This is a genomic window from Patulibacter minatonensis DSM 18081 (assembly GCF_000519325.1).
Lineage (GTDB): Bacteria > Actinomycetota > Thermoleophilia > Solirubrobacterales > Solirubrobacteraceae > Patulibacter > Patulibacter minatonensis.
Map to the genome: position 1 here is coordinate 2,091,755 of NZ_KI912613.1, position 51,550 is coordinate 2,143,304.

The 51,550-nt window shown below is 74.5% G+C and carries 47 protein-coding genes; 26 read left to right on the forward strand and 21 right to left on the reverse strand.

Annotated elements, in window-relative coordinates; all coding sequences use genetic code 11:
* Positions 1-243 precede the first annotated feature (243 nt).
* Complete coding sequence (locus tag PATMI_RS28845) at positions 244-2,190, forward strand: alpha/beta fold hydrolase (RefSeq protein WP_051471279.1); 1,947 nt, start codon at positions 244-246, stop codon at positions 2,188-2,190.
* An 89-nt stretch (positions 2,191-2,279) separates the two neighbouring features.
* Here the strand turns inward: PATMI_RS28845 and PATMI_RS0109600 are convergent, their stop codons facing one another.
* From PATMI_RS0109600 to PATMI_RS0109610, 3 genes are all read right to left on the reverse strand, one after another.
* Positions 2,280-3,266, reverse strand: a complete 987-nt coding sequence (locus PATMI_RS0109600) for a hypothetical protein (protein WP_157260695.1) — start codon at positions 3,264-3,266, stop codon at positions 2,280-2,282.
* A gap of 137 nt (positions 3,267-3,403) precedes the next feature.
* Complete coding sequence (locus tag PATMI_RS0109605; protein WP_026910732.1) at positions 3,404-4,618, reverse strand: hypothetical protein; 1,215 nt, start codon at positions 4,616-4,618, stop codon at positions 3,404-3,406.
* A 39-nt stretch (positions 4,619-4,657) separates the two neighbouring features.
* Positions 4,658-5,659, reverse strand: coding sequence for a hypothetical protein (locus PATMI_RS0109610; RefSeq protein ID WP_026910733.1), 1,002 nt, complete (start codon positions 5,657-5,659; stop codon positions 4,658-4,660).
* Here PATMI_RS0109610 and PATMI_RS34275 point away from each other — a divergent pair.
* Complete coding sequence (locus tag PATMI_RS34275) at positions 5,658-6,965, forward strand: antibiotic biosynthesis monooxygenase (RefSeq protein WP_051471280.1); 1,308 nt, start codon at positions 5,658-5,660, stop codon at positions 6,963-6,965. The genes PATMI_RS0109610 and PATMI_RS34275 overlap by 2 nt on opposite strands.
* A 626-nt stretch (positions 6,966-7,591) precedes the next feature.
* Here PATMI_RS34275 and PATMI_RS0109620 read toward each other — a convergent pair.
* The 3 genes from PATMI_RS0109620 to PATMI_RS0109630 form a co-directional block, all read right to left on the reverse strand.
* Complete coding sequence (locus PATMI_RS0109620) at positions 7,592-8,137, reverse strand: hypothetical protein (protein ID WP_157260696.1); 546 nt, start codon at positions 8,135-8,137, stop codon at positions 7,592-7,594.
* A gap of 364 nt (positions 8,138-8,501) precedes the next feature.
* Positions 8,502-9,581, reverse strand: a complete 1,080-nt coding sequence (locus tag PATMI_RS0109625) for a TIGR03857 family LLM class F420-dependent oxidoreductase (RefSeq protein WP_051471281.1) — start codon at positions 9,579-9,581, stop codon at positions 8,502-8,504.
* The gene (locus PATMI_RS0109630) at positions 9,578-10,702 is read right to left on the reverse strand and encodes a phosphotransferase (RefSeq protein WP_026910737.1); all 1,125 of its coding nucleotides are present in this window, start codon (positions 10,700-10,702) and stop codon (positions 9,578-9,580) included. The genes PATMI_RS0109625 and PATMI_RS0109630 overlap by 4 nt, the downstream gene beginning before the upstream one ends.
* A 166-nt stretch (positions 10,703-10,868) precedes the next feature.
* Here PATMI_RS0109630 and PATMI_RS0109635 point away from each other — a divergent pair, with 166 nt between their 5' ends.
* Positions 10,869-12,362, forward strand: coding sequence for a PucR family transcriptional regulator (locus PATMI_RS0109635; protein ID WP_026910738.1), 1,494 nt, complete (start codon positions 10,869-10,871; stop codon positions 12,360-12,362).
* Between the two features lie 152 nt (positions 12,363-12,514).
* Here PATMI_RS0109635 and PATMI_RS34280 read toward each other — a convergent pair whose 3' ends face one another.
* Genes PATMI_RS34280 through PATMI_RS28865 form a run of 4 tightly spaced genes read right to left on the reverse strand, consistent with a single transcriptional unit; the run spans position 12,515 to position 21,224 of the window.
* Positions 12,515-16,333, reverse strand: a complete 3,819-nt coding sequence (locus PATMI_RS34280) for a nitrate reductase (protein WP_051471282.1) — start codon at positions 16,331-16,333, stop codon at positions 12,515-12,517.
* A complete protein-coding gene (locus PATMI_RS34285) occupies positions 16,330-16,995 on the reverse strand; it encodes a Rieske 2Fe-2S domain-containing protein (protein ID WP_051471283.1) in 666 nt (221 codons plus the stop codon). Before PATMI_RS34285 ends, PATMI_RS34280 begins: the two co-directional genes overlap by 4 nt.
* Positions 16,988-19,639 (reverse strand): nitrite reductase large subunit NirB, encoded by a 2,652-nt coding sequence (gene nirB, locus PATMI_RS28860; RefSeq protein WP_084269826.1) that lies wholly within the window; start codon positions 19,637-19,639, stop codon positions 16,988-16,990. Before nirB ends, PATMI_RS34285 begins: the two co-directional genes overlap by 8 nt.
* Before the next feature lie 40 nt (positions 19,640-19,679).
* Positions 19,680-21,224 (reverse strand): MFS transporter, encoded by a 1,545-nt coding sequence (locus tag PATMI_RS28865; protein WP_169738344.1) that lies wholly within the window; start codon positions 21,222-21,224, stop codon positions 19,680-19,682.
* Positions 21,225-21,435: 211 nt separating this feature from the next.
* Here PATMI_RS28865 and PATMI_RS0109660 point away from each other — a divergent pair, with 211 nt between their 5' ends.
* Positions 21,436-23,094 (forward strand): peptide chain release factor 3, encoded by a 1,659-nt coding sequence (locus PATMI_RS0109660; protein WP_026910739.1) that lies wholly within the window; start codon positions 21,436-21,438, stop codon positions 23,092-23,094.
* A gap of 12 nt (positions 23,095-23,106) precedes the next feature.
* On the opposite strand, the gene PATMI_RS0109665 is transcribed toward PATMI_RS0109660, so the two are convergent.
* Positions 23,107-23,529, reverse strand: coding sequence for a VOC family protein (locus tag PATMI_RS0109665; RefSeq protein ID WP_026910740.1), 423 nt, complete (start codon positions 23,527-23,529; stop codon positions 23,107-23,109).
* Positions 23,530-23,591: 62 nt separating this feature from the next.
* Between PATMI_RS0109665 and PATMI_RS28870 the strand changes: the two genes are divergently transcribed.
* Both PATMI_RS28870 and PATMI_RS28875 read left to right on the forward strand, forming a co-directional pair.
* Positions 23,592-24,725 carry a helix-turn-helix transcriptional regulator gene (locus tag PATMI_RS28870; protein ID WP_084269827.1) on the forward strand — a complete coding sequence of 378 codons (1,134 nt, stop codon included), beginning with the start codon at positions 23,592-23,594 and terminating at the stop codon, positions 24,723-24,725.
* A 15-nt stretch (positions 24,726-24,740) separates the two neighbouring features.
* Positions 24,741-24,944, forward strand: a complete 204-nt coding sequence (locus tag PATMI_RS28875) for a PIN domain-containing protein (protein ID WP_036725602.1) — start codon at positions 24,741-24,743, stop codon at positions 24,942-24,944.
* 280 nt (positions 24,945-25,224) lie between these two features.
* On the opposite strand, the gene PATMI_RS0109680 is transcribed toward PATMI_RS28875, so the two are convergent.
* From PATMI_RS0109680 to PATMI_RS28880, 3 genes are all read right to left on the reverse strand, one after another.
* Positions 25,225-25,626: a GlcG/HbpS family heme-binding protein gene (locus tag PATMI_RS0109680; protein ID WP_026910741.1), complete on the reverse strand. Its 402-nt coding sequence runs from the start codon at positions 25,624-25,626 to the stop codon at positions 25,225-25,227.
* 70 nt (positions 25,627-25,696) lie between these two features.
* The gene (locus tag PATMI_RS0109685; RefSeq protein ID WP_051471285.1) at positions 25,697-26,566 is read right to left on the reverse strand and encodes a sigma-70 family RNA polymerase sigma factor; all 870 of its coding nucleotides are present in this window, start codon (positions 26,564-26,566) and stop codon (positions 25,697-25,699) included.
* Entirely contained in the window at positions 26,563-26,868 is a 306-nt protein-coding gene (locus PATMI_RS28880; protein WP_036725606.1) for a putative quinol monooxygenase, read from the reverse strand. Before PATMI_RS28880 ends, PATMI_RS0109685 begins: the two co-directional genes overlap by 4 nt.
* A gap of 80 nt (positions 26,869-26,948) precedes the next feature.
* Here PATMI_RS28880 and PATMI_RS0109695 point away from each other — a divergent pair, with 80 nt between their 5' ends.
* From PATMI_RS0109695 to PATMI_RS34290, 5 genes are all read left to right on the forward strand, one after another.
* Positions 26,949-27,887: a GlxA family transcriptional regulator gene (locus PATMI_RS0109695; RefSeq protein ID WP_026910743.1), complete on the forward strand. Its 939-nt coding sequence runs from the start codon at positions 26,949-26,951 to the stop codon at positions 27,885-27,887.
* A gap of 126 nt (positions 27,888-28,013) precedes the next feature.
* Positions 28,014-29,153: a glutathione-independent formaldehyde dehydrogenase gene (locus PATMI_RS0109700; protein ID WP_026910744.1), complete on the forward strand. Its 1,140-nt coding sequence runs from the start codon at positions 28,014-28,016 to the stop codon at positions 29,151-29,153.
* A gap of 31 nt (positions 29,154-29,184) precedes the next feature.
* Entirely contained in the window at positions 29,185-29,763 is a 579-nt protein-coding gene (locus tag PATMI_RS0109705; RefSeq protein WP_026910745.1) for a type 1 glutamine amidotransferase domain-containing protein, read from the forward strand.
* A 4-nt stretch (positions 29,764-29,767) separates the two neighbouring features.
* Positions 29,768-30,889, forward strand: coding sequence for an NAD(P)/FAD-dependent oxidoreductase (locus tag PATMI_RS0109710; RefSeq protein ID WP_026910746.1), 1,122 nt, complete (start codon positions 29,768-29,770; stop codon positions 30,887-30,889).
* Between the two features lie 193 nt (positions 30,890-31,082).
* Positions 31,083-32,237: an SMP-30/gluconolactonase/LRE family protein gene (locus PATMI_RS34290; protein ID WP_157260699.1), complete on the forward strand. Its 1,155-nt coding sequence runs from the start codon at positions 31,083-31,085 to the stop codon at positions 32,235-32,237.
* 303 nt (positions 32,238-32,540) lie between these two features.
* On the opposite strand, the gene PATMI_RS0109720 is transcribed toward PATMI_RS34290, so the two are convergent.
* The 3 genes from PATMI_RS0109720 to PATMI_RS0109730 are packed head-to-tail and all read right to left on the reverse strand — an operon-like array spanning position 32,541 to position 35,540.
* Positions 32,541-33,563, reverse strand: coding sequence for an anthranilate phosphoribosyltransferase (locus tag PATMI_RS0109720; RefSeq protein WP_026910748.1), 1,023 nt, complete (start codon positions 33,561-33,563; stop codon positions 32,541-32,543).
* A 10-nt stretch (positions 33,564-33,573) separates the two neighbouring features.
* Positions 33,574-34,245, reverse strand: coding sequence for a winged helix-turn-helix transcriptional regulator (locus tag PATMI_RS34295; RefSeq protein WP_051471286.1), 672 nt, complete (start codon positions 34,243-34,245; stop codon positions 33,574-33,576).
* Positions 34,242-35,540, reverse strand: a complete 1,299-nt coding sequence (locus tag PATMI_RS0109730) for a glutamine synthetase family protein (RefSeq protein WP_026910749.1) — start codon at positions 35,538-35,540, stop codon at positions 34,242-34,244. The genes PATMI_RS34295 and PATMI_RS0109730 overlap by 4 nt, the downstream gene beginning before the upstream one ends.
* Positions 35,541-35,784: 244 nt before the next feature.
* On the opposite strand from PATMI_RS0109730, the gene PATMI_RS0109735 reads away from it, so the two are divergent.
* The 8 genes from PATMI_RS0109735 to PATMI_RS28900 all read left to right on the forward strand — a co-directional run bounded on the left by PATMI_RS0109735 (position 35,785) and on the right by PATMI_RS28900 (position 41,085).
* Positions 35,785-36,339, forward strand: a complete 555-nt coding sequence (locus PATMI_RS0109735; protein WP_026910750.1) for a hypothetical protein — start codon at positions 35,785-35,787, stop codon at positions 36,337-36,339.
* Between the two features lie 100 nt (positions 36,340-36,439).
* Positions 36,440-36,991 (forward strand): hypothetical protein, encoded by a 552-nt coding sequence (locus PATMI_RS0109740; RefSeq protein ID WP_026910751.1) that lies wholly within the window; start codon positions 36,440-36,442, stop codon positions 36,989-36,991.
* A gap of 8 nt (positions 36,992-36,999) precedes the next feature.
* Positions 37,000-37,542 carry a hypothetical protein gene (locus PATMI_RS0109745; protein ID WP_157260700.1) on the forward strand — a complete coding sequence of 181 codons (543 nt, stop codon included), beginning with the start codon at positions 37,000-37,002 and terminating at the stop codon, positions 37,540-37,542.
* A 24-nt stretch (positions 37,543-37,566) separates the two neighbouring features.
* A complete protein-coding gene (locus PATMI_RS0109750; RefSeq protein ID WP_169738346.1) occupies positions 37,567-38,088 on the forward strand; it encodes a hypothetical protein in 522 nt (173 codons plus the stop codon).
* Between the two features lie 34 nt (positions 38,089-38,122).
* Complete coding sequence (locus PATMI_RS0109755; protein ID WP_026910754.1) at positions 38,123-38,659, forward strand: hypothetical protein; 537 nt, start codon at positions 38,123-38,125, stop codon at positions 38,657-38,659.
* Positions 38,660-38,789: 130 nt separating this feature from the next.
* Positions 38,790-39,614, forward strand: coding sequence for a molybdate ABC transporter substrate-binding protein (modA, locus tag PATMI_RS0109760; RefSeq protein ID WP_051471287.1), 825 nt, complete (start codon positions 38,790-38,792; stop codon positions 39,612-39,614).
* A 3-nt stretch (positions 39,615-39,617) separates the two neighbouring features.
* The gene (locus PATMI_RS28895) at positions 39,618-40,421 is read left to right on the forward strand and encodes an ABC transporter permease (RefSeq protein ID WP_036725614.1); all 804 of its coding nucleotides are present in this window, start codon (positions 39,618-39,620) and stop codon (positions 40,419-40,421) included.
* Entirely contained in the window at positions 40,414-41,085 is a 672-nt protein-coding gene (locus PATMI_RS28900) for an ATP-binding cassette domain-containing protein (protein ID WP_051471288.1), read from the forward strand. The genes PATMI_RS28895 and PATMI_RS28900 overlap by 8 nt, the downstream gene beginning before the upstream one ends.
* A 61-nt stretch (positions 41,086-41,146) precedes the next feature.
* Here PATMI_RS28900 and PATMI_RS0109775 read toward each other — a convergent pair whose 3' ends face one another.
* The 3 genes from PATMI_RS0109775 to PATMI_RS28905 form a co-directional block, all read right to left on the reverse strand.
* Complete coding sequence (locus PATMI_RS0109775; RefSeq protein WP_026910756.1) at positions 41,147-41,578, reverse strand: hypothetical protein; 432 nt, start codon at positions 41,576-41,578, stop codon at positions 41,147-41,149.
* A gap of 95 nt (positions 41,579-41,673) precedes the next feature.
* On the reverse strand, positions 41,674-42,705 hold the full coding sequence (locus PATMI_RS0109780; RefSeq protein ID WP_026910757.1) for a YncE family protein: 1,032 nt from the start codon (positions 42,703-42,705) through the stop codon (positions 41,674-41,676).
* A gap of 335 nt (positions 42,706-43,040) precedes the next feature.
* Positions 43,041-43,562: a cupin domain-containing protein gene (locus PATMI_RS28905; RefSeq protein WP_051472347.1), complete on the reverse strand. Its 522-nt coding sequence runs from the start codon at positions 43,560-43,562 to the stop codon at positions 43,041-43,043.
* Positions 43,563-43,855: 293 nt separating this feature from the next.
* On the opposite strand from PATMI_RS28905, the gene PATMI_RS28910 reads away from it, so the two are divergent.
* From PATMI_RS28910 to PATMI_RS0109800, 3 genes are all read left to right on the forward strand, one after another.
* Positions 43,856-44,803 (forward strand): NAD(P)/FAD-dependent oxidoreductase, encoded by a 948-nt coding sequence (locus PATMI_RS28910; RefSeq protein ID WP_036725616.1) that lies wholly within the window; start codon positions 43,856-43,858, stop codon positions 44,801-44,803.
* 66 nt (positions 44,804-44,869) lie between these two features.
* The gene (locus tag PATMI_RS0109795; RefSeq protein ID WP_026910758.1) at positions 44,870-45,265 is read left to right on the forward strand and encodes a TOBE domain-containing protein; all 396 of its coding nucleotides are present in this window, start codon (positions 44,870-44,872) and stop codon (positions 45,263-45,265) included.
* Positions 45,262-46,047, forward strand: coding sequence for a substrate-binding domain-containing protein (locus PATMI_RS0109800; protein ID WP_026910759.1), 786 nt, complete (start codon positions 45,262-45,264; stop codon positions 46,045-46,047). Before PATMI_RS0109795 ends, PATMI_RS0109800 begins: the two co-directional genes overlap by 4 nt.
* Before the next feature lie 15 nt (positions 46,048-46,062).
* Here the strand turns inward: PATMI_RS0109800 and PATMI_RS0109805 are convergent, their stop codons facing one another.
* Positions 46,063-46,875 carry a BatD family protein gene (locus PATMI_RS0109805; RefSeq protein ID WP_026910760.1) on the reverse strand — a complete coding sequence of 271 codons (813 nt, stop codon included), beginning with the start codon at positions 46,873-46,875 and terminating at the stop codon, positions 46,063-46,065.
* Between the two features lie 132 nt (positions 46,876-47,007).
* Between PATMI_RS0109805 and PATMI_RS34300 the strand changes: the two genes are divergently transcribed.
* From PATMI_RS34300 to moaC, 4 genes are all read left to right on the forward strand, one after another.
* Positions 47,008-47,562: a GyrI-like domain-containing protein gene (locus PATMI_RS34300; protein WP_051471289.1), complete on the forward strand. Its 555-nt coding sequence runs from the start codon at positions 47,008-47,010 to the stop codon at positions 47,560-47,562.
* A 137-nt stretch (positions 47,563-47,699) separates the two neighbouring features.
* Entirely contained in the window at positions 47,700-48,737 is a 1,038-nt protein-coding gene (gene moaA / locus PATMI_RS0109815; protein WP_036725619.1) for a GTP 3',8-cyclase MoaA, read from the forward strand.
* Between the two features lie 68 nt (positions 48,738-48,805).
* The gene (locus PATMI_RS28920) at positions 48,806-50,107 is read left to right on the forward strand and encodes a molybdopterin molybdotransferase MoeA (RefSeq protein WP_051471290.1); all 1,302 of its coding nucleotides are present in this window, start codon (positions 48,806-48,808) and stop codon (positions 50,105-50,107) included.
* A partial coding sequence (moaC, locus tag PATMI_RS35850; protein WP_084269832.1) for a cyclic pyranopterin monophosphate synthase MoaC occupies positions 50,104-51,550 on the forward strand: 1,447 nt, incomplete at its 3' end. The genes PATMI_RS28920 and moaC, both read left to right, overlap by 4 nt.

Here is a 51,550-nt window from a genome sequence, read left to right on the forward strand (position 1 = left end):
GATGGTCCTGGGTCTCGCGTGGCGCGACCGATCGACATCGCCTCGCCGGCGGCCGGGCGCCGATGGTCCTGGGTCTCGCGTGGCGCGACGAATCGACATCGGCGCGGCGCGCGTCTCCTCGCCGCCCCGCCGGGAGCGGCGCACGTCGTCGCCCGCCCGGCCCGGGACCGCTTACGCAGGGAGATCCGTCCGTTCTCCTCGCGCCCCTTCCGTCCGTTTGCTACCGCCGGTAGTCTGTGTGGCATGTCACGATCCCGTCCCGGTGTCGCTCCCCTCGCGGGGCTCCCCCGCCGCGCCTCGCTGATCGGCCTCGCCGCCGTCGCCGCGCTCGCCGCCGCCCCCGCGGTCGCGTCGGCGGAGCAGGTCACGATCACCTCGTTCGACGGGATGAAGATCAACGCGGACTTCCAGCCCGCCGAGGGACTGAAGGCGGGGCAGAGGGCGCCGACGATCGTCCTCACGCACGGGTTCGCGCTGACGCGGGAGAGCACCGAGGTCGGCATCCCCGGCGCGCTCGGGCAGGTCGGCGCGCCCGCGTTCCGCAAGGACGGCTTCAACACGATCACGTACGACTCGCGGGGCTTCGGGCGCTCGGGCGGGGAGATCCAGCTCGACTCGCCGGACTACGAGGGGCGGGACGCGTCGGCGGTCGTCGACTACGTCGCTACGCGGCCGGAAGCGCAGCTCGACAAGGCCGGCGACCCGCGCGTCGGCATGCACGGCGCGTCGTACGGCGGCGGCGTGCAGTGGGCCGCCGCGTCGCGCGATCCGCGGATCGACGCGCTGACGCCGGCGATCTCGTGGACGTCGCTCGTCCAGGCGCTCGGCCGCGACGGGCGGCTGAAGCTCGGCTGGGGCCTCCCGCTCGTCGGCGGCGGCGAGCTCAGCGGCCTGGCGCTCGGGGCGCTCGCGCCGCAGGGCCTCGAGACCGGCGCGTTCCCGCCGGAGCTCGTCGCGCTGGCGCTCCAGGGTGCGGTGTCCGGCAAGGCCGGCCCGGAGCTCACCGAGTACCTGCGCTCGCGCTCCACGGGCGACGGGATCGCGAAGGTCAAGGCCCCGGCGCTGATCCTGCAGGGCACGGCCGACACGCTCTTCGGGCTCGACCAGTCGATCGAGATGCGACGGCTCCTGCGCCAGGCCGGCACGCCGACGAAGGTCCTCTGGTTCTGCGGCGGCCACGGCGTCTGCCTCACCGGCAACGGCGCCGAGGACGTCCTCCAGCAGCGCGTGCTCGCGTGGATGGACCGCTGGCTGAAGGGCGACACGAAGGCCGACGTCGGTCCGGCGTTCGAGTGGGTCGCCGACGACGGGAAGCTCCGCAGTGCCGCCGACCTGCCCCTGAAGCCCGCCGGTGAGATCACCGCCCAGGGCTCGGGGACGCTGACGATCACGCCGCTCGGCACCGCCTCGGGCCTGCTCGTCGCCGCGACGCGGGCGCTGAACGCCGTCGAGGTCCCCATCCCGGCGCAGACCGCGACGAAGGACGTCGTCGGCGTCCCGCAGCTCCACCTGACGTACTCCGGCACGTCGACCGACGCGAACTCGCACCTGTTCGCGCAGATCGTGGACGAGACCCGCGGCGTCGTCGTCGGCAACCAGGTCACCCCGATCCCCGTCGTCCTGGACGGCAAGGAGCACATGGTCGACCGGCCGCTCGAGGGCGTCGCGATGCGCGTGACCCCGGGCAGCCGCTACCGCCTGCAGGTCAGCGACGGCTCGAACGTCTACGGGCTGACGACCGGCGCCGGGTCGGTCGCGCTGAAGGACGTCCGGATCGCGCTGCCGGTCGGCGACGCCGCGGGCACGCCCGCCGACCCGACGTTCACGAACGGGGTCGCCGGCGTCGGCGCCGCGGCGACGCCGGCCAAGGCCAAGAAGGCGAAGCGGGCCGTCACGAAGCGGATCCGCCTGAAGACGCTCCGCGCAAGGGGGATCCTCCTGCGGGGCGACGTGCCGAAGGCGAAGCGCGTCCGGGTCTCGCTCGTCGTGTCGGCGGGGACGGCGAAGCGCCTGAAGCTCGGGTCGCGGACGATCGCCACGGCGCGCACCACCGCGAAGCGCGCGTGGGCGGTGCGCCTGAAGCCGGGCACGAAGGTCGCAACCGCCCTGCGCCGCCGGAGGACGGTCACCGCGACGGTCCGGGTCTCCGCCGGGACGAGCCGCGTGGCGCGGGTGGTCGTGCGGCGGTAGTCCGACGCGGTCGCACGCCGACCGCAGCGGCCCGGCCCCTCGCGGCAGAGCAGGTCGCGCCCGGGCCGGGACGACCGCGGCGCCGACGCTCAGCCGTTCGGCTGGAACACGAGCTGCCCGGTCTCGTCGAACTCGTCGGGCAGGTTGAAGTCGACGTAGGCGAAGCCGTCCTTCACGGGCACGCCGAGGTCCTGCTCGCCGGGCAGGAGCTTCGTCGCCGAGCCCACCTGCGTGCCCGAGGGCACGCGGTAGGTCGTGCGGTCGGCGGGGTGGCCGCCGCCGTCCTCCCAGCGCGGCGCGACGAGCCTGGTCCCGCCGTTCGTCGTCACGAGGGCGCCGTAGCCGGCCTCGGACGCGCCGCCGAACGCCGTGCGGCTCAGGCGCTTCGACGGGCCACCGGCGCGCAGGGTGCGCAGCTCGTAGATCGCGCCGACGTCGTCCGCGCGGTCCGTGACGAACGCGACGCCCTTGCCCGCGGTCGGGATGGTCGAGGCGATCTCGGTGTTCTTCGCGCCGTTCCAGACGAGACGGCTCTTCGAGGACGTCAGCGAGCCGAGCCGGACCGTCGCGTGGACGACGCCGCGGGCGCGGGTCCGCTCGTCGCGGCTGAAGGAGAGCACGCCGTCGTGCAGGCCCGGAGCGGACTCGTATCCGCCCGGGAGCGAGGCCCGCAGCCGGTGCGCCTTCACGGAGCCGTCGGCCGGCAGGGCGAAGAGCTTCGTCGGCCCGGTCTTCGAGGTCCCGCCCGAGTTCAGGACGATGGTCAGGTCGCCGTTCGCGTCGTCGCCGATCGCGAGGTCGCCGGTGGTGCGGTCGACCGTCCGGAGCGCCTTCGCGGTGCCGGACGCGTCGCGCAGCCACAGGGTGATCTTCGTCGGCCGGCCGCCCTTGGGGCCGTAGTCGGCGTGCAGCCAGGCGACGTTCGTGCCGTCGCCGGCGATCGCGATGACGGCGCCGGGGTCGACGACGGTGGGCGCCGGGGCGGCCTGGGCGGCGGCGCCGGTGGAGAGGGCGAGGACGGACGCGGCCGCGAGGGACGACCCGATCACACGCGTTCGGGGGAGGTACTTGGTCATGCCCAGTGAAACACGGGGTCTCCCGAGGAGGTGCGGTGCGTCGTCGGCCTCGGGCCGTTCTGCGGACGCCGCGACACCGGGACCCGGCGGGCCGCCGCCACCGGGGAACACGTCCGGCCCGCGCGTCCGGAGTCGCGTCAGGCGATCGGCCCGGCGCCGCCGCGGAACCGCTCCGACGGGGCCTCGAACCGCACCTCGAGGAGGAACCGCGGGGGCTGGTCCTTCCGCGTCAGCCGCGCGGGCATCGGGCCGGTCGGCAGGCCGCCGGGGACGTCGACCGGCACGTCCGACGGCGCGAGGACCGCGACGGGCCGTCCTGCGACGCGGACCTCGGCGCCCCCGTCGACGGGCCGCAGATCGACCTCGAGGTCGACGCGGTCCGCGGCCGCCCGGCCCGCCGACGCGAACGCGCCGGCCAGCGTCGGCTCGTCCTCGGGGGCGTACGGGACCGAGCGCCAGCGCGCGTCGAACACCTGCGCCGCGCGGTCCGCGTCGCGCAGGGCGGCGAGCGCCCCCACCCCCCGGCGGAGCTGCCCGCCGACGTGCGCCCACCGGTGCAGCGACGAGGACCGTGCGAGCTCGGCCGCCTTCGCGCGCAGGAAGTCCTCCTTCAGCTCGTCCTTGGCGAACGGGCCGGTGAGCTCGGGGATCGGGGACCGGACGAAGAGGGCCCCTGCCGTCGCGGGGATCTCGGTGCCGTCGGCGACGAACGCCCGGAAGCGCCGCGAGAACTCCTGCTGGTCGGCGCGGTCCTCGCCGCCGATCAGGGCGTCGAGGCGGTCGAGCTCCGCCACCGCCTCGTCGGTTCGACCGTGGGCGAGCAGCATCGTGGGCACGAGCTCGCCGTCGGGATCGTCGTCGTCGTGGAGGGTCGACATCTCGGCCCTCCACGCGTCGAGACCCGCGTGCGCCCGCGTCCACGGCAGGACCACGTCCTGCGCGTGCGCCACGATCCGGGCGAGGACACCGTCGAGCTCGGTGGGGTCCCGGATCTCGAGCTCGATCTCGCCGTCGTCCTCCTCGGGGGTCGCCGACGGGTCCGCCGGCGCGGCGCTCTCGAGGTTCCGCGGCGCGCCGAGGAGGGCGGCCAGGCGCTCCGCGGCCGGGAACGTGGCGCCGCCGTCGACGGTGACGGACGCCAGGAGGTCCGGGTCGTCGCCGAGATCCGTGTCGCCCTCCGCGAAGCGCACCACCGTGGTGGCGACCCAGCCGTCGTCGATGTCGCGGACCCACCGCTCCGGGAACGGCATCAGCCGGATCGGGGGCCGGTCCGCGCGCGTCCACCCGTCCGCGGTCATCGCCGCCTCGAGCTCGCGGTGGAACGCCTGCTCGAGGGGACCGGGACGGGACATGGCGCCGACTCTACGGCCGGCGCCCGGGACCCGCGAGGATCAGCCGTTCGGGGCGAACACCAGGGGACCGAGGTCGCTGCCGTCCGGGTCGGCCTGATGGTCGACGTAGAGCGTCCCGCCCTGCACCGGGACGGCGACGTCCTGGTAGCCGCCGGCCGTGAGCTTCTTCGCGGACCCGACCTGCGTGCCGCTCGGGGCGCGGTAGGTCGTGCGGTCGTTCGGGTGGCCGCCGCCGTCGTCGCACCAACGGGTCGCGACGAGGCGCGAACCGCCGTCGGTCGTGACGAGAGGGCCGAAGCCCGCGGCGGACGCGCCGCCGAAGCCGGTCTTCGACAGGAGCTTCGAGGCCTTGCCGGCCCGCAGGACCCGGAGGCCGTAGCTGACGCCCTCGCGGTCCGCGTAGGTCCGCCCGGTCACGAACCCGACGCCGTCCTGGGCGGTCGGGGCCGTCGAGTAGATCTCGGTGTCCGGCGCGCCGTCCCAGACGAGGCGGCTGTTCGAGGACGTCAGCGACCCGAGGCGGACGGTCGCGTGGACCTTGCCGCGCGCCCGGGTGCGCTCGTCTCGCGTGAAGGAGAGGACGCCACGGCGGAGGCCCGGCGCGGACTCGGCGCCGCCGGGCGACGAGGCCCGGAGCTTCTTCGGCTTCGCGCTGCCGTCGAACGGCAGGGCGTAGAGCGTCGTCGGGCCCGAGCGCGAGGTCCCGCCGGAGTTCAGGACGACCGTCAGCCGGCCCTTCGCGTCGGTGCCGACCGCGAGGTCGCTCGTGGTCTTCGGCAGCGCCTGGTCGACGGCCTTGGCGACCCCGGCGCCGTCGCGGGTCCAGAGGGTGATCTTCGTCGGGCTGCCGCCGTTGGGGCCGTAGTCGGCGTGCAGCCACGCGGCGTTCGTGCCGTCGCCGGCGATCGCGACGGCGACGCCGGGATCGACGACGGTGGTGGCCGGCGCGGCCTGGGCGGCGGCACCGGTGGAGAGGGCGAGGGCGGAGACGGCCACGAGGGACGCCCCGATGACACGCGTACGGGGGATCTGCTTGGTCATGTCCACCGAAACCCGGTGCCCACGACGACGTTGCGGTACGCCGTCGACGTTCAGCCGTTCTGCGGACGGCCGGGTCGGAGGGCGCGCGGGATCGCCGTCGCCTACGCGCGACGCCCGGGCCCCCGCGACGCCGGGCGACCCCACGACGCCGGGCGACGGCAGCACGCCGGCCGCCCCGGACGACGGCCGGGGCACGGCATCCGGCACGACGACCGCGGCTCCGGGCGACGGCACGGCGAGCACGCCGGACGCGCCGTCGAGGCCGGACGCCGGCTCCACGACGCCCGATGCGCCCTCGGGTGGCTCGGCCGACGGCGGCTCCACGACGCCGACGCCCGGCAGCCCGGAGGAGCAGGCGCAGCAGATCGTCGAGGCGCTCGCGGACGCGCTGGGCACCGACCCGGCGAAGGTCACCGACGCGCTGACGCAGGGTAAGGACGTCGCGACGAAGACGTTCGCCTCGACGCTCGCCGACGAGCTGGACCGCACGCAGAAGCAGGTCGAGAAGGCGTTGACGGCCGTGAAGTTCGGCGACGACGCCCCGAGCACCGGCGACCCGAAGCCGGCTCCCGCCCCCGGCGGCGAGGGCAGCTCGTCGACGGCCCCCGGCGGCGACGTCCCGGCCCCGGGTGACGGCGGACCGGCCGCGCCCGGCTGCGGCGACACCACCCCGGCCCCCGGCGCGGGCGACGGCGGGGACGTGCCGGCCCCGGGTCAGGTCGAGGCGCCCGCGACGGCGGGAACGCGCCGGCCCCGGGTCAGGGCGAGGCGCCCGGCACCGGCGAGACCACGCCGGCCCCGGCGGTCTGAGCACCGGCCCGTCCCGCTCCCGGTCGCGGTCGGCGCGACCCGGCGGTCGGCGTCGCCCGACCCGGCGACCGGTGAGGACGGAGCCGCCCGGTGGTGCACCACCGGGCGGGTCCGCGGTCGGACGACGACCGCACCGATGAGTCCGGGGCGCCGACGGGGTCCGGGAGGCAGTGCGGCGTCCGCCGCCCTCGACCGACCCGTCAGGCCCCCTGTGCTCATCGTCTCCGGAGAACTCCAGCTGGCCCCCGGCCGCCGCGACGCGTTCGTCGCGGCGGCCGTCCCCGTGATGGAGGCCGCCCGTCGCGCGCCGGGGTGCCTCGAGTTCGTGCTCGCCGCGGACCCCGCCACGGCTGATCGCGTGGTGATCCTCGAGCGCTGGGCGTCGACCGAGGAGCTGCTCGCGTTCCGCGGCGACGGACCGTCCGACGGATCGATGTCGGACGTCGTCTCGGGCGACGTCCACCGCTACGAGATCGCGACGATCGGCCCCGCCTGACCGGGGCCCACGCCCCGGTCGGGGCCTCCCGGGTCCACGGACCGTCGGGACCTGAGCGCCGCGGGTGGTCGCGGATGGTCGGATGTCGACCATCGGTGACCGCGGCACCCCTCGGGTCGGGGTGGTCCTGTGGATGGTGGTCACCCGTGGTCGGATATCGACCGTCGGTGGCCGTGGCGCTCTTCGGGTGGGGGCGACTTGGGGGTGGTGGTCGCGGATGGTCGGATATCGACCATCGGTGACCGCGGCACCCCTCGGGTCGGGGTGGTCCTGTGGATGGTGGTCACCCGTGGTCGGATGTCGACCGTCGGTGGCCGTGGCGCTCTTCGGGTGGGGGCGACTTGGGGTGGTGGTCGCGGATGGTCGGATGTCGACCATCGGTGACCGCGGCACCCCTCGGGTCGGGGTGGTCCTGTGGATGGTGGTCACCCGTGGTCGGATATCGACCATCGGTGACCGCGGCACCCCTCGGGTCGGGGTGGTCCTGTGGATGGTGGTCACCCGTAGTCGGATATCGGCCATCGGTGGCCGCGGCGCGCCTTGCGCGGGGGCGTCCGGGCCGCGCCCGCTCCGGCCGCGCCCGCCCGGGCCGGGCGCCCGGCCCGCCGACCCGCGGCGCGGGGCGCTCAGGCCCCGTCGAGGAACGGCAGGCGGGTGTCCTCGGCCAGCAGGCGCAGCGCGAGCGCCGCGCCGGCCGCCCGTGCGAGCGCCGCCCCGGGCCCGCCGGTCGTCGCCGTGCGGTGGCGCAGCGCGTCCGACAGCTCCCGCGCCACGACCCCCGGCAGCCCGAGCATCGCCTCGTCCGGCTCGTACGCCCAGAGGGTCTCGAGCTCGTCGGCGTGGTGGGCGACGAGGTCGGTCCATCGTCGCGACCCGGGGACGAGCGCGGCGTGCGCGGCCCCGAGACGTCGGACGACGGCCTCGGCGGCGTCCTGGACCCGGGCGCGGGTGTCCTCGAGGCCGGTGAGGCCGGTCTCGGCGGCGATCCGGCGGTGGATCGCGTACATCTGCGCGGCGACCGCGAGCTCCGGCAGCTCCTCGACGGACTCGTGCACCGGGCGCCAGCGGGCGTCGGGTGAACGCTCGTCGGTGCGGCGGTCGGCGCCGATCAGCTCGAGCGCGGCGCGGGCGCCGTGGCGACCCTCGTGGGTCGAGAGGGGGGTGGGGGACACGGCGACGCGCCGGAGCTCTGCGACGACCACCGCTCAGCCGGCGGCCCGGACGGGTCGGGTCGCGGTCGGACGGGACGTGGGGGACGCGGTGCGGCTGCTGAGCATGGGAACGATCGGGAGACGATGAGACGGGGTCCTGCCCCTCTGTCGCGGGGCGCGGCGTCCTTCCCCCCCCTCCGGATGTGCGGGCTGCCGACCCCGGCCGCCGCGGACCCCGAGCGCTGCCGATCCCCGGCGCGGCCGACCCCGAGCGCGGCCGACCCCGAGCGCGACCGGCCCCCACCGCTGCCGGCCCCGGCCGCCGCGGACCCCCAGCGCTGCCGAACCCGAGCGCCGCGGCCGCCCACGCCAGGACGACCCGGGGTCAGGTCCGGTCCCCGCCGGCGTGCCACGCCTCGACGAGCCCGGCGCACTGGAACGGCGACGCCCCGTGGATGCAGATCTCGTCGAGCCCGGCGTCGAGGTACTCGCGCAGCCGGCGGGCGACCTCCGCGGGGCTCCCGACCGCGGTGCTCGTCTCGATCCACTCGCGGGGCAGCGAGCGCGCGAGGTCGAGCATCTCGTGACGGTGCGCCTTCTGGTCGATCCCGGCGGTCCGCCGGCTCAGCTCCTCCATCACCGCCGGGTCCCACCCGTTGGCCTCGACGATGCGCCGCCCCACGCCGCCGAACCCGAGATGGCTGATGACCCGGGCGTGCACGACGGCCAGCTCCTCCTCCTCGGGGAGTCCCGGCGCGGCGATCACCGTCATGTACAGGCGGAGGCTGTCGGGGTCGCGGCCGATCTCCTCGCACGCAGCGCGCAGCCGGCCGACGATCGTGCGGGTGGCCTCGACGGTCAGCTCGGAGCCGAGCAGGACGCCGTCGAACGTCCGCGCGGCCATCGCGATGGCCTTCGGTCCCGGGACCCACGAGACGAGCACGAGCTCGGGCCGCGGCGCGGTCAGCGGGTCGGCCAGCCGGGCGCCGGTCATCACGCCGAGCGCCCCGTCGTGCTCGACGGTCTCGCCGTCCCACAGGCGCTTGACGACCGAGCAGTACTCCTCGAAGCCCTTCGAGTCGTAGTGCGGGAGCCCCTGGTGGCGCAGCAGCGCCGGGAGGCCGCGGGCGATCCCGAGCCGGAAGCGCGCCCCGAACGACTCCTGCAGGGTCGCGCCCATCGTCGCGGACATGATCGGTGCCCGGGCGCCGGCGTTGACCGACGCGGTGGCGATCGTGACGCGGGAGGTCCGCGCGGCGATCGCCCCGAGCAGCACCCCGGCGTCCTTCAGGTCGTAGCGCTCGGACAGCCACACGGTGCGGAACCCGAGCCGCTCGGCCTCCGCGGCCTCGTCCAGCGCGCGGGAAGGGTCCTTGACGCGGCCCGGCAGCAGGTAGATGCCGAGCTCGGGGATCAGCGGGAGGTCCGCCGAGGTGGCGGTCGCGCCGGCGTCCGCGGAGCTCATGCGCCCACCGCCCCGATGCTGTCCCAGTCGCCGACGGCGGTGAGGTTGCGCTCCAGGAGGGTCGCGAGGAAGTCGTGGACCCCGGGGGCGAGCTCCTGCTCCCCGCCCGCGGACACGAACGCCACGGCGGCGGCGGTCTGGATCGCGCCGCTGAGGAGCTGGACGCGGTAGTCGGCCTCGACCGCCTCGAGGGGGTGGTCGCCGCCGTGCTCGCCGACGAGCTCGGCGTAGGCGGCCAGCAGCTCCCGCTCGTGCGCCCGCCGGTCGTCGACGGTCACCGATCCGGACAGGTAGTACGCGAGGTCGAAGACCGGGTTGCGCAGCCCGACGTTCTGCCAGTCGAGGATCAGCGCGCCGGCCGGCTCCTCGTCGCGGGTGAAGAGGACGTTGTCCGCCTTGACGTCGCCGTGGGTGAGCGCGAGCCGGTCCAAGGGGTGGGCGAAGAACCGCTCGGTCGCGGCCGGGAGGCGCTCGAGCAGCGCGATCGACGCGGCCGGGAGCCGATCGGCGAACCACCGTGCCGCGAGGCCGGCGCCCAGGCCCGTCGGCCCGCACCAGATCGCGGCCGAGTCGGACAGGCGGGTCAGCCAGGACGGCGCGGTCGCGGGGTCGAGGTCGGCGAACGCGGCGTGCAGGCCGGCGATCTCGCGGACGACCGCGTGGCTCTGGTCCAGGTCGCAGCCGCCGAGCTGGTCGCCCGGGTCGGTGGTCGCGCTCAGGTCGTCCATGACGAGGTTGATCCAGTCGATGTCGCCCTCGGCGAGGTGCGCGCGCGGGATCCGGCAGGCGCCGCGCGCGCCGACCTCGCGGTACGAGTGCAGTTCGTGCAGGTACAGCAGCGCGGCGATCGCGAACCCGTGCGCCCCCGGCTCCGTGGAGTGGAACTTGCAGATCAGGCTGTCGGGTGCCCCGGCGACCGGCTCCGCGTACGTGATCCGGACCCGGGCGGTGTCGCTGACCTTGCCGTCGCCGAACGGCTCGAGGTCGACGGCGGCGACCGGGGCGTCGAGCTCGGAGCCCCGGAGCACGGACGCGATCCAGGGTGCGGTGATCTGGTCGGTGCGGTCGAGACGTTCGGGGGCGGCGGCGTGGGCCTCCGCGGTGCGACGGGTGGAGCTCATCGTCCCTCCGTGGGTCGGTGACGGGATGCGGCCAGCCTCGCCGCCGCCGGTGCGGGACGCCATGTCCGGACCACGCAGACCTGCCGCTCCCGGATTGCGCACTTCCGGGTGGTCCGGGGCCGGATCCCGCCCGATGACCGGTCGCCGGGCGAGCTAGTGTCGCTCGATGCGCACGGACGTCGGGACGCCTGGCCGGTCGGAGGTCGCCGAGGAGCACATCCGGCGCCTCGCCGGCGAGCTCCTGCCGGACGCCGAGCGGATCGCCCTCGAGGTCGTGGCGCCCGTCCTCGTGGAGGTCCCGGAGGTCGCACCGGCCGGGCCGTCGGTGGCCGAGCGCAGCACCCATCAGAACATCGCGGCGATGCTGGCGACGCTCGCCGGCGGCCTGGACCCGACGGCGTTCGCCCCGCCGCCGGCGACGCTCGACCTCGTCCTCCGGATCGTCGACCACGGGGGCGACCTCGACGCGGTGCTGCGGGGCTACCGGGTCGGGCACCGGCGCTTCTGGGAGCTGTGGGCCGAGCACGCGGGCCGCGGCGTCGAGGACCGCGACGAGCTGCAGGCGGTGCTCGGTGCGTCCTCGTCGACCGTCTTCGCGCTGTTCGACTCGGTGCTGGCGGGCGTGGTCGCGTTCCATCGCGCGGAACTGGAGCGCCGCGCCGCCGCGGAGCCGCGCCACGGCTCCCGGGCGGCGGCCGTCGAGGCGGTCCTGGCCGGGGGGCCGGTCGACCTCGACAGCACGAGCACCGTGCTCGGGTACGACCTCCGTGGCCATCACGTGGCGGTGGTCGTGGCGCCGGTGGACGTCGGCGACGGTGGCGGTGGGATCGGCGACGGTCTCGATGCCGACCGCGGTGTCGGCATCGACCGCGGCGCCGGTGTCGGCCGCGCCGCCGGTGTCGGCCGTAGTGGCGGCATCGACCGCGGCGCCGGTGTCGGCGGCGGCGCCGGTCGCGCGGCCGAGGATCTCGCCGCGCGGCTCGGCCGGCCGCGCACGCTGATGCACCCGGTGGGTGACGGGACGGTCCTGGCGTGGTTCGGGTGGTCGGGCACGCCGGACGAGGAGGTGCTGGCGGGGGCTGCGAGGCTCGGGGCGGCGGACGGCAGGGTCGCCGCAGGCGGCGGCCCGAGGCCGGGCGGCGGGTCGGCCGCGGGCGGCGGCGGGACGCGCGGCGACGGGGTGTCGGGCGGCGGGTCGGCCGGAGGCGGTGTGACGTCCGCGCCCGCGGATGTCGTGATCGCGCTCGGCGAGCCGGGGCAGGGGCTCGACGGGCTGCGGCGGAGCCACGAGCAGGCCCTCGAGGCGCTGCGGGTCCGGCGGATGCGGGCGGATCCGCGTCCCGGCGTCGTCCGGCACCGCGACGTCGCGCTGGCGGCGATCCTGTGCGCCGACCCCGAGCGGGCACGGACGTTCGCGACGGCGTGCCTCGGCGCGCTGGCCGCCGACGACGGGAACACCGCCCGGCTGCGCGACACGCTGCGCACCTTCTACGCCTGCGGGCAGAACAAGGCCCGGACCGCCGAGCTCCTCTTCGTGCACCAGCGGACGGTCTCCTACCGCATGGCCCGCGCCGCGAGCCTCCTGGTCCGCGACGTCGAAGGCGACGCCGCCGACCTGCAGGCCGCGCTGCTCGTGCTGGAGACGCTCGGGGCGGGGTGAGGGTCCCGGCGCAGGTCGGTGGTGACGGCGGGCGGGGACGTGGTCGACCTTCGGGCCCTGGGAGCGTCCGAACCGCGACCGCGCCGCGACGGCCCGGGACGTGGTCGACCTTCGGCCCCTGGGAGCGTCCGAACCGCGACCACGTCGCCCGCCTACCCCGCCGTCACCGTCGCCGCCTCGCTCGCCAGGAGCGCCTCGACCTGGGTCGCGCAGCCGCCGCAGCCGCCCGAGGCGCCGGTCGCGCCCTTGACGTCGGCGACGGTGCAGCAGCCGCCGGCGATCGCCCCGCGGATGGTGCCCGCCGTGACCTGGTTGCACGAGCAGACGAGCTTCGCGTCCGGGACGGCGCGGGGCTCGCCGGGGCCGCCGACGAGGGAGTCGAGCACCTCGTCCGGCACGAGCTCGCCGCCGACGCCGACCGGGCCGCCCGCGGTCAGCTCCGTGAGCTCGGGGGCGAGGGACAGGTCGCCGAGGAGGACCGCGCCGGCCAGCCGGCCCTCGCGGAGCGCGAGCCGGCGATAGTTCCCGCGGCGGGTGTCGACGGAGATCACCTCGTCGACGTCGTCGTCGTCCGTGTCCTCCCACGGGCTGCCGCACGCGAAGAGGTCGATGCCGACGACCTTCAGCGTCGTCGCGAGCGGGCTGCCCTGGTAGCCCGCCGGGACGCCGGCGATCGTCGCGCCGGCCGTGCGGGCCTGGGCGGCGATCGGGGGCCACAGGCCATAGACGACGCCCCGGTGCTGGGCGCACTCGCCGATCGCCCAGACGTTCGGCGCGCTGGTGCGCAGCTCGTCGTCGACGACGATCGCGTGGTCGCAGGTGATCCCCGAGCGCTTCGCGACGCGGAGCTCCGGGCGGATCCCGGTGGCGACGACGACGAGGTCGGACGCGAGCTCGTCCCCGTCGGCGAAGCGCACGCCGGTGACCTTCCTGCCGCCGACGATCCGGTCGGTCTGCTGCTCGAACATGAGCTGGATCCCGAGCTCGCGGATCCGACGCTCCAGCAGGCGCGCGGCGCCGCGGTCGAGCTGGCGCTCCATCAGGCGGTTGCCGCGGTGGACGATCGTGACCGACGCGCCGTGCTCGGCCAGGCCGGCCGCGGCCTCGAGGCCCAGCAGGCCACCGCCGATGACGGTCGCCATCGCGCCGCGCTGCACCATCCGGTTCAGCCGGCCGGCGTCGGCGCGGGTGCGGAACGCGACGACGCCCGGGAGGTCGAGTCCGAGGATCGGCGGGGTCGCGGGCTGCGAGCCGGTGCAGATGACCGCACGGTCGTACGGGATCCGCTCGCCGCTCTCGAGGACGACCTCACGGGCGTCGGTGTCGAGCCGGTGGACCCAGGTGGCCAGGCGCAGGTCGATGTCGTGCGCCGAGTACCACTCCTGCGGGCGCAGGCTGACGTCCTCGCGCGGGTCGGGCGTGATCAGGTGCGACACCCGCACCCGGTCGTACGGCGCGTCGGCCTCGCCGCAGAGGATCGTGACGTCCCAGTGCGCCGAGGGCCGGTGCGCGAACGCCGCCTCGACGACGGCGATCGACGCCATCCCGCCGCCGACGATCACGAGGCGCTCGCGGCGGGGACCGGGGCGGTCGCCGTGCCGGACGTGGTCCGCGTCGTCGCCGGAATCGCCGTCGCCGCCGGAGCCGCGCCCGCCGCGCTCGGACCGGTCGCGGCCGTCGTCACCGGCGCCCCAGTCACTCGTCGCCCGTGGCGGCACCGCGGCGACGAGCGCCTCGACGCGGACCGCCATCGCCTTCAGCTCCGGCTGGCGCGAGACCGGGTCCGTCGCGTCGTGGGCCAGCGCGTTCAGCTGGCCGTCACCGGCCGGGGCGTGCAGCGCGCCCCAGTGGAAGGGGGCGAAGGCCACGCCGGGACGGATGCCACCGCCGCGCAGCGCCCCGTCGGTCGCGCGACGCCCGCGGTCCCGGTCCTCGGCCTGCGCCGGACCGCCGTCGCCGGGCGCATCGCCGGCGTTGCCGCCCAGCACCTTCGCCTGCACGATGGCCTCCCCGCGCCGCGACACCAGTCGCACCCGCTCGCCGTCCGCGACGCCGGCGCGGCGCGCGTCCTCGGGGTGCAGCTCGACGAACGGCCGCGGGTCGGCGGCCAGGAGCTCCGGCGACTTGCCGGTGCGGGTCATCGTGTGCCACTGCCCGCCGACGCGGCCGGTGGTGAGGAGCAGCGGGTGGTCGTCGTCGGTGGTCTCGGCGACGCCGCCATCGTCGAGCCGCCCGAGGCGAGCGCGGCCGGACGGGGTCGGGAAGACGTTGCCCGGGTAGAGCCGCGGGCTGTGGTGGTCGCGGTCGACATCCGCCCGCTCCGCGTCCTCCGCCGTGAACGGCCACCGGACGCTCCCGTCCCGGCCCAGGCGACCGTGCGTGATGCCGGTCTGGTCGCACACGCGGCCGGCGGTCAGGCCGACGAACTCGGCGTGCACGGCGGCGGCGTCGGGCCAGGCGAAGTGCTCGGCCCAGCCCATCGCGGCGCCGAGCTTCGCGAGGATCCGCCAGTCCGGCAGCGCGAGGCCGGGCGGGTCGACCGCCTTGCGCATGAGGGTCACGCGGCGCTCGGAGCTCGTGGTCGTGCCGGCCTTCTCCGGCCACTGCGCGGCGGGGAGGACGAGGTCGGCGACGGCCGTGGTCTCGGTCGGGTGGTACGCGTCCTGGACGACGACGAGCTCCGCACGGCGCAGCGCCTCGTGGACCTTCGCGCTGTGCGGGAGCGAGACGGCGGGGTTCGTCGCCATGATCCAGACGGCCTTGACGGTGCCGTCGTGGAGGGCGTCGATCAGGTCGGTAGCGACGAGGCCGGGACGATCGCTGACGCCGGCGGCCGTCTGCGGCAGGCGCCAGTAGGTGTTCAGGGTCTCGCGGTCCTCGGCGACGGTCGCGTTGCGGTAGCCGGGCAGGAAGGTCGACAGCCCGCCGACCTCGCGGCCGCCCATCGCGTTGGGCTGGCCGGTCAGGGACAACGGGCCGGCGCCGGGGCGACCGACGTGGCCGGTCGCCAGGCAGAGCGCGTGCAGCGCGCGGTTCTTGTCGGTGCCGACGACCGACTGGTTGGCACCCATCGTCCAGCAGGTCATCGCCGCACCGGCGGTCGCGAACTGGCGGGCGGCGTCCTCGATCAGCTCCTGCGGCACGCCGGAGACCTCGGCGGCGCGCTCGGGCGGCCACGCGTCGGCCTGCACGCGGAGCTCGTCCCAGCCCTCGGTGTGGTCGGCGAGGAAGCGGTCGTCCGTCAGGCCGTCGCGCTCGATCACGTGCAGCATCCCGAGCAGCAGCGGGATGTCGCCGCCCGGCCTGACGGGCAGGTGGAGGTCGGCCTGCTGCGCCGTCGGGGTGCTGCGCGGGTCGACGACGATCACCTGGCAGGGCGGTCGGTCGGTCCGCTCCTGGGCGCGCTTGATCCGCTGCCACACGATCGGGTGGCACGTCGCCGCGTTCGAGCCGAGCAGCAGGATGCAGTCGGCCTCGTCGAGGTCGTCGTAGCTCGGGAGCGGGCCGTCGGACCCGAACGTGGCCTTGTAGCCGGCGACCGCCGAGCTCATGCAGAGGCGCGAGTTCGAGTCGACCGTGTTCGTGCCGATGAAGCCCTTGGCGAGCTTGTTGACGACGTAGTAGTCCTCCGTCATCAGCTGGCCGGAGACGTAGAACGCCACCGCCTCGGGGCCGTGCTCGTCGACGATGGCCCGCAGGCGATCGCCCGCCCAGCCGAGGGCCTCGTCCCAGCCGAGGTCCTGCCACGGGCCGTCGGGGTGCTCGCGGCGGCGGGGCGTCGTCGCGCGGTCGCGGGAGTGGAGCGCGCCGGGGAGCGCCAGCGGCTTCGCGCACGTGCGACCGCGGTTGACCGGGTGGTCCTCGTCGCCCTCGACGCGCACCAGCCGTCCGCGCTGGACGGTGGCCTTCAGGCCACAGCCGACCCCGCAGTACGGGCAGGCGGTCCGGACCGTGCGCTCCGTGGGCGTCACGCGGCCGCCGACGACGCGGACCGCGACACGGACGCGTCGCCCGGGGACGCGGCCCCCTCCGCCGCGGCCGCCGGGGAGGCCTCCGACCGCGGCGTCGCGACGTCGGCCGTCGGAGCGGTCCGTGCCGCCACCGTCGCGGGCCGCGAAGCGACGAACGGGTTGGCGTCGCCTTTGGGGGAGGCGGCGATCTGCTCGCCGATCGCGCCGGCGGTCACGCGCGGTGCGGGCGCCGCGGCCTCGCCCGCACCCTCCGCGACCCGGACCCACAGGCGGTCGTTCTCGACCAGGACGTCGTGGATCGGCACGACGGTGTCGTCGCCCTGGACCTCGCCGGTGGTGAGGTCCAGGCGCCAGTTGTGGAGCGGGCACGTGACGCACCCGTCGGCGACGAGGCCGTCGGACAGCGGGCCGCCCTTGTGCGGGCACGCGGCGTCGGTGGCCGAGAAGCCGGTCGGCAGGCGGAAGACGGCGACGCGGCGGCCGCCGACCGTGGCGTCGCGTCCCTCGAGCATCGGGATGTCGTGGACGGAGCCGACGTCGGTGAACCCGGCGGCGGCGAGCGTCGCGGCGTCGGCGATCCCGACCATCGTCGACCGGTGGGCGGTAGCGCCGCCGGCCTCGGCGACGGCGGAGCGGGCGGTGGTGGTCGTGAGGTCAGACATCGGTGCGCTCCTGGCGGGTCGGGGTCGACGGGCGGACCCCGTCGATGGCGGTGCGGCCGCGGCCGCCCTCCGTGCGGTGCACGACGAGCGGGCGCTCCGACGCCGCGCCGCCGTTCATCTCGGCGCCCGCGGGCGGCCCGATCGGCGTCGCCTCGGTGTCCAGCGACTCGAACTGTTTCGGGACGGCCGGCGCACGGCGCTCGCGCCACGGGTCGGGGTCCGACGCCGCCTTCGCGATCTTGAAGCGCTCGTACAGACCCTCCGGCTCACCGAGCTCGGCGTCCAGCACCGCGGTCTGGATCGTCTCGAGCCCGACGCGCTCGACGAACGGCATCGTGCGCTCGAGGTACTCCGCGTGCTCGCGGTAGTACTGGAGGAAGATGCACGCGGTCCGGAGGGTCTCGTCCTTGCCCTCGATCGTCGCGAGCAGCTCGCCCTTCTTGATCGTGCCGGCGCCACCGCCACCGATGTAGATCTCCCAGCCGCCCTCGATGGCGACGATGCCGATGTCCTTGATCAGCGACTCGGCGCAGTTGCGCGGGCAGCCGGAGACCGCGAGCTTCACCTTGTGCGGGGTGTAGAGCCCCTCGATCATCTTCTCGAGCTCGATCCCGGCGTTCATCGAGTCGCCCAGGCCAAACCGGCAGAAGCCCGTACCGACGCACGTCTTGACCGTGCGGACGGACTTCGCGTACGCGTGGCCGGAGGGCATGTCGAGCGCCTCCCAGACCGCGGGGAGGTCCTCCTTCTTGATCCCGAGGAGGTCGATCCGCTGGCCGCCGGTGACCTTGACGAGCGGCACCTCGAACTGCTCGGCGACGTCGGCGATGCGGCGCAGCTCCGACGGCGTCGTGACGCCGCCGCGCATCCGCGGGACGACGGAGAACGTGCCGTCGTTCTGGATGTTGCCGTGGACGCGATCGTTGATGAAGCGGGCGTGGCGCTCCTCGCGGTGCTGGTTCTGGTTGACCTCGGAGACGAGGTAGGCCAGGCCCGGCTTGCAGGACCCGCAGTCGCGACCGGCACCGCACGCGGCGGAGAGCTCGGAGACCGACTCGCAGCCCTGCTCGCGGGCGACGGCGGCCAGGTCGTCGCGCGTCTGCTTGCGGCAGGGGCAGAGGTAGGTGGCCTCGTCGACCTTGCCGCCGCGGACGACCTTGAGGATCTCCGACACGACGGGCTTGCACGAGCCACAGCCGGCGCCGGCGCGGGTGGTCGACACGACCTCCTGCGTCGAGCCCAGGTCGTTCTCGACGATCGCCTTGACGATGTCGCCCTTGCAGACGCCGTTGCAGTTGCAGACCTGCGCGGTGTCGGGCAGGTCGGCGGGGGAGGCCTGCGACGCCTCGGCCAGCAGCGTCAGCGGGTCCTCGACCTGCAGGCCGGTCTTCACGCCGTCGAGCAGCAGCTCGTGCCCGCGGATGTCGCCCATCAGGATCGCGCCGTGGAGCTTGCCGTCCTTGACGACGAGCTTGCGGTAGATCCCGGCACCCGGGTCGCTCGTGGCGACGGAGGTCGGGTGGACCGCCATCCCCGCGTCCGGATCCGGGACCTTGCCGCCGGGCGAGGGCGCGCCGATCGGGTCGCCGATCGACACGAGGTCGACGCCCATGACCTTGAGCTTCGCCGAGAGGATCGAGCCGGTGTAGGCGCCGCCGGACGCGTGCTCCCCGACCTCGCCGTCCTCGATCTCCATCGAGTACCCGGCCGCCTCGAGCCGCAGGATCGTCTGCGCGGCGACCTCCGCCTGCTCCCAGATCGGGGCGACGATGCCGTAGACCATGCCGCGGTGCTGGGCGCACTCGCCGACCGCCAGGACGCGCGGATGCGACGTCATCAGGCGGTCGTCGACGACGATGCCGCGCTCGCAGGTCAGGCCGGCCTCCGACGCCAGCGTCATGCGGGCGCGGATGCCGATCGAGACGACGACGAGTCCGGCGTCGAGCTCGGAGCCGTCGGCGAACCGGAGCCCCGTGACGCGGCCGTTGCCGAGCAGCTCCTGCGTCTGCTTCTCGAGCATCACCGTGACGCCCAGGCCGGCGAGCGCGGGCTCGAGGAGCCCGGCGGCCGGGTCGTCGAGCTGGCGCTCCATCAGGCGGTCCATCAGGTGGACGACGGTGGCCTTCGCGCCCTGCGACGCGACGCCGTAGGCGGCCTCCAGGCCGAGCAGGCCGCCGCCGATGACCGCGACCTCCGTGCCGCTGGCGGCGGCGTCCCGGATCGCCTGACAGTCCTCGGGACCGCGGAAGGGGATGACCCCCTCCTTGTCGATGCCCGGCAGCGGCGGCATCAGCGGCTCGGAGCCCGTGCAGAGCACCGCGCGACCGAACGTGATCTCGGCACCCGAGGCGAGGCGCGCGAGTCCGGCGTCCGGGTCGAGCGTCAGGACGGTGTCGCCCACGACGACGTCGACGCGGTGGTCGTCGTACCACTCCTGCGGCCGCAGCTGCAGGGCCTCGGGGTCCTTGCCGTCCACGAGCAGGTGCGACAGCGACACGCGGTCGAACGGCAGGCGCGGCTCCTCGCAGACCATCGCGATGGAGAGCTCGGCGCTGCGCTCGCGGACGCCCTCGCAGACGGCCTGACCGGCGATGCCGCCGCCGATCACCAGGACGTCTGCGTGGGTGGTGGGAGTGGTGGTCATGGGTTCCTGGAGGTCGAGAGGGAGGGGAGGGACCGCGGCCTCAGACCGCGGCGTCCGCCACGCTCGGGACGGGACCGGTCGACGTCGAGCGGCGCATGTAGAAGGCCCAGGTCATGAGGGCCATCACGACGTAGGCGCCGAGGAAGACCCAGAGCGCGCCGATCGACCAGTCGGCGTGCGCGGCGGCGACCTGGACCTTCTCGGCCGGGGTGTCGGCGGCCTTCACGGCGGCGGTGACGCCGAGGCTGGCCTGGCGGAACGCGAGCTGGATGAAGAAGCCGCCCAGGGCGCCGATCGCACCGGCGATGCCGATGACGGCCGCGGCCTGGCGCTTGAAGTCGAGCTTCGTGGCGGCGTCCTCGCCCTGGCGGCGACCGAGCGCCGAGAAGATCGCGGGGATCATCCGGTAGGTCGAGCCGTTGCCGGCGCCGGCGAGGGCGAAGATCACGCAGTAGGCGCCGAAGAAGAGGCCGAAGGACCGCTCGTTGACGCCGACGATCGCCAGCAGGGTGAACAGGCCCATCCCGAGGAAGCAGCCGAGGGTGACGCGGGCACCGCCGACGCGGTCCGCGAGCCACCCGCCGAGGGGTCGGGCGATCGAGCCGATCAGCGCACCGACGAAGCCGAGCCCGGCGAGGTACGTCGCGATGAACGTGTGGTTGGCCAGGAACTCCGGGAACGTGTTCTTGATGACCAGCGGCAGCGCGAACGAGTAGCCGATGAACGAGCCGAAGGTGCCGATGTAGAGGACCGACATGATCCAGGCGTGCGGCTGCTTGGCGGCCTTCACGTACGAGGCCTTGTCGGCCTTCGCCTGCGACAGCGAGTCCATGTAGAGGTACGCGCCGACCGCCGCGACGATGATGAACGGGATCCAGATCAGGCCCGCGTAGGCCAGGTGGACCTCGTGCGGCATGACCTTCACGGCCGCCGCGGGGACGCCGATGATGATCACGAGCGGCACCACGAGCTGGGCGACCGCGACGCCGAGGTTGCCGCCGGCGGCGTTCAGCCCGAGCGCCGCGCCCTTCTGCCGCTCGGGGTAGAAGTACGAGATGTTGGCCATCGAGGAGGAGAAGTTGCCTCCGCCGAAGCCGGCCGTCGCGGCGCAGAGCATCAGGACCCAGAGCTGCGTGTCGTGGGACTGGTCGGCGAGCCACCCGCTCGGGACGACGATCGCCAGGAGCAGCGCCGGGATGAACAGCAGCGAGGCGCTGATCATCGTCCAGACCCGTCCTCCGAACCGTGGGACCGCGAACGTGTAGGGGATCCGCAGGAACGAGCCGACGAGGTTCGGCAGCGCGGTGAGCCAGAAGAGCTCGGAGAGGCTCAGCGCGATCCCGACGTTCGCGAGGTTGATCGCGATGACGCCCCAGATGACCCAGAGCGAGAACCCGATGTGCTCGGCGAAGATCGAGAACGCGAGGTTCTTCTTGGCGATCTTCTTCCCGTGGTCCTCCCAGAACCGCTCGTCGTCGGGGTTCCAGTCGTCGATCCAGCGGCCGTCCCGGCGGACCGGTGCCGGGGTCGCGGCGGGCTGGAGCGGAGGGCGCGAGGTGCGGGGTGGCTCGGTGGTGACGCTCATGACCAGGGTTCTATGGACGCCCCGTGTCGCGACCGTGCCCGTCCGATGACGGAAGGCGCACCGTGGTGTTGCTGGTGTGTTTCAGGGTCCGTGACCGGCGTCACGGTGCGTGCCCCGGGGGCGCTCCCGATCGGCCGTCCGCCGGGCCGCGTCCCCGCACCGGGGCCCACCGGGGCCGGAGGATCCGTCGCTCCTCCGTAAGGTTCCTGCGATGGCCGACACCTCCACCTCGGCCGACGCCACGACGACGCGCGCCGCCGAGCCGCCGGCCGCAGCGTCGGCCGCCCTCCTGCGCGAGGCCGCCCGCCGGCGGACGTTCGCGATCATCTCCCACCCGGACGCCGGCAAGACCACGCTGACGGAGAAGCTGCTGCTCTACGGCGGCGCGGTCCACGAGGCCGGGGCGGTCAAGGCCCGGGCCGGGGGACGCAACGCGACCTCGGACTGGATGCAGATCGAGCGCGAGCGAGGCATCTCCGTCAGCTCGACGGTGCTGCGGTTCGTGGTGGGCGACACGGTCGTCAACCTGCTGGACACCCCGGGCCACCAGGACTTCTCCGAGGACACGCTGCGGGTCCTCGCGGCGGCGGACTGCGCGGTCATGGTCATCGACGCCGCCAAGGGCATCGAGCAGCAGACCCGCAGGCTCTTCCAGGTCGCCCGGGCCCGGCGGATCCCGATCATCACGTTCGTCAACAAGTGCGACCGCCCCGGCGTGAGTCCCCTGCAGCTGGTGGACCACATCGAGAAGGAGCTGGGGCTGCGGCCCACGCCGGTGACGTGGCCGGTGGGCGAGGGCGAGGCCTTCTGCGGCGTCATCGACCGGCGGGACGACACCTTCCACCGCTTCACGCGCACCGCGCGCGGCGCGTCGGTCGTCGACGACGAGGTCGTGCCCATCGGCGACGTCGACCTCGACGACCCCGTCTGGGCGGCCGCCCGCGAGGAGGTCGACCTCCTCGACGCCGTGGAGGCCGACCACGATCCGGAGGCCTTCGCGGCTGGCACCTCGACGCCCCTCTTCTTCGGCTCGGCGGTGTGGAACTTCGGGGTCGACGCCCTGCTGCAGGCGCTGCAGGCCGTCGCGCCCGCGCCGACGCCGTGGCCGACGACGGAGGACGTCCTCCGTCCGCTCGAGGCGCCGTTCGCCGGGTTCGTCTGCAAGGTGCAGGCCAACACGGACCCGCGGCACCGCGACCGGATCGCGTACGTGCGCATCTGCTCGGGCCGCTTCGAGCGCGGCCTGAAGGTGCAGAACAGCCGCAACGGCCGGCCGTTCACGATGCACCACGCGCACGCCGTCTTCGCCCGCGAGCGCCTGGACCTCCCGGAGGCGTGGCCGGGCGACGTGATCGGCGTCGTCGGGGCGCTGGACCTCCGCGTCGGGGACACCCTGCACGCCGGATCGGGGTCCGTGGCGTTCCCGCCCATCCCGACGATCCCGCCGGAGCGCTTCTCCGCGGCGCACAACATCGACGCGCGGCGTCACAAGCAGTTCCGCAGCGGGCTCCAGCAGCTCGACGAGGAGGGCGTCGTCCGCCTGCTGCAGCGCGGCGGCGTCCAGGACCCCCGGCCCATCCTCGGCGGGGTCGGGGCCCTGCAGTTCGAGGTCGCGTCGCAGCGGATGAAGGACGAGTTCGGCTGCGAGATCCGGCTGGAGACCCAGCCCTGGTCGGTCGCGCGGCTGATCGACCTGGAGGACGCCCCGACGGTCGAGGGCGACGGGGCCGGTGTCGCGCTCTTCGGTGCCGACGGCGCGGTGTTCGCCGCCTTCCCCGACGGCTTCCAGCTCCGGCGCTTCGTCTCCCGCCACCCCGACGTCGAGCTGCGCGAGCTCGTGAACACGGCGTCGGGCGTTCGCGCCGGCTGACCGCGCCGGGGCCTACCCCTGCTGCTCGCCGGCCACGTCGAGCACCCAGACGATCCCGAAGCGGTCGGCGAGCTTGCCGTAGAGCGGGCCCCACGGTGCCGGGCCGAGGTCCTGCTCGACGGTCGCGCCGTCGAGCAGCCCGGTCCAGAGCGTCCGCAGCTCGTCCTCGTCGGTCGCCCGGACCGACAGGTAGTACGGGTTGACGCCCGGCTCGAAGTCGAGGCCGGTCTGCACGTCGTACGCCATGACGTGGAAGCCGCTCTCGGCGCGCACCTCGCCCCAGATGACCTTCTCGGCGTCGGCCGGGTCCTGCGCCGCGCCGAGCATGCCGTAGGTGACGCTCGTGAGCTCGCCGCCGAAGACCGAGCGGTAGAACTCGAGCAGCTCCAGGGCGTCGCCGTCGCGGTTGATGTGGGTGGTGGTCGTGATCGACATGCCTCCAGTCTGGCGCCGGTACAGGTCAGGTTCTGGCCTCTTCTTCGGGCATCATCGGGGACGTGCCGACGACGACGTCCCGCCTGCTGTCGCTGCTCTCGCTGCTGCAGACCCGCCGCGACTGGCCGGGTGCCGTCCTCGCCGACCGGATGGAGGTCAGCCCCCGGACGGTCCGGCGTGACGTCGACCGGCTCCGCGAGATGGGGTACCGGATCGCCGCGACGAAGGGACCGGACGGCGGCTACCGGCTCGAGGCCGGGTCCGAGCTTCCGCCGCTCCTCTTCGACGACGAGCAGGCGATCGCGATCGCCGTCGCGCTGCAGCTGGCGACCGCCGCCGGTGCGGGCGTCGAGGAGACCGCGTTGCGAGCCCTCGGGACGGTGCGGCAGGTGATGCCGGACCGCCTGCGCCGCCGCATCGACGCCCTGGAGATCACGGCGGTGAGCGCTCCCGACGCCCACCCGGCACCCGCGGTCGATCCTGCTGTCCTGTCCCGGATCGGTTCGGCCGTCCACGCCCGCGAGGTCCTGCGGTTCGACTACGACGCTCCGGGGGACGGGACGACCGCGGTCCCGCCGGGCGCCGTGCGCCGCGCCGAGCCGCACCACCTCGTGACGTGGGGTGGCCGCTGGTACCTCGTGGCCTGGGACCTCGATCGCGAGGCGTGGCGCACCTTCCGCGTCGACCGCACGCGTCCTCGTGAGCATCCCGGTCCGCGTTTCGCCCGCCGCGAGGTGCCAGGGGGCGACGTCTCGACGTTCGTGGCCGGCCGCTTCCGGGGCGCGACGGACGGCACCGCCGACTGGCCCTGCCGAGGCGAGGTCGTCCTGGGCCTGCCGGCCGACGAGGTGCGGACCTACGCCCGGGAGGGCGTCGTCGAGGCCCTGGGCCCGGACCGTTGTCGCCTCACGCTCGGGGCCTGGTCGTGGGAAGGGCTTGCCGCCACGATCGGACGCTACGACGCTGAGATCGAGGTCATCGGCCCACCGGCGCTCGCGGAGGCCTTCGCGGTGCTGGGGGAGCGGTACGCGCGGGCGGGCCGCGGTGCGGGGCGGCGCGTTGGGCCACGCCAGGAGCCGGACCGCCGCGACCGGCCGTCGAGCACCCTCACGCGGGCTCGTGCGCGAGTCGCCGCTACCGGATCGATCGTCGACCCACAGGACATCCTGGACGCTCGCGACGCCGACCGCCGATGACCACGGTCGTCGTCTGTGACGCCTCGGTGCCTCGACGTCGAGCTCTGGCCGCACGAGGCCGTCGCACGGGCAGCGTGGGGCCACCGGCACGACCTGTCGATCTACGACGCCTCCTACGTCGGTCTCGCGGACGTCCTCGGTATCTCCCTCGTGACCCTCGACGCCCGGATCGGCCGCGCTCCCGGCGTCCTGTGCACCATCGAGACACCGCCGGCCTGATACCCCGTGAAGGACCGACCGTCCGGGATGGATCGGCTATCGGGACGAGCCTCCAAGGAAGCCCGCCGGTGATCCGAGACTCCTGACCTGCCCGGCGGCGCAGGCCTCGACACGCAGCCGCGCATCACCGATGTCGGGAAGGATCTCGCCGGGATCGTCACCGGGGCCAAGGCCGCGCGATCACCGACCGGACGGTACGCCTGGCCCGTGCCGCGGACGGACCTGCACCCATTGCGGGCGGGGCCGCCCCGAGGCCGGCGACCTCATACCTGCGTGACGCTCAGAGGGCTGCGGCCCCTGCTTGTGCGACCTGTTCGTCCTGGTCGACGAGGCCGCCGCTCACGCCGATCGCCCCGATGATCTCGTTCCCCTGGGTCAGCGGGATACCGCCGGGGAATGCGATGATGCTGCCGGGATCGCTGGTCTCGATGCCGTAGAGCGGCTGGCCGGGCTGGACCATCGGCTGCAGGTCGGCGGTCGGCATGTTGAACGCGCGGGCGGTGTAGGCCTTGGCCTGACTGATCGCGATCGACCCGATCCACGCACCGTCCTGGCGGTGGAAGGCGGTCAGGTTCCCGCCGGCATCGACGATGGCGATGTTCATCGGCACGCCGATCCTCTCGGCCTCGGCGCTGGCGGCCTCGATCAGTCGGTGGGCGTTCTTCAGGGTGATGGTGCTCATAGGTGCTCCGCTCGTTTGGACGTCTCGTGGTTCCCCGGGACGGCGCAGCTCATGCGCCGGATCGTCGCGATCACGCCGTCACCGGGCCGCGGCTGTACTCGCGCATCCGAGTGAGGGCGGTCTTCAAGAGGCGAGATATCTGCATCTGCGAGACCCCGAGCCGCTCGCCGATCTCTCGCTGCAGCAGCCCGTCTCGGAACGCCCATCGCACGACCTGCCGGTCGCGCTCGCTGATGCCTCGCATCGCCCGGGCGATCACGTCGAGGTCGTCGACCCGTGCGAAGCCGGGATCGACGGCGCCGCGCGCCGCGAGCGGCTCGGTTCCCTCCGTCGCCGGATGGTCCAGGGACAGCGCCTGGTAGCTGCGTCCCGCAGCCTGCGCGTCCTCGACCTCGTCGGGGGTGACGTCCAGCATCTGCGCGAGCTCCTCGACGCTGGCCTCCTGCCCGGTCTGCTGACGCGTCTGCGCGCGGGCGAGCTGGAGGCGCGCGTCGAGCTCCTGCACGCCGCGGGGGACGTGCACGGCCCACGTGCGGTCGCGGAAATGTCGGCGGATCTCGCCCTGGATCGTCGGGACCGCGTAGCTGACGAACCGGCCGCCGCGTCCGGCGTCGAAGCGCTCGATCGCGTTGGTCAACCCGACCAGCCCGGCCTGCGTCAGATCCTCGGGGTCCTGGCCACGCCCTGCGTAGCGCCGGGCGACGGAGCGCACCAGGGGCATGCAGCGTTCCACCAGCCGCTCTCGTGCCTGCAGGTCGTTGTCGGTCCGGTATCGGCGCAACAAGTCGTTGTCGATCCGCTCACGGCGGGACAGCGGTGTCGCGCGGTGCCGGACGACGCCGGGGAGAGGGGGCCCCCAACAGGACGAGCCGGAGGCCGCCGCCGGGACATCGGCGGCCTCGACGGCGGCGCCGACCAGACGCTCGCCGCCGATGGTCATACGGCCTTGCCGGCCACGAGCGTCGTGGGTACCGGGGACGGCGCTTCGGCCAAGAGGTCGCCGCCGGTGCCGAGGATCAGCTCGGCGGCGGCGCCGTTCAGGTGCGCGTTGCGGGCGTCCTCGTCGTCGAAGAGGTCGACGAGGTAGAAGACGGTGGGGTCCTGCTCGGCTCGCAGCGTCAGCCACGGTCGGGTGCCGGCCTCCGCCTCGACGTGCTCCAAGGCACGGACGAGGATGTCGTTGAACTGCTCGGCGGTGTCGGGCTTGGTCTTGAACTGGATGACGAGTCCGGGACGGGCCATGGTGTGCTCCTTCGGTTGGAGGACTGACGATGCAGACCCTGCCCCCACCCAACGCGACGCGTCTCGTATCGTTTGCGCCAATGCACGTCGGCGTCGTCGCGATCCCCGGGACCTTCGACTCGGCATTCACGAGCGTGCTCGACATCCTGCGGGTCGCCGAGACGCTGCGCCGGTCGGTCGACCCCGACATCCCGCCGGTCCGGACGACCGTCGTCGGGCTGCGCCCGTCCGTGCGGACCGCCGGTGGGCTCATCGTCGAGGCCGACCGCGCCATCGACGACGGCCTGAGCGACTACGACGTCCTCGTCGTCCCCGCGCTCGGCGCGCTCTCGGCGTCCGCCGTGGAGGACGCGCTGGCTCTGCCGGAGGTCCGCGAGCTCCGCACCGCGCTGCACGACAGCCCCGACGCCGGACTGCCACGCCTGGCGGGCGCATGCACCGGGACGTTCCTGCTCGCCGAATCCGGTCGCCTCGATGGGGCAGCAGCGGCCACGAGCTGGTGGCTCAACGAGACGTTCCAGCGTCGCTATCCGCTGGTCGACCTGGACACCACGCGCATGGTCGTCCGCAGCGGCAACGTCCTCACTGCGGGAGCCGCGTTCGCGCACCTCGATCTGGCGATCAGCCTCGTCTCCGAGGTGTCCGAGCGACTCGCCGAGACCGTGGCCCACCGCCTCCTCATCGACGAGCGCCCGACCCGTTCGACCGAGGCGCTCCACGGGCACCTCGCCGCCACCGATGCGCTCGTCACACGACTCGAGGACGAGGTCCGGCGCCGCATCAGCGAGGACCTCTCCGTGTCCGACCTCGCCGACGCGCTCGGCGTCACCCGACGCACGCTGGAGCGTCACGTGCGCCAACGAACCGGAGCGACACCCAACCAGTTGATCCGCCGCCTCCGTGCAGAGCGCGCCAACCACCTGCGCCGCACGACCGACCTGACGATGGACCAGATCGCCCCGCGCGTCGGCTACGCCAACGCCACCACTCTCGGCCGACTCCTCACCAGCATCACCTGAACCGGAGCGCCCCCGACGCGGGAACGAGGGTCGCGCACACCGTGGGCGCCCGCTCCGTGGTGCTCGATTCGACGCATCCGCTTCGTCGGGCCGGGTATACGCGGGCCCCGATCAAGAGGAGTCCCCATGAAGGCATTGGTCTACAACGGCCCGCACGACGTCTCGATCAACGAGGTCGAAGACGCGAAGATCGAGCGTCCCAACGACGTCGTCATCAAGCTCACGACCACCAACATCTGCGGGTCGGACCTGCACATGTACGAGGGCCGCACGGACCTCGAGCCCGGCAAGGTCCTCGGCCACGAGAACATGGGCGAGATCGTCGAGAAGGGCGACGGCGTCGAGACGCTCGAGATCGGCCAGCGCGTCGTGCTGCCGTTCAACATCGGCTGCGGGTTCTGCAAGAACTGCGAGGCCGGGAAGACCGGCTACTGCCTCACCGCCAACCCCGGCACCGCCGGCGCCGCGTTCGGCTTCGCCGGCATGGGCCCCTACAACGGCGGCCAGGCCGAGTACCTGCGCGTGCCGTTCGCGGACTTCAACTGCCTGCGGCTGCCCGAGGGCGCGGAGGAGAAGGAGCTCGACTACGTGATGCTGTCGGACATCTTCCCCACCGGCTGGCACGCGACCGAACTCGCGGGCCTGCAGCCCGGTGAGTCGATCGTCGTCTACGGCGGCGGCCCCGTCGGCCTGATGGCCGTGCACTCCGCCGTCATCAAGGGCGCCTCGAAGGTCATGCTCGTCGACTTCCACGACGACCGCCTCGCGCTCGGCGAGCAGCTCGGTGCGATCCCGATCGACCCGCGCAAGGGCGACGTCGTCGAGCAGATCCTCGAGGAGACCCGCGGCGAGGGCGCCGACCGCGGCGCCGAGTGCGTCGGCTACCAGTGCCACGACCACCACGGCACCGAGATCCCGAACCTGACGATGAATCAGCTCGTCGCGGCCGTCCGCCCGACCGGCGGCATCGGCGTCGTCGGACTGTTCCTGCCCGAGGATCCGGGCGCGAAGGACGACATGGCCAAGAAGGGCCAGATCGCGTTCGACTACGGCAACCTCTGGTTCAAGGGCCAGCACATCGCCAACGGGCAGGCGAACGTCAAACACTACAACCGCCGACTGCGCGACCTGATCACGGAGGGCAAGGCCAAGCCGTCGCAGATCGTCTCCCACGAGCTGACCCTCGACGAGGCCCCTGACGCCTACAAGGCGTTCGACGAGCGGCAGGACGGCTGGACGAAGGTCGTCCTGCACCCCGCCGGCTGACCCCACCTCCGACGAGAGCGAGAGAAAGCTGATGAGCAACGAGTTGCAGGGCAAGACGATCGCGATCATCGCCGCCGACGGCGTCGAGCAGGTCGAGCTGGAGAAGCCGCGCGACGCCGTGCAGGCCGCCGGTGCGAGCACCGAGCTGCTGTCGATCGACACCGGTGAGATCCAGGCGATGAACGGCGACATCAACAAGGGCGACACCTTCCCGGTCGACAAGAAGATCACCGACGCCAACGTGGAGGACTACGCCGGGCTGATCCTGCCCGGCGGCGTCGTCAACCCCGACAACCTCCGTGCGGACGAGGACGTCATCGCGTTCCTCCAGTCGTTCTTCAAGACCGGCAAGCCGGTCGGGGTGATCTGCCACGGCCCGTGGACGTTGGTGGAGGCCGACCTCGTGAGGGGCCGGACCCTCACGTCCTTCCCGAGCATCCGGACCGACATCGAGAACGCCGGCGGCACGTGGGTCGACGAGGAGGTCGTGACCGACCAAGGACTCGTCTCCAGCCGCAACCCCGACGACCTGCCGGCATTCTGCGCCAAGATCGTCGAGGAGTTCGCCGAAGGCAGGCACGACGTGGCCGCAGCCGGCGCGACCGCCTGACCCCATGAGTTCCGTTCCTGCCTCCGCGGACGTCGGCGTGATCGGCGCGGGCATCGTGGGTCTCGCGACGGCGCGGGCGCTGCGGCAGCGGGGCGCGACGGTGACGGTCTACGAACGAGGCGTTCCCGGCGCGGGCCAGTCGGGAGGGGAGTCCCGCGTCTTCCGCCACGCACACGACGATCCGCGGCTCGTGGCCGCCGCGCGCGACAGCCGGACGATCTGGGACACCTGGGCCGACGAGCTGGGGATCGAGACGGTCTCGCCCGACGGTGCGCTGACCATCGGCCCAGACGTCGACGCGAAGCTCGCGCTGCTGCGTGACGTCGACGGGATCGGAGCCCGCGAGGTCGACGCGGACGAGCTCGCGCAGCTCCTGCCGCTGCTCGGACCGTTCGACGGCCCGGCGTTCCTGGACCCGCGCGGGGGCAGCATCCGGACGACCGCGACGATCGAGGCGCTCGCCGCCGAGCTCGCGACGACCCTCGTGCACGACGAGGTGTTGCAGGTGCGGCAGGTCAGTGGCGGCCGGGCCGAGGTCCGCACGGGCGGGAGAACGGTCGTGCACGACCACGTGGTCGTCTGCGCCGGTCGGGGGACACCGGCGATCGCACGCAGCGTCGGCATCGAGCTCCCCGTCAAACAGTCCACGCACGTCCGATACACCTTCGAGCCGGCAGGCCGGCCGCCGTCCCGGGCCGCCTGCCTGCAGGACGGCAGCGGGGTCTTCGGCGAGACCGGCATCTACGCGGCCCCCGGCCCCGACCACGCGACCTACGCGGTCGGCCTGAGCGACACCGCAGGCGTACGAGACGACGGGACCATCATCGACGGCGATGCGCTCGCGGACCTCGCGGCCCGCGCCGCCAGGTACGTCGCTCGGGCGCTTCCGGGACTCCGGGCGGATCCGGTCGGGGTGCGCCACTGCTGGGTCACCGAGCTCCCGTGGAGCTCGGACGGTGTCGCTGCGTGGTCGCAACCGGGCCTGACCCTGGTGGCCGGCCACAACCTCTTCAAGCTCGCCCCGTGGCTTGGCGGACTGCTCGCCGCAAACGCGCTAGGCGACGGGCTCGACGAGCGGCTGCAACCCGAGTCGCGCCTCGGCGCGGCACCAGAGGGCCAGGGGTGAGTGTCGCCCACGAGGCCTGTGCCCACGACCTGACGGCGGCGCCCCGGCGATCTCGCGGGCGCCGCATGGGAAAGGAAGCCGCCTTCGGGGTGTGACGCCGGCGCGCTGCCGAGCGGCAAGCCGCCGAGATCCGTCGAGTGCGCCATCGAAGCGGGGGTAACCACCGCGAATGCTGATCCGTTCGCGTATGACGATGCTCGCCGCAACGACCGCGGTGGTGGTCGGGGGCGGGACGGCGGCGGCGAGCGCGTCGGCGCAGGCCCCGCCCGGAGCACCCGCCCCGGTCGTCGACGTGTCCGCGCTCCCGGCGCCGGGAGCGATCACGAATCCCGCGTCGGTGAGCGAGTCGCTGATGAACGACCTGCTACGCCGCGGCGACCTCGGCGACCTGCAGGACCTCACGCGCCTCGGCCGGGTCGAGGGCCGCGGCACCGGATCGCCCGGCCTGCGAGCCCCGACGCGCGAGTACGAGCTGCCCGCGACCGCCGGTGTCGTCCCCGTCCTGCCCGAGAGCATCGCCTACGACGAACGCAGCAAGACGTACTTCGTCGCGTCCTCCGGTGACGGAGCGGTCTACCGCGGCACGCTCGACGGCGACCGCGCCGACGTCTTCCTGCCCGGGCTGCAGCTCGACCGGCCGCTCGCGTTCGGCATCGAGACCGACGATCGCGGCCACCTCTACGTCCTGTCCCCGGTCCCCGGCCAGGTGCAGGTGTACGACATCGCCAGCAAGCGACGGATCGCGACGTTCGAGACGGGCGCGGGCGGGCTGCTCAACGACCTCGTCGTCACGCCCGGCGACGACGTCTACGTCACGGACTCGCTCCGCCCGACGCTCTTTCGCATCACCCGTGAGCAGGTCGACGCCGGCCGCGGCACCGTGGAGGCGCTGCCCCTCGGCCCCGCGGTGCAGTACACCGCGACCGCCCAGATCAACGGCGTCTTCAACGGCGGCGGGATCGTGGCGACCGCGGAGAACGAGCTGATCGTCTCCCAGATCAACCGCGACAAGCTGTTTCGTGTCCGTACCCGCCCGGACTCCGACCAGGTAGACGTCCGCCCGATCCGCATCACGGGCAAGCGGTTCGGCACCCCCGACGGCATGGAGCTCGACGGCAACCGCCTCTACGCTCTGGACAACCTCGGGCAGCGACTGATGACGCTCCGCCTGAACACGAAGCGGACCGGCGCGAAGGTCCTGCTTCGTACGGCCGACCGCACCTTCCGCACCCCGACCGGCATCGCCAGCACCGGCGGCCGGCTGCTCGTCAGCAACTCGCAGCTCTTCCGCATCCCGATGCTCCCGCCCTACACCGTCTCCAATATCCGCATCCCCAGCAACGACTGACCGGCCCACACCTCGCGGCTCGGTGACGGCGTCGCGATGCGCGGCCCCGGCTCCGGGGCGCCCACGAAGGGAACGCCGACCGAGAACCGCGACCGCGATGCGGATCCTTCGGTGCGAACGCACGCTCGCCGTCCCGATAGACCCGTCCGCATTGATTCCCGGGACGGGGGCGTCTGCTGGGGCACCTCGACCGCCGAAAGTCGCCGGCCCCCTTCCCGGTTCCGGCTCGGACTCCATCGTCGATCCGGTGCGCCGAGAACGCGAGGCCCTGCGGAGCGACCCGCCCGTCGGCTGGTCCGCCGGTCAGCCGACCAGTCCGTCCAGCGTCGCCTGCGCTCGCCCGTCCGCGATCGCCGCTCGGCACGCTGAGACCCCGCGCAGCACGGTCGGGACGACCCCGCAGGCGTGGAGCCGAAGGCCCGCCGACAGCGTCACGGTCGACGACACGATGCGGTCGGCGGTGCCGTCGAGCACGGCCCGGGTCAGGGCCGCCGCGGTGTCGGCGCCCGGCGCCGGCTTGAGGGTGTCGCCGACCGACTCCGGGAGCTCCATCTTCTCGCCGTTCAGGTGCGCCGACGGGCGGCCGGGGCGCATGACGTCGGAGCCCTCGGGGCCCCGGACGGCGTAGGAGCGCTCGGCGCCCAGGAGGTCGAGCGCGCCGCACAGGCGGGCCGCGTACTGGGAGTGGGCGTAGCCGACGACGAAGCGGTCGGCGCCGAACCAGTCGACGAGCTTCTCGGCCGAGTGCAGCGGGCTGCGCAGGCCGACCTCGTCGCGGACGGCCGCCATCGCGGCCCAGCCGTCGAGGAGGTCGGCGACCTGGACGACCGTGACGCCGGTCCGCTCGAGCATCGCCTCGCTCTCGGCGGCGGTTGGGCGACCGGGCCCGCCGAGGGAGCCGAGGACGTCGGCGGGCGTCACGCCGTACTTCGGCCCGAGCGTGGTGCCGCAGTGGATGACGACGCCGGCGCCCGCGGCGGCGGCGACGATCCCGACGGCGACCGACAGCGACGGCGCGTCGACGCAGCCGTCGTAGCCGCCCGCGCACGCGACCAGCGTCCGGTCGGTCCGGGCGGTCAGGCGGGTGGCGCTGTCGCGCATCGCCTGCGCCATGCCCGCGAGCTCCTCCGGGTTCTCGCCCTTGATCCGCATCGCGGTCAGGAATGCGGCGGCCTGCACCTCCGTCGCCTCGCCGGAGAGGATCATCCGCGTGGCGTCGTGGGCCTCTTCGCGCGTCAGGGCGCGCCGGCCGCGCTCGCCCGTGCCGACGGCCTTGATGTACGCGCGGAAGCCGGTGTAGGTCGACCGCCGGGGGATGGTCCTCACGGCCACGTGGTCACTCCAGGATCTCGAATCGGTACCCGACGGACCGGATGGTCTTCAGGCGCTGCGCGTGCTCCGCGCCGAGCTTCGCCCGCACCCGGCGGACGTGGACGTCGACCGTCCGCGCACCGCCGTAGTAGTCGTACCCCCAGACGCTGGTCAGGAGCGCCTCGCGCGAGAACACGCGGTTGGGGTGCGTGGCGAGGAACCGCAGCAGCTCGTACTCGGTGTAGGTGAAGTCGACGGGCTCGCCGTGGATCGACACCTGGTAGGTGGCGAGGTCGATCTCGAGCGTCCCGGCGCGGACGACGTCGTCCGGGCTGATGCCGTTGACCTGCTTGCGCGCCCGGGCGATGCGGGTGCGGAACTCGGCGGCGTGGAACGGCGTGACGAGCAGCTCGTCGACGCCGATCAGCGTGTCGGCCTCCTCGAGCTGCTCGGGCCCGAGGGACAGCACGATCGGCACGTCCTGCAGGTCCGGCGCGGCGCGCAGGCTGCGGACCGAGGCGACGCTGCCGAGGACGATCGCGATGTCCGGCGTGCCGCGGCCACCGGAGGCGCCCTGGTCGACGTCGATCGAGCCGTTGGCGTGCGCGCGCAGGGGACGGAAGCCGAGCTCGGCGACGGCGCGGGCCGTCTCCGAGACCGACGTCTCGTCCTCTCCGATGATCCAGGCGTCGCTCACAGGCGCCGGAGCAGGGTCGCGCGTTCGTACTCGGTGACCGTCGCGCGCTCGGCGTCGAGCTCGCCGAGCTTGTTGCGGATCACCGCGTCGACCAGGCGGTCGCCGAGGAGGTCGCGGACGAGCTCGGAGCCCGACAGCGTCTCGACGGCCTCGTTCAGCGTCGCGGGCAGGGCGGGGGAGCTCGAGGGCTCCTCGTCCGCCGGCGGCGCCTGGTACGCGGCCTCGACGCCCTTCAGCCCGGCGCCGATGAGGCAGGCGAGGGCCAGGTACGGGTTGCAGCCGGGGTCGGGCTGGCGCAGCTCGACGCGGGCGGCGTCGGAGAGCTCGGGCCGGTTGGTCGGCACGCGCACGAGCGCCGAGCGGCCGTGATGCGTCCAGGTCGTGGCCTCCGGCGCCTCGAAGCCGGGGGCCAACCGCTTGAACGAGTTCGACCACTGGTTCGTCAGCGCCGTGTACTCGCGGGCGTGCGCCAGGACGCCGGCCAGGAACGCGGAGCCGAGCGGCGATAGCGTGCGCTCGGGGTCCGGGTCGAAGAACGCGTTCTCGCCGTCCTCGAAGACCGACAGGTGCAGGTGCAGGCCGGACCCGAACGCGCCGGTGAGCGGCTTGGGCATGAACGTCGCGACGAGCCCGTGGGCGGCGGCGACCTCCTTGACCGCCGCGCGCAGCGTGACGATCGCGTCGGCCGTCTCGAGCGCGTCGGTGTGCACGAGGTCGATCTCGTGCTGGGACGGCGCGGCCTCGTGGTGCGACGCCTTGACGGGGATCCCCATCGACTCGAGGTGCTCGATCGCGCGGCGACGGACCGGGGTTCCCGCGTCCTGCGCCTGGAAGTCGAAGTACGTGCCGTCGTCGGTCGCCCGGCCCTCCTGGTCGAAGAGGAAGAACTCGACCTCGGCGCCGACCTGCACCTGGTACCCGAGCTCCGCGGCCTGGGCCAGGACGCGCTCCAGCGCGTGCCGGGAGTCGCCGGGCGACGCGGTGCCCTCGGGCGTCTGGATGTTGCAGAACATCCGGGCGACCCGCTCGTCGCCGGTCCACGGGAGGATCCGGAACGTCGTCGGGTCGGGGACGGCGATGACGTCCCGCTCGCGGCCGCGGAAGTTGCCCTCCAGCGCGGAGCCGTCGATCCCGACGCCCCGCTCGAGCGCCGCGCCGAGCTCGGAGACCGGGATCGCCACGGCCTTCAACAGCCCGAGGACGTCCACGAACCACAGGCGCACGAACCGCACGTCCCGGCGCTCGGCGGTGCGAAGGGCGAAGTCCGCCTCGGGTGTCCCGTCGATGTTGAGCAACCCGGAGGACGATGACGCCGCGCGGGAGCCGGTCGTTTCGACAGGAGTCCAGCGTCCGGAGGTGGTCTTGTCCGACGGGTGTTGGACGCGTGGAGGGGTGCGGTTGGCCCGCTGTCCAAGAGGGGCCCCGAACCGCGCGCATGGGTGGTTCGGCCACCGCGGCGTGCGTCAACGCCGTCCACGTGTGGAACGTGTGACCTGCGACCTCGACGAGGTCGGGAGCACGCGTGTAGGTTGCTCGCCCATGCGTCGTGCGTCCCGTCCATCGGTCCTCCTGCTGGTCGTGCTCGCCGGCCTCCTCGGCGCGCCCGCGATGGCGTCGGCGAGCGACGTGGGCCTCCGCGCGCTGGTGGTCGAGGAGACCGCGGCGGAGAAGCGGTCGGACGCCGCGGCGGAGAGGATCCCCGAGCCGAAGAAGGGCTCCAACCGGTCGCTGGCCACCTACCTGGACCGCTACGCCCGGCACTTCGCGAGCGTCGAGCGGACCGTCGACGGGTTCCGTCGCCGCTACGCCGCCGAGGCGCCGGAGACCCCGGCCGTGCTCGCCGCCCGCGAGCAGGTCCTCCTGGGACTCCGCGACATCTCCAACGGCGCGCACGGCTTCGCGGTCGCCGCCCGCCGCGCCGCCGCCCGGTACCGGAAGGTCCGCACCGACGCCGGGGCCGACTCCGTCGCCCGCCGCTTCGACCGCGACCTGAAGACGCCGACGAAGACGCTGAAGCGCGGCAACCAGCGGGACGCCAAGGGCCGCAAGGCGATCCTGGAGAACTCGCCGGTGCCGGCGACGCCGGCGGGCTGAGCTCGCGCGGGAGGCCGCGCACGCGGTCGCTGCACCAGACACCGGTCCGATACGGCGCGGAAACCCACTCGTGGCGGATTCGCGTATAGCGTCAGCGGCCATGAGCCGCGTGTCTCGCTCGTCCACCCTCGTCCTGCTCGCGATGGTCGGCGCCGCCGCCCTCGGGCCACCCGCGGCGTCGGCGAGCGACGCGAACCTGCGGACGCTGGTCGCGAAGCAGGCGGCATCGGACAAGAAGGCGGACAAGGTGAAGATCACGGAGCCCAACTCCCGATCGCCCCAGGCCTTCAACCGCTTCTACCGGCGGTACGCGAACCTCGCCGAGAAGAGCGAGAAGACGGTCGACCGCTTCCGCACGGCGTTCGCCCACGAGGTGGCCGAGACCGCCGAGGCCGAGCGCGGGCGGATCCTGGTGCTCCGCGGCCTCCGCGACGAGTCGAACGCCCTGGGCGACATCGGTCACGCGTTCCGGCGGGCCGCGAGCCGCATGCTCAAGTACCGGTACAGCCAACGAGGGCTCCGGTCCGCGCAGCGCAGGCTCGCGCGCGAGGTCACGAAGGCGAGCAAGATCGGCACGCGCGGCGACGAGCGCGTGAAGAGCGGGGCGAAGGCCATCAAGGCCGCCCCGGCCCCGACCTCGCCGGCAGCCTGATGCGCCGCGTGTCCCGCTCGTCCGTCCTCGTCCTGCTGGCCGTCACGGGCGCCGCGCTCGGGCCGCCCGCCGCGTCCGCCAGCGACGTCGGCCTGCGCACGCTGGTGACGCAGGAGGCCAAGGCGGAGAAGGAAATCAAGGCCGCCGGGAAGGCGTTGAAGGACCCGAGGTCGGGGTCGGCGAAGGCGCTCGCGCGCTACTTCCGCCGGGCCGCGAACCACTTCGACGACTGCAAGGACACCTACGACCGATACCGGAGCGCCTTCGCACGCGAGGGGTCGGAGACGCCGGAGGTCGAGCGGGGCCGGCACCTCGTCCAGTTGGGTCTCCGCGACGAGTCGGCCGCCTCCGCGGACGCGGCCCGCCTCCTGCGCCGCACCGGCAGCCAGGTCCGTCGCGCGTCGACCGACGCGGGCATCGATCGCACCGTGAGCCGGTTCGAGAAGCGGTTCTCGTCGATCGACGCACGCGGGACGCGCGGCGAGAAGCGGGTGAAGCAGGGCGCCAGGATCATCCGCAACGCGCCGGCACCGACCCCACCGGCGGCCTGAGCGATGCGGATCGCGTCGCGGATCGTGGTCCTTGCGCTCGTCCTCGTGACGGGTGCGATCGGCGGGCCGTCCGTCGCCTCGGCGAGCGACGCCGGCCTCCGGACACTCGTCCACGACCAGCTCTCCGACCAGCGCGGCTACGAGCGCGAGCTGGAGCGGGCGGTCGACGGGGTCGGGAAGGCCAAGACCCTGGAGGAGTCCAAAGCGGACGTCGAGCGGTGGCTGCGCTCGACGATCGAGATCGCCGGGCGCTACGGGAAGAACGTGGACGCGTACCACCGTCGCGCGGCGGCGGAGTCCGGGTCGTCGGCGGGCGGGACGGAGGTCCGCGCGCTGTTCCTGCAGGGGCTGGCGCACGAGTCGCGGTACCTCGCCACGCTGCGCACCGCGTTCCGGAAGGGCGTGAAGGACATCCGGCGCGTGCGGACCGTCGCGCAGCTCTCGACCTTCCAGCGGGAGCTCGGCGCGGGGTACGGCGGGAAGGACGGGACGCGGGCCAAGAGCGAGCTGGGGCGGGCGCGGAAACTGATCCGGGCGACCGGGTGACACCCTGCGCGGACCCGCCGGGTACCGTCGGGTCATGCGCCGCCGATCACGGGTCCCCGCGTTCGTCCTCGTCGTGCTGCTCGGCGCGCTCGGCCCGGTGGCCGGCGCCTCCGCGAGCGACAACGGCCTGCGCGCCCTCGTGGGTGAGGCCGCGGCCGCGAAGACGCGCGTCGAGCGCGACGTCGCGAAGGCCGGCCTGCCGCAGTCGGGCTCGAAGGCCGCCTACGTCCGGGCGCTGAAGCGGTCGGCGCGGATCTACGCCGGCGTCCGTCGCACCGCGGACGGCCTGCTCCGGGACTTCGGGGCGGAGGCCGCCGACACTCCGCAGGCCGACGCGGGGCGCACGCTGATGGTGGGCGGGCTCGACGACGTCGCGCACGCCGCGGACCGTTACGCGGCCGCCACCCGCCGCGCCACCGCGCGCGTCCGCCGCGCCCGCTCCATCGCTGCCCTGGAGCGCGCCGCCCGCGCGTACGACCGCGACGGCCGCGCGTGCCGGAAGATCGCCGACCGCGGGTTCGACCAGGCCGGTCGCGGGGCGAGCACGATCCAGAGCGCGCCGGTGGGCTGAGCGGGGCCGTCGCACGCATGAATGCGATACGGGCCCGCAACGACGTCGACAGGCCGGCGCTTCCGTCGATGGTGGACCTCGCGGCTGACGCGTCGCCGCCCACCGTTCTGCCTATGCGATGCTTGGGCACATGAGCGTCCCGCATCGCCGTCGCCCACCAGTCGCACGTCGACCGGGTCCCGTTCGGGCCGCGGCGCTGATCGCCCTGGTCGGCGTTCCGACGGCGGTCGCGGGGTGCGGATCCGACGACGGGCCGTCCGGCGGCCGGCCGACGATCGTCGTGCAGGCCGCGGCGTCGCTCACCGGCGCGCTCACGTCGTGCACGAAGGACTACGCGGCCGCGAAGGTCCGACTGTCGTTCGCCGGGTCCGACGAGCTCGCCGCCCAGATCCGGAAGGGCGCCGGCGGCGACCTCTTCGCGGCCGCCAACGCCACCCTGCCGCAGGCGCTCGCCGCCGAGGGGAAGGTCGAGCGTCCGCAGGCGTTCGCCGGCAACGAGCTCGTGCTGGCCGTGCCGGCGAAGGACGCGAAGGTCGCGACCCTCGACGACGTGGCCCGGGACGACGGCGTCCGGCTCGCGGTCGGTGCGCCGACCGTCCCGGTCGGCAGCTACACGCAGAAGGCGCTCGGGCGGCTCCCCGCGCAGGAGCGGTCTGCGATCCTCGCGCGGGTGCGCACCGAGGAGCCCGACGTCAAGAGCGTCCTCGCGAAGCTCCAGCAGGGGGTCGTGGACGCCGCGTTCGTCTACCGCACCGACGTCCAGGCGACCAAGGGCGCCGTGAAGGCCGTCGCGTTGCCCGCGGCGATCCGGCCGAAGGTGGCCTACGAGGCCGCGGTCGTCAGGGGCTCGGACCAGGCCTCCGCTGCGTCCGCCCTCCTGCAGGACCTGCGTGGCGGCGGCTGCCAGCGGGCGCTCCGCACCGCCGGCTTCCTCGCCCCGGGAGCAGGTGGCTGACCCGTGCGGCGGCGACCGACGCCGTTCGGGCTCGCCGCGTCCGCCGCCCTCGTCCTGGTCGTCCTCGGCCTCGCGCTGCCCCTGGTCGCGATCCTCACCGACACGGCACCAGGGCGACTCTGGGACAGCCTCCGCACCGACGCGTCGCTGACCGCGCTCGGCCTCAGCTTCGCCGGCTCCGGGATCGCGGTGCTGATCGTCGTGGTCGTCGGCACGCCGGCCGCGTACCTGCTCGCCACCACCAGGTTCCGCGGCCGTACGGCGCTCAGCGCGCTGCTGGAGCTGCCCCTCGTCCTGCCGCCCGCGGTCGCGGGGATCGGGCTCCTCGCAGCCTTCGGCCCGCAGGGGATCGCCGGCGGGGCGCTCGAGGACGTCGGAGCCGAGCTGCCGCTGACCTTCGCCGCCGTCGTCGTCGCGCTGGTCTTCGTCGCCGGCCCGTTCCATCTGCGTCAGGCCCAGAGCGCGTTCCAGGCCGTCGACCCGGCGGTGCTCGACGCGGCGCGCCTCGCCGGTGCGGGGGAGACCGCCGTGTTCCTGCGGGTCGCGGTCCCGATGGCCGCGACGGGCCTCGCGGCCGGTGCGACCCTGACCTTCGCCCGCGCCATCGGCGAGTTCGGCGCCACGCTGATGTTCGCCGGCTCCCTCGCCGGCGTGACCCGGACCGCGTCGCTCGAGGTCTACACCCGCTTCTCGACGGATTTCCCGGGCGCGATCGCGCTCTCGGCCGTCCTCGTCGTGGTGTCCGCGGTGCTGCTCCTCGTCGCTCGCGTGCTCGCTTCGCGGGGAGAGCAGGTCGCCGGTGCTTGAGGTCGACATCCGGATCCGACGCGGTGAGCGCCTGTTCACGGCGACGCTCACCGTGGGCCCGGGCGAGACCGTCGCCGTGGTGGGACCGTCCGGGGCCGGGAAGTCGACGGTGGTCCGGTCGATCCTCGGGCTCGTCCTCCCGGAGAGCGGGTCGATCTCCTGCGGCGAGGCCGTGTGGTTCCGGTCGGCGGACCGGACGGACCTGCGGCCCCGCGATCGCCGGGTCGGCGCCGTGGTCCAGGAGCTCGCGCTGTTCCCGCACCTGAGCGCGTGGCGGAACGTCGCCTTCGCCTCGCGGGGCCTCACCCGCGCCGAGCGGCGTCCCGACGCCGTGGCGTGGCTTCGCCGGCTCGGGATCGACGACCGGGCAGACGTCCGTCCCGACGCGCTCTCGGGCGGCCAGCGTCAGCGCGTCGCCCTGGCGCGCGCGCTCGCCGGGCCGAGCACCGCCCTGGTCCTCGACGAGCCGTTCTCGGCGCTCGACGACACGACGCACGACGTCGCCGCGGCCTGCGTGCGCGACGTGATCGCCGAGCGGAGGATCCCGGCGATCGTGGTCACGCACGACCCCGACGACGCAGCACGCCTGGGGGCCCGGACGGCGACGATGACCGACGACGTCCTGCACGTCGACGGGCCCTCCGCGCCTTCCGCGGGCGACTGATCGCCGGTGGATGGCCCGTGCGGCAGCCGGGCGCGGGCGGACCTCCGGGGGTGCGTGCGCCCTACGCGGCCGCGTCGAGGAACGACCGCACGTCGCCACGGGCCTCGAGCTCGACGGTGTCGCCGTCCTCGAGCGTCAGGACGATCGGCCACCAGCTCTTGCCGGTCTCGCCGGTGATCGACGAGAAGCGGGCGAGCGGGACGGTGCCGAGGTGGTCGCCGACCCGGCTCAGCATCGGGTCGGCCCGCCAGACGTGCAGCGTCTCCGCGGCGATCCCGAGCACCACGGCGGCGTCGAGCGGCACGTCGGTGGCCTCCTCGGTCGCCTTCGCCGACGCGCGCGCCGCAGGCCGCGCGATGAGGTAGTTGCCGAGCGGTCCGAGCCAGCGGGCCGGGCTGACGACGGTCGACACGCGGGCGTAGACGGCGGCCCGCAGCGGCTCCCCGGCGTCGTCCTGCAGCTCGGTGGTCAGGTCCTTGTCCTCGACGTGCACGACGGCTCCTGGGGTGGGGGAGCGGCCCCGGTCGGACCGCGCCAGGCAACTACCCGCCACGTACGGCGTACAAGCCGGACGTGGCGGGCTGCCGATCACGGATCGAGCAGGTGCAGCGTCCCGTCCGACCTCGACGCCACCACCAGGCGGCCGCTGTCCGTGTCGACGCCGATCGAGAACGGGTTCCGGATGGTCTTCTCGCGCTTCGTGATCCGCGGCTTCGCGCCCCGCAGGTCCACGGCGACCGCCGTGCCCCGCTCGCTGAGCGCCGTCCAGACCACACCGCGTCCCGGGTCCGACGCGAGGCCGACGGGCGTGCCGCCCAGTGCGATCCGCCCGCGGAAGCGCAGGCGGGGCTCGGTGTCGTAGACGATCAGCGCCTGGCCGCGGGTGTCGGCGATCGCCAGGCGGCCCGACGGTCCGGTGACGACGTGCGACGGGCCGAGGCCCGCGCTCTGGGCGCCGGTCCCGCGCGGGCGGTCGGAGGCGCTGAACAGCTCGACCGTGTAGGCCCTGACGGCGATCAGCGCGACCTGGTCGCCGACTGCGGCGATGCCGCCCGGCTGCGCGTCTGCGGGGACCTGGCCCACGAGCTTCCCGCCCCGGACGACCGAGATCGTCGAGCCGAACTCGTCGGCCGTGAAGATCCGGTCGCCGACGGCGGCGGCGTCGTGGGGGTGGTTGCCGACCTTCGTGGTGCTCAGCTCCCGGCCGGTCGCCGGGTCGACCGTGACCAGGGTGTCGGCGGTCTCGACCGGGACGAGGAACGGTCCGCCCGGCTTCGCGAGCCCGACGTGGCGGACCTGGCCAGGCAGCGGGACGCGGTGCAGCACGCGGCCGGTGCGGTCGTCGAGGAGCACCAGCGCGTCGGGCGACTGGACGGCCACGGCGGCCACGTGGGTGTCCGGGTCGACCGCGATGCCCTCGGGCTTGGCGCCCACGCGGACGGTCCGGCCGGGCAGCTCCCCGGTCACGGGCGGTCCGGTGACCGGCTCGGCGGCCTGCGGCGGATCGAGCTGCGGGCGGGGACCCGGGGCGGTCACGGTCGTCGTGTCCGAGCTCCCGCAGCCGGCGAGGACGGCCCCCGCGAGGACGGCGGCGAGGGCGTGGGGGAGGCGCGCGGACATCACGAGGTCCTACGGCGGCGCACTCGCGGCGGACGCCGCATCGGGTCGCGGGGCGGGAGGCCGAGGGCAGGCTGGGGGTGCCGGCGGGGCGGTTGGTGGTGGGTGTTCGTCGGATCGTGGACCGCAGAGGTACAGGACCCGACGTGGAGCCGGGGGCGGCGGGGCGTGCGTCGTTGCGCGTCGGGTTGCGTACCGCTGAGGTACGGAACCCGACGCGGAGTCGCGGCGGCGCGGCGGGGGCGGGTCCTTGTCGGGTTGTGTACCGCTGGCGTACCGAAGTCGACGAGGACCGCGGCCTGCCGCGCCGCCCGGCCTGCCGCGCCGCACCGCCGCCCTCAAGCGTGCACGTGCACCCGCTCGCCGTCCGGGCCGAACAGGCCCAGCAGCTCGACCGGCTCGTCGACGACGCCGAGCCAGTGCGGGATCCGGGTGCTGAACTCGGCCGCCTCGCCCGGGCCGAGGACGAACTCCTCGTCGCCGAGCACCAGGCGCAGGCGGCCGGAGAGGACGTAGAGCCAGTCGTGGCCCTCGTGCTCGCGTGGCATCGGGGTCCGGCGGTCGCTCGGCAGTCGGATCTTGAACGCATGGTGCCCGGGCCCGTCCGGATGCCGGTTCAGCGGCCAGAACGTCATGCCGTCGCGGGTGCGCGGCGCCGCCTGGACCCGCGGGTCGGGCGTCGGCGGGACCTCGAGCAGCGCGTCGACGGTCACCCCGAGCGCCCGCGCGAGGACCGGCAGGTGGTCGAGGGTCAGGCGGCGGGCGCCGGACTCCAGGCGGCTCCAGCTCGACGGGTCCATGCCCGCCGACCCCGCCGCCGCCGCGAGGGTCAGGCCCCGCTCGGTGCGCAGCGCGCGGATCCGCCCGCGGACCCGCGTCTGGACGTCCTCGCCGCTCCCGTCCGCCCCTCGGTCCGCCCCGCCGCCCGATGCCCCGCCGCCGGCCGCCCGGCCGCCCGACGCCCCGCCGCCGGAGGCCGTGCCGTCGGTTCCCCGACCGTCACCGGTGCCGCCCGCACCGCGATCCGCCCCGCCGCCCGCCTCGGGGCCGCCGGCCGCGCGCCCGTCCGCCGCATCGCCCGTCCCGATCCCGCTGTTTGCCGACATGGCACGACAGCTTGCCACCGTGGCGAACGGGCCGCAAGATCGGCGGCATGGAACGGACCGACCCCTGGGAGTGCGTGATCGTCGGCGGCGGGGCCGCCGGGCTGAGCGCGGCGATGACGCTCGGCCGCGCGCGGCGCCGGACGCTCGTCGTCGACGCCGGCGAGCAGTCGAACCGGGCCGCCCACGGCATCGGCGGGCTGCTCGGGCACGACGGACGCCCGCCCGCGGAGCTCTACGCCCTCGGGCGCGAGGAGCTGCGCCGCTACCCGACGGTGACCGTGCGCGACGCCTCGGTGCGCACCGCGGAACGGTCGGACGACGGCTTCGTCCTGACCCTCGAGGGCGACGAGCAGGTCGCGGCCCGGCGCCTCGTCCTCGCCACCGGCATGCGCTACGCCGTGCCGGAGCTCCCGGGGGTCGACGCGTTCTGGGGCGGCGCGGTGTTCCACTGCCCGTACTGCCACGGATGGGACGTCCGGGACGGGCGCCTCGCCGTCCACGGGGCGGACCACGCGGTGCACCGGGCACTGCTGCTGCGGTGTTGGAGCCCCGACGTCGTCGTCCTGACCGACGGGGGCGCGCTGTCCGACGACGACCGCGAGACCCTGCGGGTCGCGGGCGTCGCGGTCGACGACCGCCGCGTGGCCGGGCTGCGCGGGACGGACGGAACGCTGGAGGCCGCGCGCTTCGCGGACGGCGACGAGCGCCCGCTGGACGGGATCCTCGTGCTCGCGCCGCTGCACCAGCGCCACGACCTCGCGACGGGGCTCGGCGCGGCCCTGGGCGAGCGCGGTGCCGTCGACGTCGACATGGTCGGACAGACCACCGTCCTCGGGCTCTACGCGGCCGGGGACGCCGGGGCGATGATGCCGAACGTCGCCGGTGCGATCGCCGACGGGGTCCGGGCCGGGGCCGCGGTCAACGACGCCCTGATCGCCCTCGAGCACGGCGTCCCGCCGATGATGCCGCGCCGGGGAGTCCCGGCCCGCGACTGAGGGACAGGTCCGATCGTCCAGCCTGGTCGCACGCGGACGGGATGCCTATGCAACCCTGGGGCCTGCATGAGCGACGATCTCTCCCTGGGCGACGCCGCCAAGGCGCTCGGAGTCAGCGCCGACACCCTCCGCCGCTGGGACGCCTCCGGCCGCCTGACGACCACGCGCGACGAGCGCAACCGCCGCCGCGTGGCGCGGTCGGAGGTCACCCGGCTGAGCCGCTCACCGGAGCGCCACCGCACCGGCGACGGGCTCTCGGCCCGCAACCGGTTCCCGGGGACGGTGCGGTCCGTCGAGGTCGACGGCGTGATGGCGGTCGTCGAGATCGAGGCCGGGCCGCACCGGATCACGTCGGTGATCACCCGCGACGCCGTCGAGGAGCTCGGCCTTGCGCCCGGGATGCCGGCCACCGCCACGGTGAAGTCGACGTCCGTCATGGTCGAGCGGGGGGCCGGACGGTGAGCGCCCGTCGCGTCGCCGTGGTCGCGCTGGCCGCCGGCTCGGTCGCGCTGACGGCCTGCGGCTCCGACGAGCAGGCCACGCGGCCGCCGCTGGTCGTCGACGGCCACCCCACGATCGTGCTGCAGGCGTCGAAGGCGCTGAGCGCGCCGCTCGCGAGCTGCACGAAGGACTACGCGCCCGCCGAGGTCCGGCTCCAGACCGGGGACGACACGCAGATCACGGCCCGCCTGAAGAAGCGCACGGGCGACCTGGTGGCGACGGACGGGACGACCCTGCTCGACGAGCTGGCCGGCGACGGCGTCGTCGAGCAGCCCGAGGCGTTCGCCCGCGACGAGCTCGTGCTGGCCGTGCCGGGCAGCGACGCGAAGGTCCGGACGCTGGAGGACCTCACCCGCGGCGAGAGCGGCGCGCTGATCGCGATCGGCGCGGCGTCGACGGCTCTGGGCGCGTCGACCAACGCGATGCTCGAGCGTCTCGAGCCCGTGGAGCGCGAGGCCGTGCTCGCCCGGGTGCGCACGACCGAGCCCGACGGTCCCGCGCTCGTCGCGCGCCTGCGGAACGGGACGCTCGACGCCGCGTTCGTCCACGCCAGCGACGTGCAGTCGTCGGCCGGCGACGTCCGGGCGATCCCGCTCCCCGCCGCCCTGGAGCCGGGACTCACCTACGACGCGGCGGTCGTGAAGAACTCGCCGCACGCGGCCGACGCGGCCGCGCTGCTCGACGACCTGCAGCGGGGCACGTGCGCCGGCGCCCTGCGGGCCGCGGGCTACATGGCGCCCTGAGGACCGCCGCGCCGGTCAGCGCTTGACGTGGATCTCGGTCCGCATCTTGTGGCTGCCGACCGAGCCGCTGATCACGACGCGCAGGCGACGGCCGCCCTTCAGGCCCTCGCGGATCCGCTTCAGCGCGCTCGTCGTCGTCCCGAGGAAGACGTCCTTCGTCTCGCCGGCCTGCACGCCCTCGACGACCTTCGAGAGGCTGATCCTCCCCTTGGGCGCGTAGACCGTCCCGCGCACCCGCATGGTGCCCTTGTAGGCGGTCACGACCCGGACCTTCACGCCGCCGGTCTTCAGCGGGCGCTGCGGATCGGCGACCTTGAGCGTCCCGCCCGCGCCGGCCGCGCCGCCGCTGCCCTGGGTCGAGAGCGTCACCGAGACCTGGCCGTTGCCGCCGTTGGGGTCGTCGGAGCCGTAGCCGTAGACCTTCGCGGGGGTGATGAACGTGCCGGACTTCTTCGCCTTCACGTCGACCTGCACGGTCATGGTCTGGAACGCGGCGAACGCCCCGAGCTTGCACGCGACGAACTGGAACGAGACCGAGCACTGCGGCCCGTCGTACGTCTTCGTGCCGAGGATCTGCAGCCCGTCGGGGATCGTCGTCTGCAGGTCGGTGCTCTCCGTGCCGTCGGGCCCGTTGTTCTTGACCGTGAACTTCAGGCGCGCCGTCTCGTTCACCTTGATCGGCGATGGCTCGGCGTGCCCGGAGATGCTCATGTCCGACTTGCAGGCCTGCGCGCCGCAACGGCCGTCGGCGAGCGCGACGCCGGCTCCGGCGGCGCCGAGGGCCCCGGCCGCGACGACGACGGCCAGGCTGCGAGAGGTGCGAGGCATCCGGGGATCCTAGATCGGGCGGAGCGGTGGTGGGGGAGGTACGCCCGCCCGTCGGGGCCCGGACGCGCCGCTCGAACGGACGTCCGTCCCTCCGCGCCGATGAGTTTCGGCGACCCCGACCGTCCACGGGCCATGAGCACCGAGACGCCCCGTGCCCATCACCAGCCCCGGGTGGAGATCCGGTCCGCGCAGCCGTACGCCGCCATCACCGGGCGCGCGTCGACCGAGGCGGAGTTCCGGGCGGTCGTCGACCGGGGCATGCCGGCCGTCTTCCGGTGGGCGGAGGCCCGCGGTCTGACGCCGACCGGCGCACCGTTCCTGCGGTACCTCGTCGTCGACGAGACCACCGTCCCGGAGGACGGGCCACCACCGGCCGAGTTCGAGTGCGGCGTCCCGCTCGCCGAGGTCCCGGACGGCGACGACGAGGTCCACGGCGGGGTGCTCCCGGAGGGCCGCTGGATCGTCACCCTCCACCGCGGTGGGTACAGCGGGCTGGGGCGCGCCCACGGGGTCGTGCACGAGTGGGCCGCGGAGGAGGGCACCGTCGTGGAGCGCCGCCCGGCGGAGGGCGGCACGGCGTTCGGCGGCAACGTCGAGCACTTCCGGATCGGCCCGTTCGACGAGCCGGACCCGTGGAAGTGGGAGACCGACGTCGCGTACCTGCTGCGTCCCGACGCCCCGGACTGACCGGCCGGCCGGACCGCGTCGGGCCAGGGCCCTTCGTGCCGGGCACCCGGCCGCGTGCGGCGGTGGCCCGCGCCGGACGAGGGTGGTGATGCCCAGTGGGGGTCGGCCCCGGGTGTGACCCTCCGTACACTCCGTCGATGTCCCCGGAGCGCACCGGAACCTCGCAGGCGGCGTTCGCCCCGCGTCCGTCCGTCCCGCCCCTCGCCGACGGGTTCGGTCGGGTGGTGACGGATCTGCGGGTGTCGGTGACGGACGTGTGCAACCTGCGGTGCACGTACTGCCTGCCGGAGTCGGGGATCTCGTGGCTGCCGAAGGACGAGCGCCTGGACGACGACGAGACGGTCCGCCTGGTCGAGGTGCTGGCGGGTCTCGGTGTCCGCACGGTGCGGGTGACGGGCGGCGAGCCGCTGGCGCGGGCGCACCTGCCGGCGCTGGTCGAGCGGTTGGACGCGGTCGAGGGGATCGAGGAGATCTCGATGACCACCAACGGCGTGCTGCTCGCGCGGCACGCCGACGCGCTGGTGGCGGCCGGGGTGTCGCGGTTCAACGTGTCGATCGACTCCGTCGATCAGCGGCGGTTCGCCGAGCTGACGCGCCGCGATCGGCTGCCGGCGGTGCTGGAGGGGATCGCGGCGCTGGACCGTCACGACGTGCTGGTGAAGCTGAATGCGGTGGCGTTGAAGGGGATCACGGAGCACGAGTGCGTCGACCTCGTCGCGTTCGCCCGTGAGCGGGGGCTGCAGCTGCGGTTCATCGAGGTGATGCCGCTGGACGCCGACGGTGCGTGGACGGAGGACCACGTCCTGACGGGCGAGGAGGTCCGGGCGCTGATCCACGAGCGGTGGCCCGTCGACGCGTTGGACCGGGAGCCGTCGTCGACGGCGCGGGTGTTCCGGTTCCGGGACGGTGGCGGTGAGGTCGGGTTCGTGTCGTCGGTGACGCAGTCGTTCTGCGGCGATTGCGACCGGCTGCGGTTGACGGCGGACGGGCAGCTCAGGACCTGTCTGTTCTCGCACGACGAGACGGATCTGCGCGGCGCGCTGCGGTCGGGTGCGTCGGACGACGAGCTGGTCGGGATGATCCGTCGTGCGGTGGCGGGGAAGCAGTGGGGCCACGAGATGCACAAGCCCGGGTTCCGGCCGCCGGAGCGCCCGATGAGCGCCATCGGCGGCTGAGCCCGACCCCCGGTCCGTAGGCTCCGGCGGACCCTCGCGACCGCGACCGACCTCGGACCGACGCCCTCATGCCGACGCAGCACCTCACGCCCCTCGACGACGCGATCGCGGTCGCCCGCCGGCTCGGCGAGGGGCTCGACCTGCCCGCCGAGCGGGTCCCGCTCCCGTCGGCCGTCGGCCGCGTGACCACGGCCGATGTCCTCGCCGTCCACGCGCTCCCGGGGTTCCCGAGCTCCGCGATGGACGGCTTCGCCGTGCGCCGTGCCGACCTGGCCGCGGCGGGAGAGGACGATCCGGTCGCCCTGCGGATCGCCGCCGAGTCCCGCGCCGGCGTCCCGGCCGAGGGGCCCCTGCCGGCCGGGGAGGTCGTCCGCATCGCCACGGGCGCGGTGATCCCCGACGGCGCCGACGCGATCGTGCCGTACGAGGAGGTCTCGGAGGCCGGCGGCGCCGCGCGTTTCGCCGCCGTCCCGGAGCCCGGCGCGTTCGTGCGTCCCGCGGGCAAGGACATCGACGCCGGCGGGCTGCTCGTCGCGGCCGGCACGTGGATCGCGCCGCACCACCTCGCCCCGCTCTCCGGCGCCGGCCACACCCACGTCGCGGTCCGCCGTCGCCCGCGCGTGTCGGTGCTCCTGACCGGCGACGAGGTGGTCCACGGCGCCGGCCCCGACGCCGTGCTGCCCCCGGGCGCCGTCCACGACGTCAACGGCGTCGTCCTCCCCGCGCTGGTGACTGCCTGGGACTGCGAGGTCGCCGAGATCGTCCCGCTCCCCGACGACCTCGACCGGACCGTCGCGGCGATCGCGGCGGCGACGGGCGACCTCGTCGTCGTCTGCGGCGGGATGTCGATGGGCCCGCACGACCACGTCCGCCCGGCGCTCCGCGAGCTCGGGGCGCGGCAGGACGTCTTCCGCGTCGCCCTGCAGCCCGGCAAGCCGACCTGGCTCGGGGCGCTGCCGGCAGGCGATCACCGTCCCGCCGACGTGCCGGTGATCGGCCTGCCCGGGAACCCGGCGTCGGTCTTCGTCGTCGCGACGCTGCTCGTCCGCGCGACCCTCGACGCCGCGCTCGGCCGTCCCCCGTCCGAGCCCCTCCGCGGCCGGCTGACCGCCCCGGCCCCCGCGCTCCCCGGACGGACCGCCGCCCGCCGCGCGTGCGTGGAGGTCTATCCGGAGGGCACGCTCGCGGTCACCGTCCTTCAGGGCCAGGCCTCGCACCTCCTCGGCTCGCTCGGCCGCGCGAACGCCCTGGCGATCGTCCCCGCCGGCGAGGAGCAGCCCGCCGGGGCGGTCGTCGACGTCGTACCGCTCGAGGCCGCCGACGGCTGGGCGCACGCCCTGGGCTCCGTGCACGACCATCCCCGGGCATGACCGACCGCACGCCCGCAGGGACGCCCTCGCCCGGCACCACGATGCGCGTCGACGTCCGGGTCTTCGCCGGGCTCCGCGAGTACGCCGGGACGTCCCGCACCACCGTCGAGGTGCCCGGCGGCTCGACGGCCCGGGACGCCGTCGAGGCCCTCTGGTCGGCGCTCGGCCGGCCCGACCCCGGGCGGGCGATGGTCCTCGCCGTCAACCGCGACTACGTCGCCGACGACGCGGTGCTCCACGACGGCGACGAGCTCGCCCTGATCCCGCCGGTCAGCGGCGGGGCGGAGCTCCCGCCCGGCGTCGTTCGCGCCGGCGTGACCGCCGAGCCGATCGACCAGTCGGAGCTCTACGAGCTCGTCGCGCGGCCCGAGGCGGGCGCGATCGTCACGTTCTCCGGCACGCCCCGCGACGTGCCGCAGCTCGACTACGAGGCCCACGAGGAGATGGCGTCCGAGCGGATCGCCGCGATCCTGGGCGAGGTCGTCGCGAAGCACGGGGCGACCGCGGCGGCCGCCCTGCACCGGGTCGGCGAGGTGCCGTGGCCGCAGGCCGCCGTGGTCGTCGCCGTGTCGTCCCCGCACCGCGGCGAGGCGTTCCTCGCCGCCCGCGAGGGCCTGGACCGCATCAAGGCCGAGGCCCCGATCTGGAAGCAGGAGGTCGACGGCGAGGAGCGCACCCGGGTGGCGGGGACGCTGCCGGCCGTCGCGGAGGCGGGCGACGCGGCGTCCTCGGGTGCGGACCCGCACGCCGCGGCCGCGCCCGGTGCGTCTCCGGTCGGTGCGAGCGGCGCCCCCGCGGCGGCCCTCGCGGGCGCGAGCGGTGAGCCCGGCGAGCGGCACCCCGGCGGCGACCTGCCGCACCTGCGGCCCGACGGCGCGGCCACGATGGTCGACGTCGGCGGCAAGGCGGTCACGGAGCGCCGGGCGGTCGCCGCGGCGCTGCTGTCGACGACGCCCGACACCGCCGCGCGGATCGCGGCGGGCGACCTGCCCAAGGGCGACGTCCTCGGCGTCGCCCGGATCGCCGGGATCACCGCCGCCAAGCGCGTGCCCGACCTCGTGCCGCTCGCCCACCCGCTCGCGCTGACGAAGGTCGACGTCTCCGCGGAGGTCGTCCCGGAGCTCGGGCAGGTCCGCATCCACGCCGAGGCCCGGACCGTCGGCCAGACGGGCGTGGAGATCGAGGCGATGACCGCCGCGCTCGTCGCCGCGATCAACGTCTACGACATGGTCAAGGGCGTCGAGCGCGGCATCGCGGTCGGCCCCGTCGCCCTGATCGCGAAGAGCGGCGGGCGCACCGGCGACTTCGCGGGCCCCGCGCCGTGGGACCCAGGCTTCCGCCCCGACGCGCCGGGGACCGTGGACGGCGCGTCGTCGCCCGCCGACCCGTCGTCCGGCACCCCGCCGACCGTCGCGCCCCCGGGGCCGACCGCCGCGGTGCCGG

Bases quoted from the DNA above. Each gene is read 5' to 3' on its own strand.
- PATMI_RS28920 (WP_051471290.1), top strand. From the start codon at position 48,806: ATGCCGACGCAGCACCTCACGCCCCTCGACGACGCGATCGCGGTCGCC.
- PATMI_RS0109660 (WP_026910739.1), top strand. From the start codon at position 21,436: ATGGCCGACACCTCCACCTCGGCCGACGCCACGACGACGCGCGCCGCC.
- PATMI_RS0109740 (WP_026910751.1), top strand. From the start codon at position 36,440: ATGAGCCGCGTGTCTCGCTCGTCCACCCTCGTCCTGCTCGCGATGGTC.
- PATMI_RS34300 (WP_051471289.1), top strand. From the start codon at position 47,008: ATGAGCACCGAGACGCCCCGTGCCCATCACCAGCCCCGGGTGGAGATC.
- modA (WP_051471287.1), top strand. From the start codon at position 38,790: ATGAGCGTCCCGCATCGCCGTCGCCCACCAGTCGCACGTCGACCGGGT.
- PATMI_RS0109605 (WP_026910732.1), bottom strand. From the start codon at position 4,618: ATGTCCCGTCCCGGTCCCCTCGAGCAGGCGTTCCACCGCGAGCTCGAG.
- PATMI_RS0109805 (WP_026910760.1), bottom strand. From the start codon at position 46,875: ATGCCTCGCACCTCTCGCAGCCTGGCCGTCGTCGTCGCGGCCGGGGCC.
- PATMI_RS34275 (WP_051471280.1), top strand. From the start codon at position 5,658: ATGTCCACCGAAACCCGGTGCCCACGACGACGTTGCGGTACGCCGTCG.
- PATMI_RS34290 (WP_157260699.1), top strand. From the start codon at position 31,083: ATGCTCGCCGCAACGACCGCGGTGGTGGTCGGGGGCGGGACGGCGGCG.
- PATMI_RS0109600 (WP_157260695.1), bottom strand. From the start codon at position 3,266: ATGACCAAGTACCTCCCCCGAACGCGTGTGATCGGGTCGTCCCTCGCG.
- PATMI_RS28910 (WP_036725616.1), top strand. From the start codon at position 43,856: ATGGAACGGACCGACCCCTGGGAGTGCGTGATCGTCGGCGGCGGGGCC.
- moaA (WP_036725619.1), top strand. From the start codon at position 47,700: ATGTCCCCGGAGCGCACCGGAACCTCGCAGGCGGCGTTCGCCCCGCGT.
- PATMI_RS28845 (WP_051471279.1), top strand. From the start codon at position 244: ATGTCACGATCCCGTCCCGGTGTCGCTCCCCTCGCGGGGCTCCCCCGC.
- PATMI_RS0109705 (WP_026910745.1), top strand. From the start codon at position 29,185: ATGAGCAACGAGTTGCAGGGCAAGACGATCGCGATCATCGCCGCCGAC.
- PATMI_RS0109710 (WP_026910746.1), top strand. From the start codon at position 29,768: ATGAGTTCCGTTCCTGCCTCCGCGGACGTCGGCGTGATCGGCGCGGGC.
- nirB (WP_084269826.1), bottom strand. From the start codon at position 19,639: ATGACCACCACTCCCACCACCCACGCAGACGTCCTGGTGATCGGCGGC.
- PATMI_RS34285 (WP_051471283.1), bottom strand. From the start codon at position 16,995: ATGTCTGACCTCACGACCACCACCGCCCGCTCCGCCGTCGCCGAGGCC.
- PATMI_RS0109685 (WP_051471285.1), bottom strand. From the start codon at position 26,566: ATGACCATCGGCGGCGAGCGTCTGGTCGGCGCCGCCGTCGAGGCCGCC.
- PATMI_RS0109630 (WP_026910737.1), bottom strand. From the start codon at position 10,702: ATGAGCTCCACCCGTCGCACCGCGGAGGCCCACGCCGCCGCCCCCGAA.
- PATMI_RS0109665 (WP_026910740.1), bottom strand. From the start codon at position 23,529: ATGTCGATCACGACCACCACCCACATCAACCGCGACGGCGACGCCCTG.
- PATMI_RS0109795 (WP_026910758.1), top strand. From the start codon at position 44,870: ATGAGCGACGATCTCTCCCTGGGCGACGCCGCCAAGGCGCTCGGAGTC.
- PATMI_RS0109610 (WP_026910733.1), bottom strand. From the start codon at position 5,659: ATGACCAAGCAGATCCCCCGTACGCGTGTCATCGGGGCGTCCCTCGTG.
- PATMI_RS0109780 (WP_026910757.1), bottom strand. From the start codon at position 42,705: ATGTCCGCGCGCCTCCCCCACGCCCTCGCCGCCGTCCTCGCGGGGGCC.
- PATMI_RS0109635 (WP_026910738.1), top strand. From the start codon at position 10,869: ATGCGCACGGACGTCGGGACGCCTGGCCGGTCGGAGGTCGCCGAGGAG.
- PATMI_RS0109735 (WP_026910750.1), top strand. From the start codon at position 35,785: ATGCGTCGTGCGTCCCGTCCATCGGTCCTCCTGCTGGTCGTGCTCGCC.
- PATMI_RS0109755 (WP_026910754.1), top strand. From the start codon at position 38,123: ATGCGCCGCCGATCACGGGTCCCCGCGTTCGTCCTCGTCGTGCTGCTC.
- PATMI_RS0109680 (WP_026910741.1), bottom strand. From the start codon at position 25,626: ATGAGCACCATCACCCTGAAGAACGCCCACCGACTGATCGAGGCCGCC.
- PATMI_RS0109695 (WP_026910743.1), top strand. From the start codon at position 26,949: ATGCACGTCGGCGTCGTCGCGATCCCCGGGACCTTCGACTCGGCATTC.
- PATMI_RS0109625 (WP_051471281.1), bottom strand. From the start codon at position 9,581: ATGAGCTCCGCGGACGCCGGCGCGACCGCCACCTCGGCGGACCTCCCG.
- PATMI_RS28880 (WP_036725606.1), bottom strand. From the start codon at position 26,868: ATGGCCCGTCCCGGACTCGTCATCCAGTTCAAGACCAAGCCCGACACC.
- PATMI_RS28865 (WP_169738344.1), bottom strand. From the start codon at position 21,224: ATGAGCGTCACCACCGAGCCACCCCGCACCTCGCGCCCTCCGCTCCAG.
- PATMI_RS0109700 (WP_026910744.1), top strand. From the start codon at position 28,014: ATGAAGGCATTGGTCTACAACGGCCCGCACGACGTCTCGATCAACGAG.